The following is a 50355-nucleotide window of genomic DNA, read 5'->3' as shown; positions in this document are numbered from 1 at the left end:
CTACGTAGGCCTGTCCACCGGCACCACCTTCACCGCCGGCACCAAATGGCACGACTACTTCGGCCTACCCGGCGAAACCACCCTCTGACCCCTCAGCAGCGTCGCCCCGGCGGCGACGACCGAGGCTGCCCTGACCCCCCGCCCGCGACGACGTCGCACCAGGACAACCATCATCGCCAGGAGGAACCATGCACCAGGATCGGATCGTCTGCCGTCCGGTGAGCCGTCGCCGGCTCCTGACCGGCGCCGCGGGAGTCGCCGCGGCCGGGGCGTTCGCCGGCGCCCTCACCGCGCCGTCGGCGGCCAGCGCCGCCGGCGACGGGTACGGGCTGCGCATCGTGGACCGCAACGAAAACGGCGGGCGCCTGCAGTACTACCGCTTCGCCACCAACGCGATCGCCTGGAACCCGGGGGTCAACGTCCTGCTGCCCGACGGCTACCACACCAGCGGCAGGCGCTATCCGGTGCTGTACCTGCTGCACGGCGGCAACGCCGACTTCCGCACCTTCCACCTGCAGGACAACATCATCGACCTCACCGCCGGTCGGGAGATCATCGTGGTGATGCCGGACGCCGCCACCGGCTGGTACTGCAACCCGGTCAGCAGCAACACCGGCCCCCGCAACTGGGAGACCTTCCACATCGCGCAGCTGCTGCCCTGGATCGACGCCAACTTCCGCACCTTCGCCGAGTACGACGGCCGGGCCGTGGCCGGCTTCTCGATGGGCGGCTTCGGCGCCCTCAAGTACGCGGCGAAGTACTACGGCCACTTCTGCTCGGTGAGCTCCCACTCGGGGCCGGCCAGCCTGCGCCGCGACTTCGGCCTCGTGGTGCACTGGGCCAACGCCAGCTCGGCCGCGATGGATCTCGGCGGCGGCACGGTCTACGGCGCGCCGCTGTGGGACGAGGCGCGGGTGAGCGCCGACAACCCGGTGCAGCGCATCGGCAGCTACCGCAACAAGCGGATCTTCCTGGCCGCCGGCACCTCCCCCGATCCGGTCAACTGGTTCGACACCGTCAACGAGACGCAGGTCCTGGCCGGCCAGCGCGAATTCCGCGCGGCGCTCGCCCAGGCCGGCATCCCGCACGAGTGGCGAGAGGTTCCCGGCGGGCACTACTTCCGCCACGAACTGTTCGTCCAGGACCTCGGCGGCATGCTCGGCCGGCTGCGCCGGGCGGGTTGACCGCTGCGGGCCGGCCCACTCCGCGCGCGGGGAAGCGGGCCGGCTCGCTCCACCCGCTACGAGACGGGCCGGCCCGCTCCGCACGGTGCGGAGCGGGCCGGCTTTCGGTCAGGCGAAGCCGAACACGAGCGGGAAGACGAGCACGACCGCCCAGACCCAGGCGGCGTAGACCACCACGTACCGGGTCTGCCAGCGGTCCAGCGCGGCGAACGGTCGGCGGCCGCGCACGAAGCCGAGGAACAGCCACGCCGACCAGGCCAGGTTGGCGAGCAGGACGAGGTTCTCGCCCAGGGCCGCCGCCTTGTTGGGGGTCACGCCCCACTCGGTGATCCGGCCGGCGATCGCCACCAGCACCATGACGTCGATGATCAGGGCGCTGACCACGAGCGCGAGTTGCAGCCGGTCGAACAGGCCCGGCCGGGCGCCGGGCGTGCGGGCGGAGATGGCGTACAGCAGCAGGCCCAGCACGACGACGAGCAGCAGGTCGAAGAGGATCAGCACGTCGCGTTCGACGTCGATGCCGCTGGTGGTCCAGACGACCGCGACCAGGAAGGCCAGCAGGGCGGCCGTGAACAGCGGCGTGAAGACGCGGGTCAGCACCGGCGCCATGTTCTCGATGACGCTCTGCTTGGCCTCGACGAGCCACGCCGACACGACGACCGCGGCCACCGCGCCGCAGGGCAGCAGCCACGACTGGATGAAACCCTCGGCGTCCAGGCCGATGGCCTGGAAGGTGCCGGCCGTGAAGGCGGTGAGCACGCCGCCGCCCAGCCCGAGGAGGGCGAAGTAGATCAGCCACTCCCCGGTGAACCGGATGAAGTCCATCCGCCGCCGGTCGGAGCGCCAGTCACCGCCCGCGTACGCGACGCCGACCACCAGCCACAACGCCAGCGGGAGGTGGATGGCGGTGAGCACGACGCTCTGCGAGTCGTCGACCAGCGGGTACGCGTTGGCGGCGAGCGCGCCGAGGGCGAAGAGCGCGGCCAGCACCGCGATGACCCTCGGCCGGATCCGGCGTTGCCAGGCGAAGTACCCGGCCAGCGCCGGCAGCGCGAAGAGGCTCGCGTTGCGCGCGTAGAAGCCGGCGTCGTCGGTCAGGTCGAGCCCGAACACGGCCGGTGCCTTGACGGCGAGCGCCGCGACGGCCGCACAGAGCACCATGACGTACAGCTCGCGCCGGGACCGGGCGGCGGCCGGCGCGTCCGGCTCGCCGGGCAGCACGAGCTGCTTCCACAACCGTTCGGAGTGCTCGCGGGCGAATTCCCGCGACAGCTCGTCGAGGCTGCCCATCCGCTTGACCGCGATGAGGAACGCCTCGTCGTCGCGCAGGCCACCCTCGGTGAGCTCGCCGATCCGGCTGCGGAGGTGGTCCTCCAGCTCGTCGGCGTCGGTGTGGTGCAGTTCCCGGCGGCGGTGCACGTACGCCCGCCACTCGGCGATCTGGCCCTCCAGGTCGTACTCGCGGTCGACGGTCATCGCCCCGCCTCCCAGGCCGGCGCCGGGATCGGCCCGAGGGCCTGGGTCGTGCTCCAGATGCTGCGCAGGGCGTCGACGACGGTGGCCCACTGGCGGCGCTGCTCGGCGAGCTCGGCCCGGCCCTGCTCGGTGATCCGGTAGTACTTGCGGCGGCGCCCGCCGGGTGGTGCCTGCCACGCCGACTCGACGTGGCCGAGGCGTTCCAGCCGGTGCAGCAGCGGATAGAGCAGGCCGTCGGTCCACTCCAGCTGCCCGCCGGAGAGCTCGTTGACCTGCTTGAGGATCGCGTAGCCGTAGCTCTCGCCCTCGGCCAGGATGCCCAGCACGAGCGGCGTCGCCGAGGCGGCGACCAGGTCCTTGGTGATGTACATCCGCACCCCCACCCAACCCTAGAGCTGCAATGCATAGTAGCTCTAGGTATTGCGGTCGCGCTACCACTGCCGCGGACCGGCCACGAGGCACCACGGGACGGATCTCCCCGCCGCGGCGTCGAGCAGCCGGGCAGGAGGCGGTCGAGGAGGTACCCGGTCACGCCGCGCTGGCGGGCTCCGATCGGGGCGTACCGGCCGGGCCGGCTCCGGCGGCGAGGCGCTGCTCGTGCACGCGCAGCGCCACCGTCGTGGCGTCCAGCAGCGGCGTGGGCACGCCGAGCGCGCGGGCCCGCGCGGTGAGGTCGCCGAAGATCTGCTCGGCCTCGGTCGGCTGCCCGGCGGCCAGGTCCCGGTAGAGCGAGGCGGTGTCGGCCGAGCCGGGCCGGGTCACGAAGGCCCGGACCTGCCCGAGGACCGGCTCCGGCACCGGATGGCCGGCCGCCGCCGCGACGGCCGCGGCCTCGGCCGCGATCCGCGGGCCCAGGTCGTCGCCGCCGGGCACCGCCACGGCGTCGCCCACCGTGCCGCGCACCAGGGTGTTGAGCGCGCCGAGGGTGCTGATGAAGACCCACTTGTGCCACATGGCCCGCAGGATGTCCGGCGCGACGGCGAGGTCGAAGCCCGCTCCGGAGAGCGCCTCGGCGACCCGCTCGACCCGCGCCGACGCGCCGCCCCGCTGCTCGCCGATGACGATGTCGGCCAGGGCGCCCAGCCGGACGATGTCGCCCTCGGCGTTGAGCGTGGTGAGGACCCGGACCACGCCGCCGAGCACGGCGTCCGCGCCGAACCGCGCGTTCAGCGCGGCCAGGTGGGCCATGCCGTTCAGGAACGGCAGCACCGTGGTACCCGGCCCGACCGCGGCCGCGACGTCCTCGATCGCCGCCGGCAGCGTGGTGGCCTTCACCGAGACGAGGACGACGTCGTACGGCCCGTCGACCGTCGCGGCGGTGACCAGCCGGGGCGTGAGCACGGTGTCGTCGCCCAGCCCGGTGATCCGCAGCCCGCGCTCGCGCAGCACCTCGGCCCGCCCGGGCCGGACCAGGAAGGTGACGTCCCGGCCGGCCTGCTGGAGCCGGGCACCGAAGTAGCCTCCGGTCGCCCCCGCGCCGACGACAAGAATCCTCATGCGCCGCAACGTTACTAGCCGAGCCGGGGGCCGGACGGTGACCGGCGTGGTGGTGCCGGTCACCGCCGCGACCGGCCCGGCGCCTCGCCGACCGAACCGGATCCGGACGCCCCGGCCGCGATCGCGGGCGTCCTCAGTCGGCGGCGGGGATCACTGGTACATCAGGTGCAGCACCATCCCGGCCTCGGCGTGGGCGAGGTTGTGGCAGTGGTTGGCCCACATGCCGGGGTTGTCGGCCCGGAACGCCACCCGCCAGACCTCGCCGGGGCGTACGTCGAAGGAGTCCAGCCACAGCGGGCTGCCCGTGGCCGGCCGGCCGTCGCGGGACAGCACGAGGACGTGATGCCCGTGCAGGTGCCACGGGTGCACCACCAGCGACCGGTTCACGATGGTGAACGTGACGACATCGCCGGACCGGACGAGCTGCGGCGGGATGTCCGGATCGGCCGCGCCGTTGACGGTGTGCGCGTAGCGCGGCAGCAGCCCGTGCAGGTCCAGGCCACGGTCCAGGACGAGGGTGAACTTCCGGTCCACCCGCGACCACGGCGCCGGTGCGGCGGCGCCGTAGCGGAGCGGATCGAGCACCGGCCACCCGCCGGTCGCCACCGAGGTCGGCCCGGTCGCGTAGACCACCCGGCCGTCGACCTGGAGCGCCACCGGCGTGCCGGGCGCGGTGAACACCAGGTCGTAGCGGCCCCCGGCCGGGATCAGCACCGCCGTCTCCACCAGCGGGGTCGGGCCCCGCAGGTCGGTTCCGTCGATCGCGGCGACCTGGAACGCGGTCCCGGCCAGGGCGTACCGGTGCGTCGTGCTGTCCGTGTTGATCAGCCGCAGCCGCACGGGCGTCCCCGCCGCGACCGGCTCCGTCCGCGCCTCGGGCAGCGGCCGGCCGGCGAGCGTGTGCACCGGCACCGTGACGTCGACGCCGACCGCCGGCGCCGGACGCACCACCAGGACGCCGTAGAGGCCCATCCGTACGCCCACGTCGGACACCGAGTGCGTGTGGTACCAGTACGTCCCGGCCTGGTCGGCACGGAACCGGTAGACGAACTCCTGTCCCGGCAGCACCGCGGCCTGCGTCACGCCGGGCACCCCGTCCTGATCGTTCGGCACGTCGTACCCGTGCCAGTGCAGCGTGACGCCGCGCGCGATGTCCCGGTTGCGCAGCCGCACCTCCAGGACGTCGCCCACGGTGGCGCTCAACTCCGGCCCGGGCACCTGACCGTTGAACGCCCACGCCGCGACGTCCCGGCCAGCCGCGCGCACCGTCGCGGTCCCGGCCGTCAGGGTGACCCGCCTGGTCGGTTCGCCCACCGCCCGCCCATCCTGCGCGGCGAGCGCATGGGGTACGGCCGGCGCGCCGGCCGGGGTGGCCACCAGCCCGGCCCCGGTCACCAGCGCGGCGGCCGCCACCGCGACGGCGGTCCGGGACACCGTCGGGGACGGGCGCGCGTCCAGCAGCCGCCACGACACCGCGGTCGCCCCGACCACCGCGGCGACCGCGAGCAGCCCTGCGCCCGCCGACGCCGGGTAGCCGTGCAGGACCGTCACGAGCAGGGCGGCGCTCTCCGCGTACCCGGCGAACAGGAGCGGGACCGCGGCGGACCGGATGTCGCCGGGGCGCCGGACCAGCCGCGGCCCGGCGACCGCCACGGCCGCGAGCGACAGCGGACCGGCGACCAGCACCTTCTCCGCCGCGAACCACCAGCCCGCCCGGGCCAGCACGGTGACCGTGACCGCCCGGGCCAGCGTGCCGAGCAGCGCGCCGGCCGCCAGCCCGAGCGCGAGCCGGCGGCGCCGGGCGGCCGCCGCGGCCCCGCCGCCCAGCCACCCGGCGGCCGCGAGGACCGCGATCAGCAGGTCGGCGGCGATGAGCGAGGCGACACTCATGCCGGCTCCCCGGCCGGCACCGGCAATTCGGTGGCGTCGACCGGCGCGGGGCCGGCCAGCTTCCGCGCCGCCTGGAGCACGCGGACCACCACGTGCACCACGACGATGCCGTTGAGCGCGTGCAGCCCGGCGAAGGTCAGGCCGAGCGGGGTGCTGGCGCCCCCCGCGTCGGTGAACGCGTTCGCCAGCGCGGCGATGAGCCCCTGCAGGAGCACCAGGCCCAGCGGCAGGACGGCCAGACCGACCAGCCGGCCGGGCGCCTTCGCCAGCACCGCGAACAGGACGGTGAGCAGGGTGAGGGCGGGGATCACCGCCATCCCGGTGACGCTGTGCAGCGCGTACGCGCCGTCGCCCGCGGGTTTGGTGAACGCGCCCACGGCGGCGAAGACGAACTGCAGGACGAACACGACGAGCAGCACGCTGGTGACGATGACGAGAGCCTTGCGCATGACGACCTCCTAGTGACGGGCCGGGGACAGGGTCTGGGCGACGTGCTCGGTGGCCGTGATCGCCCCGAAGGCGACCAGCCGCACCAGATCGGCGTCGTCCGGATGGGACAGTCGCCACAGGGCGACGTCGCCCACCGTGACGGCGCTGGGGGCGAACGCCGCCAGCAGCGCGATCCGGGTCCCGACGCGGTCCGCGCCCGGCACGTCCCGGACCAGGTCGACGGCCCAGTCCGTGGGCCGGTCCGGGTGCCGGCCGTCCTCCCAGCGCACCGTCGCGGTGACGGTGCGCCGGGCCACGTCGCCCAGCAGGTCACCGCCGCGCAGGGCGGCGTCGCGCAACGCCGCGTACGCGACGCCGACCGGGCTCTGCCCGGCCCAGGCCGGTGGCGGCGGGGGGTCGGCGCCGAGCAGCGGGAGGCTGCCGCCGGGCGCCTTCGGCTCGCGGGCCGCCCGGGCGTAGAGCCGGCCCCCGAAGGAGCGCACCACCGGGGACCGTTGCAGGCCACCGGGGAGCAGATCCGGGTCGAGCAGCGCCGAGACGACCCGGTTGATGAAGTGGAAGGCGAGCACCGTGCCGGTGACCTCCGGGCCGTACGGGCTGGTCCACCCGGTGGCCCGCGGGGTGCGGCTGGCCTCGGCCCAGGTGACCAGCTCGGCGTGCTCCGGCTGGGGCGGGGTGCCGCCCCGGGCCATGACCTCGGCGAGCGCGTGCTCACCGAGGGCGTGCAGCAGCATCACGTGCGCGTCGACGCAGAACCGGCACCGGTTGGCCCGGGACACCGCCGAGGCGGTCAGTTCCCGGTCGACCCGGGGCGCGTCCCCGGCGAGCAGCGCCTCCCGCAGCAGCGACCAGGTCGCGGCCTGCACCTCGGGCACCGCCGAGAGGGCCTGGAAGGTGGGCACCGGCCCGAGGAACTCGTCGCGCAGCTGCCGGTAGACCGCCGCGGTGAGTCCACTCGCCGACCTGGCCGGCGCGGGGGTGAAGAAGCGGTATGTCATGGGCTCGATGCTTGTCTCGGCGGGCCGGGAAAACGTCGTGCCGCCGCAGGCACTTGCCCGGTTGCCGGTACCACGGTCGCGGTACGCCACAGCTACCGCGGGCGCGGGATGCCCGGACCGGACCGCCCGTTCTACAGTCCGGTCATGCGCCGCGACCTGCCGTACGCCCTCACCGGCCTCGCCCTCGGCGTCCTGCTGCTCGGCAACGCCGCGCTCAGCCCGGACGCCGCCACACCGGGGCCGGCCGACGTCGCCCTGGTCCTGCTCATGGTGGCGGGCCTGGCGGCGTGCCGCCGGTTCCCGGTGCTGGCGCTGGCCGTGGTGACCGCCACCATGCTGCTGGTCCACCTGCGGGTGCACGCCGGGGCGACCGCCGCGTTCCCGGTCCTCGGCGCGGTCTACCTCGCCGCCTGGCGGGGGCACCGGTGGGCCGCCGTGCTGGCCAGCGTCGGCTTCCTCGCCGGTTTCCTGGCCCGCGACGTGTCGGTCGCGCCGATCGGCCAGGCCGGCCAGCAGATGGCCGAGCGGACCGCCCTGCTGCTGGGCTGGTTCGTGGCCGCCAACGTCGCCGGCCTGGTCGCGGGGCAGCGCCGGGCGTACCTGGAGCAGGTCGAGCAGCGGGCGGTCGAGGCCGAACGCACCCGCGAGGAGATGGCGTTGCGCCGCGCCGGGGAGGAACGGCTGCGCATCGCGCGGGACCTGCACGACTCGCTGACCCACAGCATCTCGCTGATCAAGGTGCAGGCCGGGATCGCCGTGCACCTGGCCCGCAAGCACGGCGAGGAGCCGTCGGCCGCGCTGCTGGCGATCCAGGAGGCCAGCTCCGCGGCGATGCGGGAGCTGCGGGCCACCCTGGACGTGCTGCGCTCCCCCGCTGACGCCGACGGGGTGGGGCTGGACCGGGTGGCGGAACTCGCCGAGCGGACCCGGTCCGCCGGCGTACCGGTGCAGGTGACCGTGACCGGCCAGCCCCGCGGCCTGCCCAGCGCGGTCGACCAGGCCGGTTACCGGGTCGTCCAGGAGGCGCTGACCAACGTGGCCCGGCACGCCGGCGCCGCCACCGCGCAGATCCACCTCGCGTACGCCCCGGCGCAGCTGACCGTCTCGGTCACCGACGACGGCCAGGCCTCGCCGGTCCGGCCGGTGACCCCCGGCGTGGGCCTGAACGGCATGCGGGAACGGGTCACCGGAGCCGGCGGCACGTTGCACGCCGCCGCCCGCGACGACGGCGGCTTCGCGGTCCGGGCCACGTTCCCGCTGGACGGCCCGGCATGACCGACCGCGCGCCGGAGGCGCCCGCCGGGCGGCCGGTCCGGGTGCTGCTCGCCGACGACCAGGCGCTGATGCGGGCCGGCTTCCGGGCGCTGCTCGACGCCGAGGACGACCTGCTGGTGGTCGGCGAGGCCGCCGACGGCGCGTCGGCCGTCCAGCTGTCCCGGCGGCTCCGGCCGGACGTGGTGCTGATGGACGTGCAGATGCCGGGGCTCGACGGCATCGAGGCCACCCGGCGGATCGCCGCCGACCCCGACCTCGCCACGGTCCGCGTGCTCATCCTCACCAACTACGGGCTCGACTCCTACGTGTTCGCCGCGTTGCGGGCGGGCGCCAGCGGCTTCCTGCTCAAGGACGCCGACCCCGCCGACCTGTTGCAGGCGGTGGCCGTGGTGGCGCGCGGCGACGCGCTGCTCGCCCCGGCGGTCACCCGCACCCTGATCAGCGAGTTCGTCACCGGCCCGCCGCCGGGCGACCCGGCCGCCGGGCGCGAGGTGCTGACCGCCCGGGAACAGGAGATCGTCGAGCTGGTCGCCCGGGGGCTGACCAACGACGACATCGCCGAACGCATGGTGATCAGCCCGTTGACCGCCAAGACCCACGTGAACCGGGCCATGACGAAGCTGCACTGCCGCGACCGGGCCCAGCTGGTCGTCTGGGCGTACGAGTCGGGACTGATCACGCCCCGCCGGCGGTGACGGCGGGCCGGGGCCCGGTTGGCGGCGGCGCACCGGCGGTCGCGGTAGGTTCCCCAGTCATGGCCACCACCGCCGCCGACGTCCGGCGCGACCTCGCCGGCCTCGCCGACCCGGGGCGGGCGGCGGCGACCAGCCGGTTCCTCCAGATGACCCCCGGCGGGTACGGCGAGGGCGACCGGGCCATCGGCGTCACCGTGCCGGACCAGCGTCGGGTGGCCGCCCGGTACTGGCGGGACCTCACCCTGGCCGACACGACGGAACTGCTCACCAGCGACGTGCACGAGGAGCGGCTGACCTCGCTCCTCATCCTGGTACGGAAGTTCGCCAAGGGCGACGAGGCGGAACGGGGCCGGATCTTCCGGATCGTGCTGGCCAACACCGGGCACATCAACAACTGGGACCTGGTCGACTCGTCCGCCCCGTACCTCGTCGGGCCCTGGCTGCTCGACAAGGACCGCGGCGTGCTGGACCGGCTGGCCGGGTCGGACCTGGTGTGGGACCGGCGGATCGCCGTCATGGCGACGTTCGCCTTCATCCGGGCCGGCGACTTCGGGTGGACCTTCCGGCTCGCCGACCGGCTGCTGCGCGACCCGCACGACCTGGTGCACAAGGCGGTGGGCTGGATGCTGCGCGAGGTGGGCAACCGGGACCGGGCCGCGGCGGAGGAGTTCCTGGCCGGCCGCTACCGGGACATGCCGCGGGTGATGCTCCGGTACGCGATCGAGAAGTTCGAACCGGAACGACGCCGGGCGTACCTGTCCGGCGCGGTCCGGTCAACCGCGCGGCGCGGGCTGCCGGCGCGCGTTGCGGGCGAGGCGGCCGAGGCCGCGGACGCCGGCGTACAGCAACCAGCCCAGCCAGGCCGCCAGGCCCAGGCAGGTGACGAGGAACGCGGGCACGGCGACGACGTCCGGTAGCGGGCCGGACGGCAGGACCGCGCTCAGCGCGATGGCGGCCAGCTCCACCAGCGCGGCCAGGGTCAGCGGGACGAGCAGCAGCCCGAGCGCGGCGTTCTGCCGGCCGGGACGCCGGATGAGCCGACGCCGCGACCAGGCCCCGAAGCCGAGGAACCCGGCCAGCGCCACCGTGCCGACGGCCGCCCGGACCGGCCACGACGCCGGCGGATCGAGGCTCAGCACCAGCGGCAGCACCGTGAACACCGCCCCTGACCGGGCCAGCCGCATCGCCCACCGGCCCGCGTACGACGCCGCGCGCTGCTCGGCGAGCAGGTCGCTGGCCGGCGGCTGGGCGAACGCGGCGCCCGCCTTCGCGGCGGCCGGCGGGGAGCCGCCGGGGCCGGCGGCGGGATCGGGTGCGGGCGGCGGCGGGCCGGCGACCCGGCGGTCCACGATGAACGCCACGGCCCCGCCGACCAGCAGCGCCAGGAAGTGCGCCGCCATCATGACCAGCATGACGGCCGACGGCGGCCGGTCCGGATCCTGACCCAGCGCGGTGCCGAACAGCCCGGCCGCGGTGAGCGCGCACAGCGCGAGCCCGAACAGCCGGGCGCGGGCCCGGACGTCCGTGCGGAGCAGGTGCCCGGCGTAGACCCGCGCGCCCGGGGAGAGGGCCCGCCAGGTCCGGGCGGCCCACCCCGACCACAGCAGGGGCGGCAGCGCGGCCAGCGCCCACACCCACGGCAGCATGGCGAACATGCCGATGAAGCCGCCGACCCAGACCGACATCAGCGCCCAACCACCGAGACCGCCGATGACCAGCCGGTCCAGTTCGGCGCGGGCGGCCGGGTTGGTCGGCTCGGCGGCCAGCACCGCGCTGAGATGCCCGGCGGCGGACGCCAGCCGCCCCCGGGTCGCCGCGACCCGACCGAGCCCGGTGAGCGCCGCCGTGTGCGCCGGGTCGAGCGCCAGCGCCCGGCGGAACGACCGGTTGGCGGACCGGTGCCAGCCGATCGTCTGGAACATCAACCCCCGGATGTGGTGCGGGCCGGCCGAGTCCGGGGCCAGCGCCACCGCGTGCTTGATCAGCCGGAAGGCCTGGCGGGGCTGCCCGAGATTGAACGAGGCGAGCGCCAGCGCCGCGTACCCGCGCCAGTCGTCGGGGGCGAGGCGGACGGTCTCCGCCGCGCCGGCCCGGGCCGCCGTCGGGTCGTCCACACCGAGCTGGGCGAACGCGAGTAGCAGGTGACCCTCGGGATGTGCCGGGGCGACCGCCACGGCCCGCGCCGCCGCCTCCCGCATCGCGGCGAACTCGTCCTCCGCCTGGTACGCGCGGGCCAGCACGCACAGCGCCTCGACGTTGTCCGGATCGCCGGCCAGCACCGCCGTGATCTCCTGCCGGGCGGCCTCGATCCGGCCGACCTCCAGCAGGTTGCCGGCCCGGGCCACCCCGGCGTCGGACACCGTCTGCCTCGTCATCGGCTCACCCTACGGCCGCGAGGCGCCACGGGTACGCCCCGAGGCTGCCGCGTCGTTGGCGGACCTGCTCGACGCGGCGAGCCTCGGGCCATCGCGCAACAGAGATCGACAGCCTTCAACGGGTCGGGTACCGTTCGGCAGTAGACGGTGAGCGATGAGTCGATCGCCGGTCACACGGGGAAGCGGGGGAAATTTGTGATGCGAGCCAGGTTCCTCAAGCAACTCGCCGCGGTCGCCGCCCTGGTCGTGGCGAGCACGACCACCGCCTCCGCGGGGGCGGCACACGCGGACGGGGCGAGTCCGACCGGCAGCGCGTCGACGGCGACAAGCGTCTCGACGCTGGCCCCCGACCACTCGCGACGGCAGCCACCACCTGGCGCGGTGCCCGCCGACGGGGAGGTGAAGGTCGCCCCCGGCAGTGTCTACTCCGTTCAGGCCGCCTGGGATTGCGTCTCCGGTTATCCCTGCCTCTACGACGGTGACAACGGCACCGGCGAGTGGTATCCGCTGAGCTGCGGATTCCACGACCTGGGCAGGATGTATCGCTGGGACGGAAGCACCTACAACGACTGGGCCAATTCGGCCCGGACGTACGGCAACAGCATCACGGTGTACAACTGGGACGGCTGGAACGAGTGGAACAACTGGGGGACTGTGCCCGCGTGGAGTTACTGGAACTTCCAGTTGAAGAACCAGATCGACGGCGTCAACGTGAACTGCGCCTCGACCCCTCCCCCTTTCTAGCTCCGCCCGATGGCCTCGCCGCCGTGCCTTCCGGCCAGTGGTGGAAGTCGTCCTGGCCGGAAGGCACGGCGGCCCAGCCGTGGTGGGTGCGGGTCGGGCCCGGCGCTGCCCGGAGCGGCGTCGGTGATCAGGCGAGGTCGGGCGCCGGGATCTCCCGCAGGTGGCCGCCGTCGAGGCGCAGCCACCGCCGCACGCCGATCTCGATGAGGAACCGTTCGTCGTGGCTGACCACCACGAACGCGCCCCGGTACGCGGTGAGGGCGCTGGCCAGTTGGCCCACGCTGACCAGGTCGAGGTTGTTGGTGGGCTCGTCGAGCAGCAGCAGGTGCGGCGCCGGCTGGGCGTAGAGGACGCAGGCGAGGGTGGCGCGCAGCCGTTCGCCGCCGGAGAGCACCCCGGCCGGAAGCTGGGCCCGGGCGCCGCGGAACAGGAACCGGGCGAGCAGGTTCATCCGTTCGGCCTGCGGCCGGTCGGGGGCGTACGCGGCGAAGTTGTCCGCGACGCTGCGGTCGAGGTCCAGCAGGTCGAGGCGTTGCGACAGGTAGGCGACCCGGCCGTCGGCGCGGTGCACCCGCCCGGCGTCCGGCTCGAGTTCCCCCTGCAACAGGCGCAGCAGCGTGGACTTGCCGGCGCCGTTGGGGCCGGTCAGCGCGATCCGCTCGGGTCCCCGGATGCTCAGGTCGACGCCGTCGCCGGCGAAGACCTCCCGGTCACCGTGCCGCACCCGCAGGTGCTCGGCGGCGACCACGGTGCGGCCGGCGGGCACCGCCGTGTCCGGCAGGTCCAGGGTCAGGGTCTGGTCGTCGCGGAGCGTACGGCTGGCCTCGTCGAGCCGGGTCTGGGCCTCGCTGACCCGGTTGGCGTGCGCCTGCTGCGCCCGGCCGGCCGACTCCTGGGCGCTGCGCTTGAGCCCACCGGCGACGATGCGGGCCAGGCCGGCGTTGCCGAGGTTGCGGGCGGCGTTGCCGGCGCGGCGCTCGGCCCGCTCCCGGGCCTGCTGCATCTCCCGCTTCTCCCGCTTCACCTCCTGCTCGGCGCTGCGCACGCCACGCTCCGCCGCCTCGCGCGCCACCCGCGCCGCCTCCTCGTAGGCGGTGAAGTTCCCGCCGAACAGGCGCAGCTCACCGCGGGAGAGTTCGGCGATGCGGTCCATCCGGTCCAGCAGGACCCGGTCGTGGCTGACCACCAGCAGGCAGCCCGACCAGTTCTCCAGCACCTCGTACAGCCGGTGCCGCGCGTCGAGGTCGAGGTTGTTGGTCGGCTCGTCGAGCAGCAGCACGTCCGGGCGGCGGAGCAGTTGCACCGCCAGGCCGAGGGAGACCACCTGCCCGCCGCTGAGCGTGTGCAGGCGCCGCTCCAACGCCACGTCACCGAGGCCGAGCCGGTCAAGCTCGGCGCGGCTGCGTTCCTCCACGTCCCAGTCGTCCCCGACGGCGGTGAAGTGTTCCTCCGCCGCGTCGCCCGCCTCGATGGCGCGCAGCGCCGCGAGGGCCGCATCGATCCCGAGCACCTGCGCGACGGTCAGCTCACCGGCGAGGGGCAGGTTCTGCGGCAGGTAGCCGAGGACGCCCTCGACGGTCACGCCACCCCCGGTGGGGGCGAGTTCGCCCGCGATCAGCCGGAGCAGGGTCGTCTTGCCCGCGCCGTTGGGCGCGACGAGTCCGGTGCGGCCGGGCGGCACCGTGAAGGACAGCTCCTGGAAGACCGGCGTGTCGTCCGGCCAGGAAAAGGACAGGTTCGTACAGACGATGCAGACATCAGACATCGGGAGACACCCTCGACAGGAGAACCGGGGTACGCGGAAGACGCCCCGGTGAGGCAGACAGGTCCAGAACCGGACGGGCCGCCGTCGGCGCAGGCCGGCGTGCGGCCGGGGCCGCTCACCCCGAGATGTCGTCGTCCCCCGTCACCATGATCCGCTCCCTCGTCAGGCTCAGCGCGATCTCCGGTGCCAGCCTAACAACTTCCCGGCGGCGGCGGCCCGCACGGCTGACGGTCGCCGCCCGGCCGGCTGTTTCCGCTGGCGACGGCGGCTCGACGGCGGGGCGGCCGCGGGGTCGTGCGGCGGTGCCGGGAGCGCGTACCCTCGCCGCGTGATCGGCACGAGGGTGCGCAAGGCGCTGGCGGCGCTGACGGCGGTGGTGGCCGGCGTCGGGCTGACCGGGTGTGGCACCGATGCGGCCGACCCGGGGCCGGTCTGGCACGGGGGCACGCCAGCGCCCGCCGGCACCGTGACGGCGACGCCGGGCGCGGCGGCCGAGGTACGGCTGACCTTCGCGGGCGACGTCCACTTCACCGGCCGTACCCGGCGCCTGCTCGACGATCCGGAGACGGCGTTCGGGTCGATCGCCTCGGCGCTGCGGGACGCCGACCTCACGCTGGTCAACCTGGAGACGGCGGTGACCGACCGGGGCACCCCCGAGCCGAAGACATACCACTTCCGGGCGCCGAAGACCGCCTTCGCGGCGCTGCGCGCGGCCGGGGTCGACGCGGTGTCGATCGCCAACAACCACATCCTCGACTACGGCCGGCAGGGACTCTCGGACACCCTGGACGCCGCCGCGGAAGCCGACTACCCGGTGTTCGGCGCGGGCCGCGACGCCGACGCGGCGTACGCGCCCTGGCTGACCACCGTGCGCGGGCTGCGGATCGCGGTGCTCGGCATGTCGCAGGTGCACGACCTGGCCGGGTCGTGGCGGGCGACGGACACCCGGTCGGGGGTGGCCATGGCGTTCGATCCGGCCCGGGCCACCGCCGCGGTGCGCGCGGCCCGGAAGCAGGCCGACCTGGTCATCGTCTTCATGCACTGGGGCATCGAGGGCAACTCGTGCCCGAGCGCGGAGATGAAGACGTTCGCCGGGACACTGTCCGGGTCCGGTGCCGACATCGTGGTCGGCACGCACGCGCACACGCTGCTCGCCGACGGCTGGCTGGGCCCCACCTACGTGCACTACGGGCTGGGCAACTTCCTCTGGTACGGCACCTCGCACAGCACCGACTCCGGGGTGTTGAACCTGGTGGTCCGCGGCCGGACCGTCGTGCACAGTCAGTTCGTCCCGGCGACGGTCTCCGGCACTGGCCAGCCGGTGCCGGCCACCGGGGCCGGCCGGCAGCGCATCCTCGACAAGCTCGCCACCGCGCAGCGCTGCACCGGCCTGGCGGCGCGGCGCGCCGGCTGAGGCGCGCCCGTCAGACGAGCCGCCGGATGCGGACCTTGGGGCACTCGTTGCGCAGGTGGCCCTGCTTGTGCTGGCGGACCTGCTCGTCCCAGACCTCCTGGTCGTAGTCCGGGTCGGGTGGGATCCACCGGTGGGAGCCATCGCTGTAATGGAACTTCTCGTCGCCGGAGCGCAGCATGCTCATCGCAGCCAGCCGAGGAAGCGTCGGTGCAGCGCCCCCGCCGGTAGCCAGGTCAGGTCTTCGGCGGCGCGCACCAGTTGGGCGCCCAGGTAGAGCGCCAGGGACAGCGGAGCGCCGTCGAACTCCGCGCGCAGCTCGCGCCGCCGGGTGCGGCAGGGCCACGGCGCGCCGCAGCCGCCGCAGCTCCAGATCGGCAGCACCGGGTCGTGCGTGCTCACGCGCGCTCCCCGCGCAGCGCCGCCGGCCGCGACCGCGCCTGCCGGCCGGTCGCCCGTGCCGCCCGCCCGCAGGGGTACGGCGTCAACCGCGCAAGGGCCGTCGCCGCTGTGCCCAGGTATTCGGGGTAGGAGATCCGACCCGTGGCGGGCGGCGTCGGCTTCATCCGGTCGGCCCGTTCAGCTCGCTCCGACCCCCGCCGAGAGCTTCGAACTCCGCAGTTGACTGCCATGCCAGCACCGTGCCGCTGAACCCGGTTCGGCAGCCATGTCGGCACGTCATGTCACGGTGACATGGCCCTCCTCGACCCGTTCCTGATCACGTCCTAGGCTCCCGACAGACACCTTCCGTAGTCATGCGGCGACGCCGGGGAGCTGGACGTGCTAGTTGACCCGCTTCGAATTCCTGTCGATGCCTGGTCCGACCGCGTCGTCTGCGAGGCGCTGCGCAGCCGGGACATCGGGGCGTTGTTCCGCAGGATCGGCCGGCTGACCGGCGCGAGCCAGACCCGGATCGGCGCTGCCGTCGGCCTGGAGCAGGGCTACGTCAGTCGCGTCGTGGCCGGCCGGAAGATCAGCTCGATCGAGGTGCTGGAGCGGGTGGCGACCGGGCTCGGCATGCCCGACGAGTCCCGAATGGCGCTGGGCCTCGCTCCCCTGCGAAGGCCGTGTCGGCACGACATGGCCGGCACCGCGGAGCAGCGGCAGGGTGACCCGGCGGCCGACCGATGCTGGCGCGACGACCTGCGCGCCGCCGTACGGCTCTGGGAAGGCGACGTGAACCGCAGAGACCTGATCCGCCAGACCGCATTCGCCTCGGCGAGTTACACCCTTCCGGCGCTGCGCTGGTTCACCGCACCCTCCGGGCCGCCGCTGAACGCGTCCGGCCGTCGCAGCGTCGGTCAGCCCGACATCGCGACCGTCCGGGAGATGTCCAAGACCTTCCGCCAACTCGACAACCAGTACGGCGGGGGGCATGCCCGTGATGCGGTGGCCCGCTATCTCCACGAGGAGGTCACCCCGCTGTTGACCGACGGCCGGTATGACACGGCGACGGGCCGCAGCCTGCTCAGCGCAACCGCCGAGCTGACCCAGCTCGCCGGATGGCAGGCGTACGACGTTGCGCAGCACGGCGTCGCTCAGCGTTACCTGACCCTGGCCCTGGACCTCGCCCGCGCCGCTGACGATGCCGGTCTGGGCGCGGAGATCCTGGCCGCGATGAGCCACCAGGCCACCTACCTCGGTCAAGCCGCGACCGGAATCGACCTCGCCCGGGCTGCCGGGCAGACCGCCAGACGCGCCGGGCTGGCCGTCCTGCTCGCCGAAGCGCACGTGATGGAAGCCCATGCGCACGCGACAGCCCGGGACGAGAAAGCCTGTGCCGCCGCCCTGCACCAGGCCGAACAAACCCTCGACAAGGCCGATCGCAGCGGCAACCCGCAATGGCTTGGCTACTTCGACGAGGCTTACCTGTCCGCGAAGTTCGCGCACTGCTTCCTGGCCCTCGGGAGGGCGTTGCCCGCTGAGCGCTTCGCCAGCCGGTCACTCAAGATGGACGAGCGTTACGTCCGCGGGAAGGCGTTCAACCTGGCACTGCTCGCTTCCGTGCAGGTCAGACGAGGGGAGCCGGAACGCGCCTGCGTCATCGGCACGGAAGCACTGACGCTCACCGCGCACCTTCGCTCGGCGCGAGCCGTCCGCTACGTACGCGACCTGCAGTCCCAGCTCGCGCCACACCGAACCCGGGCCGCCGTACGACAGTTCAGCACGCGAGTGAACGCCGTCCTGGGCAGCCGCCGATGACCGCTACAACTCGCCGCGTGCTTCCCGGGCCACCAACTCCAGCACCGCCATCACGGTGCCCGCGCCGACGATCTCACCGCCGCTCACCAGCGCACGCGCCTCGCCGAGCGGGATCCAGGCAACCTGCTCCGCCTCGTTGATGTCTGTGGGCGGCCCGATGTGCTCCGCGCTGCGGGAGAGGAACAGCAGGTTCTCCGCGTCGGCCGTGCCGACCCACGGCTGGAATGTCAGCAACGGTTCGAGGTCGCCCGGGCGCCAGCCGGTCTCCTCTTCGACTTCCCTGGCCGCGCACGCAACCGGTTCTTCCTGGTCGTCGACGTAGCCACCGGGTAGCTCCCAGACCCAGCGGTCGATCACGAAGCGGTGTCGTCGCATCAGCAGCAAGCGCCGCTGGTCGTCGAGCACGGCGACCATGGCCGAACGGGGGGCGCGGATCACGTACTGCTCGAACCGGACTCCGTCGGGCAGCTCCACCGAGGCGATGCTCAACCTGGCCCGCCGCGTGTCGTCCACCACCCGCTCGCGGTGGATCGTCCACCGGGTCAACTCCGCCATCGGGCCAGTATCGAGGTCGCCCGCTTGCGCACCAACCTCCCGGACCGTGCAGGGGTAGCCGGCCAGGGGCGACGCGGCGGCCGGGCGGCAGAGGTTCCGGGAAAAGTTCTTCTGGCATAGCGTCGGATCCGGCGCGTGTGGTTCGTAGCACGGGTGAGCGACGGCCGGAGCAGGCCGCCGGGACAAGGGAGTCATGGCATGACGCGGTACTTGATCTCGTTCAATGACGGCGCGATGGACCACATCCCCGCCGAGGAGATGCCCGACGTGGGCAAGGCCTCGCACGCGGTGGTCCAGGAGGCCGTGAACGCCGGCGTGTGGGTGTTCGGCGGCGGGCTGGAGCGGCAGCAGGCGAGCGTCGTGGCCACGGACGGCACGGTCACCGACGGCCCCTACCCGGAGACCAAGGAGGTCGTCGGCGGGTTCGTGGTCGTCGACGTGGCCACCCGCGAGGAGGCGCTGGTCTGGGCGGCCAAGATCGCCGCTGGTTGCCGCTGCGCGCAGGAGGTCCGCGAGCTGATGGACGACCCCGAGACGGACGCGATGCTGCGCGAGGCCGCCGGGCGGTGACCGCCCGGCCGCGGCCGGCAGGCGCGGAGCCGCACCCCGACCGCGGTACGCCGATGATCGGCGCCGTCGCGGTCGGGGTGGCCCGCTCCTACCCTGTGCTGCCGCCCGGCCTCACCTGAGGTGCCGGGCGAAGAACCGGTTCCCGGCGTCCCCCTCGAACTCGGGGACGCCGGTGTGCCCGCCCATGTTGGCGTGCAGCGTCTTCTCCCTGGAGCCGAAGGCGTCGAACAGGTCCAACGCCAGCTGCCGGTCGTTTCCCTCGTCGTCCCACTGCAACAGCACCTGCAACGGGATGGTGACCTGCCGGGCCTCCTCGAACATGGCGCGGGGCACATAGCTCCCGGCGAACAGCAGGGCGGCCGCGATGCGCGGCTCGACCACCGCGAGCCGCACCCCGATGGCGATCACCCCGCCCGAGTACCCGATCGGGCCGCGGATCTCGGGCAGTGCGAGCAGGGCGTCCAGGGCGGCCCGCCATTCCGGGACCGCCTGGTCGACCAGCGGGAGGACGAGCCGGTTGACGATCTCGTCGTCGACCGGCTGGCCGGCGGCCAGCGCCCGGCGCAGGTCGGCGCGGGCCTCCTCGGCGGCGGCGGAGCGCGGCCGGTCGCCGCTTCCGGGGAGTTCGATGGTGGCCGCGGCGAAGCCTGCCGCCACGCCGTGCCGGGCCCGGGCCACCAGCCGGGGATACATCCGGCGCAGTCCCCCGGGGTGGCCGAGCAGGATCAGCGGTGCCGGTGCGGATCCGGACGTCCACAGGATGCCGGGGATCTCGCCGAGCGTGAATTCGCGTTCGAGCACGCCGTCGTCGAGGCGCTGTTCAGCGGTGAAGTGCATGGTCGTACCTTTCGGGAGGGCTCGTGAACGGCGCTCCCGGACGACCTATCGCCCGACCGTGACCCCCGAGGGGAGCACCCACGTCGAAACGTCCACGGGTACCACCTCCTCGGTCTCTCGCACGGCCTGCGCGGACGTTAGCAGCGGCCCCGGCGCTCCGCCAACCGGGTTTCCGGGGCCCGGACCGGCGGGGACGGAGACCTGACGGTACGGCTGGCATGATGGCGGCCATGTCGGTGGAGACGCGGTGACCGCTACGTCAGCTTCCGCGGCGGTGCCCGGGCCCGGTTCGTTGGCGGTCTACCCCGGCACGTTCGATCCGTTCACCCCCGGGCACCGGGACCTGGTGGCCCGCGCCCGGGTGATGTTCGACCGGGTCGTCGTGCTGCTGGCGGTGAACGCCGACAAGCGGCCGACCGCCGAGGCCACGGCCCGGGCCGCCCGGGTACGCGCCGAACTGCCGGCAGCCTGGGGCAATGTCGAGGTCGACACCTGGGCCGGCCTGACCGCCGCCTACTGCGTGCAGCGGGGTGCCACGGTCATCGTCCGCGGCTTGCGCAGCGCCGCGGACCTTCGGCAGGAGCATCAGCTCGCGGGGATGAACGCGCACCTCGGGGTCCAGACCGTCTGGCTGCCGGCCCGTCCGCAGTTGGCCGCCACGTCGTCCACGGTCGCCCGCGCGTACCGCTCGGCGCAGGTGGGCGCCGCCCGTCCCTGACGCGGGGTCGCTCGACCGCCGCTCTGCCCGCAGCCCGGGTCAGGACGTCCGCACCATCGTTGCGGCGCGCTCGCGCGGCACGCTGGGCCCGCGGAGGACGAAGGCTGCGGCAGCGAGGCAGACCCCGGCCGCCGCGACGAGCGGCGTACGGCTGCCGAGGTGGACCGCCCCGGCGCCGAGCGGGATGGCGAGCGCGATGGGCCCGAACATCGCCGTGTTGGCCGTCCCGGAGACCCGCCCGAGCAGCTCCGCCGGGGTGTGTGTCTGCATCGCGGTGACCGCTGCGACCAGGGTCCAGGGCAGGCCGACGCCCGCCACCACCGAGGCGGCGAGGACGGCCGGCCACCACGGCAGGCACCGACCGAGGCAGCCGACGGCGAACAGGACCGTGCCGGCCATGCCGACCGCGGCCGCGCCCCACCGGCTGACGAATCGGCCGACCACCAGCCCGCCGGCGATGGAACCGGCGCCCTGCCCGCTGACCAGCACCCCGAGGAACGTTGCCGGCAGGTTCAGCTCGGACGTGACCATCGCGTAGAAGCCCGCGGTCGTGAAGCCGGACATCGCGATCGAGACGGCCGCGAGGATGACCGGGACCCGAATCGCCGGTTGCCCGAACAGGACGGCGAGCCCGGCGGGCAGGCCACGCTGCCGCCGCGTCGGCGGTTCCGGCGGGATGCGGGTCAGCCGCAGCGCCGCGTACAGGACGGCGACCAGCACCGGCATGACCGCGCTGAGCACCGCCACCGCATGCCCACCCTGCCAGGCGTAGAGGCCCGCGCCGGCCAGCGGCGCCACCAGTTTCATGCCCTCCTGGGCGCTGGACCGCCAGCCGTTGACGGCGCCGAGTTCCGCGGGGGAGAACGCGGACGGCAGCAGCGCGGTCTCACCGGCGTCGATCAACACGTAGCTGACGCCGTACGCGAACGAGACCGCGAAGATCAACCAAGCCTGACCGGGTCCCCGGACCGCGAACAGGGACAGCAGGGCGGCGGCCAGCGCGAGGTTCACGGCGATGATCACCGGTCGCCTCGGCGCCCGGTCGAGCACGCCGCCCAGCCACGGCCCGGCGAGGACCGGGGCGTACACGCAGAGCTGCGCGAGCGCGGCGAGGCTGCTGGAGTCGGTGAGGTCGAGGATCCAGATTCCGGATGCCAGCGACATGGCGCTGCTGCCGAGGCCGGACAGCAGCGAGATCGCCACGAACAGGCCGGCGTTGCGGCGCATGCGCCCTCCACGGTTGAGCCGATACGACTCACATCCTGGATTCTTGAGCCCTACGGGAGCAAGGTCGGCGCTGGACGTCAATCTGGTGTTGACATCGCGGCTTCCATCGCCCTGACGGCCGCCCGGACCGGCGCGGGCAACCGCGCGTCCGCCGCGCCGGTCAGGTCGTCGACGAGATGCCGCGCCAGCGCATACAGCGAGCCCGGCGCGGCATCGCCAGCGTGTTCGGCCGTCCTGCGCACCAGCGCCGCTCGCGGGAACCGGGTGTCCCACGCCCGGTCCGCGTCGATCCAGCGCCGCAGATCGGATACGGCCGCCCGCAACGCCGCGATGCGCGAGGAGAAGCGGAGATCAAGCTCCTGTCGGCGGGCCCGCTGGGCGGCGGCCAGCCGTTGCCGGCGTTGCTCGGCGGCCTGCCGGCTGCCCAGGCCCAGCACGGCCGCTATCTCCGCCCAGGTGGCACCGGCGTAGCGGGCGCGCTCGATGAGCTCCAGTTCCTGCTCGTCAAGGCGGATGCGGGCGTCGCCGAGCTCGGCCAGCCGAGCCAACTCCGGGATCATCTGTCAACGCTACGTTGACACACTCGCGAAGCGCTACCGGGCGGACACGGTGGTCGCCGGCGTGCTCAGGTCCGGACGTCGGCGGGGCTGCTCAGCTCGGCCAGCAGGGCGTCCACCGCGGGCCGTTGCGGCCTGCCGCCGAGGGCCCGGGTGACCGCGAAGATGCGTCGCTCGGTGACCGGCTCGACCAGCGGCGCCACGTGCACCCCGGGCGGCACGTGGCGCAGCGCCAGCGCCGGCACCAGCGCGGCGCCCAGCCCGGCCGCGACCAGGTCCAGCGTGAGCGCGAAGTCGACGGAACGGTGCCGGATGTCCGGCTCGAAGCCGGCGAGCCGGCAGGCGTGCAGAGTGGACCGCAGGCAGGGCGTCTGCTCGGCGCTGGCGATCCAGGGCACGTCACGCAGCTCGCTCAGCCGGCCGGTGCGCCGGCACCAGCCGACCGGGGTGATCAGGTGCATCGGGTCAGCGGTGATCGGGTGCCGGTCCAGGTCGTCGACCAGCGGCGCGGGCACGTGGTCGTACTCCTGGAGCACCACCACGTCGAGGGTGCCGGAGCGCAGGTCGAGGCGGCTCTGCTGATCTTCGGCCTCGATCACCCGCACGTCCAGCTCCGGGTGCTTCGCCCGCGCGCGGGCGGCGGCGGGGGCCACCAGTGCCCCGGCCGCGGACGCGAACGCGCCGATCCGCACCGTGCCGCTGACCCCGTGGCGGATGGCCGCGAGCCCGGCCACCGCCTGCTCCACCGCGCCCAGCACGGTCTTCGCGTGGCTGGCCAGCACCTCGCCGGCCGGGGTGAGCACGATGCCCCGCCCGGCCCGCTCGACCAGCTCGTGCCCGGCCTCCCGGGACAGCTGGACGAGCTGCTGGGAGACCGCCGACGGGGTCACGTGCAGCGCCGCGGCGGCGGCGGTGACGCTGCCGCGCAGCGCGACCTCGTGCAGCACCCGCAGCCGGCGAACGTCAAGATCCATGTAGCCATGCTACATCGACAATGAAGAACATTGAACTGGTCCTTAAGCGTACGGTCCGGCACCGTAACCGGTATGAAGGCATCACACCGGCTGCTCGCCGTGCTCGTCGCCGCCATCTGGGGCGTCAACTTCGTCGTCATCGAGGTGGGGCTGCGCGACCTGCCGCCGCTCGTGCTGACCGCGCTGCGCTTCGTCGCGGCGGCGGTGCCGCTGGTCTTCCTGGTGCCGCGCCCCAGCGCCCGGCTGCGCTACGTGCTCGGCTACGGGCTGGTGCTCGGCGTGCTGAAGTTCGGCGCGCTGTTCACCGCGCTCGCCGCCGGCATGTCCGCCGGCCTGGCCTCGCTGGTGCTACAGGCGCAGGCGCTGATGTCGGTGCTGCTGGCGGCGGCGGTGCTGGGCGAGCGGCCGGCGCGGGCGCAGCTGGTCGGCGTACTGGTCGGATCGGTCGGGATCGGCGTGCTGGCGGTGGACAGCGGCGGCCACGCCACGGTGATCGGGTTCGTGCTGACCCTCTTCGCGGCGGCCAGTTGGGCCGTGGCCAACCTGATCATGCGCGCCAGCGGCGAGACCCGACCGCTCTCGCTGCTGGTCTGGTCCAGCCTGGTACCGCCGCTGCCGCTGCTCGGCCTGGCCGGCGTGATCGACGGCCCGCAGTCGGTGCTGGCGGCGATCACCGGCCTGTCCTGGCGGGCGCTGCTCGCCGTGGCCTACGTCGCGTACGTGTCGACCCTCGTCGGCTTCGGGATCTGGAACCGGCTGATCGCCCGGTACTCGGTCACCCGGGTGGCGCCGTTCAGCCTGCTGGTGCCGGTCTTCGGGATCAGCGCGGCGTGGCTGCTGCTCGACGAGCGGGTCGGCCCGACGGAACTGGCCGCGGCCGCCATCGTCCTCGCCGGGCTGACGCTGGTGGTCCGGCGGTCCACCGCGGACCGCGACACCGTCACCGCGGCGAGCGAGAGCCGCGGACCCGGGTACGCCCCGGCCCCGACCGCCTGACCAGGCGCGGTCGAGCGACCGGCGCGGCGGTTACCGGTCCTTCGAGGGGCGCGGCGCCGGGAACCGTCACTCGTACCCCATGGCCGGGATGATCTCGCCGAGCGCCGCCTCGACGGACCTGCGGGTGTCGTCGTCGAACTGGTTGTCGCGGTTGCTCAGCCTGTGCGCCTGGAACGTGCCGACGGTGGCGAAGTCCTCGACGCCGAGCCGTTCGAACAGGGCGCGGCGCTGCGCGGGCCAGTCGGCGGCCAGGTCTTCCGCCTTCACCTCGACGTACCGCCGGCCGGTCAGGTCGGCCGTGCCCTTCCAGGTGAGCCACCGGTGGTAGATCGGGGTGAGGTAGGCGAGCGCACCGTCGACGGTGGGCGGCGCCCAGGGCTGGGCCAGGTGGGAGGCGAGCACCGCGACCGGGTGACGCGTGATGTGCACGATGGTCGCCTCCGGGACCAGCTCCCAGAGGAACTCCATGCACAGCAGGTTGAACGGGGTCTTCTCGCACCAGGTCGGCTTGCCCGCGTCGGCCGCCGCGCCGCCGAACAGGGTGTCGACCAGGCCCCGCAGGACGGCGAGCAGGTCGCCCCGGTCGCTGAAGTACCTGGGCACCACCCGCCGGCGGCTCGGCGGGGCGAACGGACCGGCCGGCCGGTCCGCGTTCCCGAAGCCCTCCGCCGGCGCGGGCTCGTCGAAGGTGTACGCGATCAACCGGGGCCAGAGCTGCTGCACCGCGTCCCGGTAGCGCCGCTCGCCGACCAGCTCGGGGACGGTCTTGCCGCGATCGTCGCGCCGGCCGGGCACCCGTACGGTGAGGAAGTCGCTGAGCCGGTGCAGGGCGTCCTCACCGACGGTGGGGTCGTACCGATGCGTGAGCGCGTCGGCCAGATCCCGCAGGCCACCCGGGTCGACGAGGAACCTGGTCTCCATGGGGATCCGGTGGATCAGCGGATGCTCGCCGATGATGTCGGCGATCCGTGACGTCCCGGACCGACCCGTACCCGCGACGAAAACCGGTGAGGGGAACGGCATGGCGAGCAGTCAACGTTCGATCCGACGCTGAGGCAAGCCAGTTATCCCCGGCACCCGCTGCTGCGGGCGGACGACCGCCCCCCGCGCCGGGTGCGGGCCGCGCCCGGCGACGGTGAACGCCGGCGGGCTGTCGCCCGGCGACGGCACCAGGGCCGGCACCGTCCGGCCCGTCGCCCTGCCCGGGTGGCCAGCACCACCCGGGCGGGACGGAAGGTCCCGACGAGCCCGGTCAGTCGGCGGCCAGGAACTCGACCTCGGACTGCTCCGGGGCCCGCTGCCAGGCCCAGACCTCGTCGATGTCACCCACGAACGGCGCGGCGGTGAGCGCCCGGCCGATCGTGAACGTGCCGGTGGCGTCCCACGTGCTGGTGTACGGCAACGTCACCACCTCGGTCCGGGCCGGATCGATGAAGCCCTCCGCGTCCTTGTAGTGCACGTAGAGCGTCATCGTTGCGGCCAGGCCGTCGTAGACCCCGGCCAGGTGCGCCCACTCGCCGACGGTGACCGGAGCGGTCGCGCAGGCCTTGGTGGCGGCCGAACCGGCGACGTCGGCGAGGAAGATGCTGAAGCAGTACCGGTTGACGGTGCCGGCCTGGTAGCCGAGTTCGAACATGCTCCGGTTGGCGCCGTGCTGGGCCACGGCCGTGCGGTGGCTGCTGACGTCGGTCACCCGCACCCAGGCCGCGACGGCGAAGCTGCGGCGCAGCGACGTCTCCGAGTTGACCCCGGTGGCCAGCACCGGACCCACCGTGCTGAGTCCGTTGCCGCCGGTGAACCGGGCCTCGGCGTAGCCCTCGGGGTAGGCGGGCGGCAGGTATCCGGTCGGCGTGAAGGACACCCCGTTGCCGGAGGAGAGCACCTGTTGCCCGGACGAGTGCTGGACTCCCCGCAGGCCGACGCGGTTCTGGACGCCGACCGTGGCGCTGCCACCGGTCTCCACCGCGTCACCGGCCGCGATGCCGGCGTAGGCGAAGACGATGGTGCCGTTCTCGCCGAGCTGCGCCTCGAAGCTGACCCGCTTGGTGCTGTCGCTGGCGAACCCCGCGTTGCGCCACTCCAGCACGAAGCTGCGGTTGGGGGCCGTGCCGGTCACCGCCGTACGGACGCTGGACTGGCTGTCCAGCACCAGGTTGTCCCAGAACGGGTAGAGCGCCGGGCCGCCGGCCGCGATGTTCGGCACCGCCGTGTTGGCCCCGGAGGACGCGAGCTCGGCGAACGAGGCCCGCCCGTTCGTGTCCACCCAGAGCTGCTGGTACGAGTCGCCGTAGTACCGCACCGGGAACGGCAGATCCACCTGCTGCACCGCGTCGTCACCGGTCAGGGCGAGGACTGTCGTGTCGGCCGGGACGAAGGTGCGGGCGCCGGCGCTCCTGGTGTACTCGGACTGGGTCGGTTCGGGCGCGTACCGGGTCTGGACCCAGCTGGCGGCGCTCGCGTCCAGGTGGTGCGGCTGGGTGATCAGGTCGGTGTCGTCGGTGCCGCTGCCGTCCAGCTTCCAGTGCCCGGCCTCCGGCTCGGGCGACGCGACCCGGAACTGCCAGGTCGAGGAGCTGGACATCCCGTTGGGCTTGACCGACTTGACGGTCAAGGTCCGCAGCAGGTCCTTCTTCGGCACGAACGTGAAGGTCAGGCCGCCGGTGTAGACCTCCTCCGGGATGCACGGCAGCCGGCAGGTCGGCGGGTCCGTGCTGGCGATGTTCACCGTCGTGTAGGGGCTGCCGTCCAGGGACCACATGAAGTACGACGTGTCGGAGGAGACCCGGACCTGTGCCCGGCCCGGAATGCCGATCCCTCCGTACGAGACCCCCGAGCCGTCGTCCTCCTGGTACACGCCGTTGGTGGTGGACTCGATCACCGGCGCGAGTGGCGCCGTCGTGTCGGTGAGGAAGTTCCGCCACCCCGTCCACGTCGAGTACGCGCCCTGCTCGTCCTTCGACCGGGCTCGCCACTTGTAGTAGCCGTTGCCCAACAGCGGCGTGACCCGCCACTTCGCGGGTTGCGACGGCTTGCTCGGCCCGGACGCGTAACCGGTCTTGACACCGGAGGCGACCAGCCCGCCGGTGGAGGTCTGCACCTCGAAGTAGACCGTCAGGACCGTCCCCGAGTCCGGGTCGGTGGCGAAGACGGACAGCTCCGGGTCCTTGCGGCCGACCACCGGGGTGGTGGTGCACCGGCTGGCGCAGTCGCTGATGGCCATGTCGGTGGGTGTGTTCGGGGTCCGGTTGTAGGTGGCCTGGAAGCTCACCGAGGAGGAGTGGAAGCGGGTCCACTCGTAGTGGTTCGACTCGCTGGTGGCACGCAGGCCGAAGGTGATGGTCGCCGCCTTCGCGGTGGCCTGCGTCTGCAGCTTGGTCTTGAGCGAGCCGGTGAACTCCCCCGGGTCGTCGGCCTTCGGGCAACTGTCCTCGTTGGCGGAGAAGGTCTCCGTGTCGACCCGCGACATCCAGTCACCGTCGGAGTCGTTGTACCAGGTGTACTTCGACGGCCAGTCCATCCGGGCGGTCTGCCACAGCTCGATGCTGGTGCCGGCGCAGTCCGCCGTGTGGTCCGCGGTGATGTGCATCGACGCCGAGAGGATCTGCGACGACGCCATCTCCGAGATGGTGAACTGCATGTGCGAGCGCCACACGTCCGAGGTCTGCCACTGCCGCCCGACCCGCATGTCGGAGTACTCGCCGTAGTAGGCGTGGTTCGGGTTGCTCTTCATGACGTTCGTCCAGTGCGTCGGGGACGGCTTGCTGAACGGCGGGTCGATGAAGACCGGATACACGGTGTCCGCCGCGGTCAGCATCGCCCGGTCCGGCGTGACGGTCAGACTGCCCGCCGCCACCGTCACCGGCATCTCCACCAGCCGGTGCGGCGTCGCCTCACCACCGTCGGAGGCGGCCCGCGCCTCGGCCCGGCGGGCGGCGTCGGCACCCGCCGGCCCGGCGATCGGCGCCGGCGAGTCCCACATGCTCGCCCCCGACGAGGCGAAGACCAGCCGTCCCTTGTCGTCGACCGCGTCGAGCCCGGCCCTGGTCCCCTGGCGCAGCCGCACGTCGCCGGAAACCCCGAACCGGACCGCCCGCAGCGCCGGGTTCTGCGCCGCCGCCCGCGACTTCACCACCAGCACCTGCCGGTAACCGGTGACCCCGGCCACCACCTGAAGGTCCACGCCGGGCAGCACCTCGGCGTACGTGGCCGTGTCCCCGGCCAGGCTCGGCGCGGGCAGCCGCCCCGGCCACGACAGCGACATCCGGGCGCCCGCCCGGCCGAAGGTCAGCAGCGGCCCGTCACCGCCGCCGGACAACCGCAGCGGTTCCACCACGACCGCCGGCGCCACCGCGCCGTCCGCGGTCCGCCGCAGGGTGGTGTCCACCGGCTTCCAGCCGGAGCCCGTACGGGCCCGCACCGCAGCCGGCGAGGCGACCGTCGTGAACGATCCGTCCGCGTTCGCGAACGTCTGGTTCGTCTCCGACCGCTCCGCGGCCACCTCCACCCGGCCGCCGCACGAGCGCGCCAGGCTCGCCGCCGCGGACGCTCCGGACGCCTCCGCGGCGCAGTCGACCCGGGCCGGCGCGGCAGCCGCCGGCTGGCCCGGCGCCAGCACCGAACCGAGTACGGAAAACGCGGTCGCCAGCGCGACCCGGCGTCTTGTCCGCCCTGTCCCGCTACCGGGAGAGGGCAGCTTGAACCAACCGCCTGTCATCACAACCCCTGTCATGAAGGTGAACGAATCGGTGAAGCGAAAAATCGATCAACAGCTGGGCAGGGCCGGCACACCGGGGGCACGCGGCTGCGCGCCCCCGACCTGCGGCCCGGCGCCGGTGGCCGGGCGGGAGAGCCTCCCCCACCCGGCCACCGGCGGTTACGCCGAGGGCCGCGGACCGGGCCGCAGCGCGTCCGCGTACCGGACCGCGACCACAGCGACCAGGAGCTGCCCGAGGAACTCGATCGCCAGATAGCCGATCCAGCCCACGAACAGGTACGGCAGCACCGCGACCGCGGTGATCAGCAGCAGGGTCAGCACCGTGAAAGCCAGCCCGGTTCCGGCGGCCCGGCCCACCCCTGCCAGCACGGCCAGCAGCAGCGCGGTGGGCACCAGGGCGAGGAAGACCTCCAGGCCGAGGGCGAGGAGGGTCCCTCCCGGTTGGCTGGAGCTGAGGTACGCCTCCGGTCCCACGATGCTCAGCAGCAGCACGAACTTGACCGGTACGACCAGGGCCGCCACCAGGCAGGTGCGGCCCCACCACCAGGCCGCGCCGCGATGCTGACCCTCGGTCACTTCAGCACTCCGGCTCCGGGCAGGCTGGTGTTCCAGGTCATGTTCCGATCCGAGGCCATCGGGTGCGACCGCAGACCGTACAGACCGCCCGTCGGCGTCCTGTCCTGGGCCAGGTACCGCTGGTTGCCGTTGTTCTCGTACTGCACCACCTGGAACGACGGGTAGTTGTCGCCCTGGAGGCTGACCTTGACCCCGCGGTACGTCCCCGGGTTCCACTCGGGCACCTTGGGCGGGCTGGCCGCCGGCAGCTTCAGCAGCGGATTCGAGTGGAACACGGGCACCGTCCAGCTCTCCCGGTAGAAGTTGATGGAGAGCTTTCCGTTGACCGCGCAGCACGGCATCTTGCTGTTCAGCCCCGAGTACTCGGCCTGCAGGAAGCCGTCGGTGGTGCCGTCCTTCTGGCCGGTGATGGTGAGCGCGTTCGCGCCCCCGTCGACGATCTTGTCCTGCCCGGAGCAGTCTCCGGAGATGCCGCTGCAACTGGCCGACACCGTGTAGCTGACCTCGCCGGTGTCGGTGTCCCAGGCCACCGCGATCCGGTAGGGCGCGTTGACGTCGGTGCTGAAGCCCCGGTCGTCACCGGTCAGCCAGACCGCGGCCGTCTTGTCCTGGATGAAGAAGGTCGCGACGATCAGCCCGTTGCCCGGCGCCTTCGGGCCGGCGAAGATGGCCCGCACGTCACCGGCGCGTGCCGGACCGAAGAACGCGGCCCGGGCCGGGTTGCGCCCGCCACCACCGCCGCCGCCACCGCCGCCACCGCCGCCACCGCCGCGGCTACCGCCGCCGATCTTGCCCTGCTTGGCGAGGTGCTTGATGATCCGGGTGTTGTACTCCCCCCAGCTCTCCTCCTCGAACTTCAGGCCGGTCGGGTCGCTGTAGGTGCCCGGGTTGTTGTTGCTGTAGCCATAGGCGTTCCACTGCTGCGGATCGCTGGCGTCCATCACCGCGTCGACGGAGATGAACCGGCCGGTGGCCGGCTCGTACTCCCGCGCCCCCAGGTGGGTGAGGCCGGTGGAGTCCCGGGTGCCGCCGAGGAACCCCTTGTCCCCCGCCCAGGTCGCCGCGGTGGTGCGCTCGGCGCCGAAGGGCAGCGTGCGGCGGCGCTGCACGGCCAGCGTCCCGCTGTCGATGTTCAGCTCACCGGTGTTGTGGTGATCCGGGATGACCCAGGTCATCTTCGCCTTGGTCCGTACCCCGATCGACTGGTCCAGGTGGCTGTAGTAGCGGGTACCGGTCGCCGTGGCGGCTCCCGGCGCCACCGTCACCTCCATCCCGCTGGGCAGGTAGAGGGTGGTGCCGCTGCCCTGCGGGTCACGCCGGATCAGCCGGTTGCCGTCGGCGTCGTAGAGGTAGCTGACCGTCCGGCCGCTCTCCACCACGGAGGCCAGCCGGCCCTCGTTGTTCCAGGTGAGGGTCTGCGACCGCCCGTCCACCGTACGGCTGATGGTGTTGCCGGCCTCGTCGTAGCCGTAGCTGTCGGTGGTGTCCGTGCCGGCCGGCCGGTCGGTGAGCACGCTGGACAGGCCGTGCGGCTTGGAGCCGACGGCGCCGCCCTGAGCCGGGTAGCGGTAGGTGCGGCTGGTTTCCCCCGCCGCGGTGTGGGCGACCTCGCCCGTCCGGTTGCCGCTCAGCCCCTCGGTGCCGGCGTACTGGTAGCTGTGCCAGTAGGGCGCCGGCCCGCCGAGCCCGGACACCGCCGGGTTCGGGCCGCAGTCGCCGTTGCCCGGCGTCCACGCCTCGGTGAGCCGCCGCATCTGGTCGTAGCGGTAGCACTGGGTGTCCGCCGGCTGCCCGTACGGGGCGTCGTTGATCCGCAGCAGGTTGCCGGCCTTGTCGTACTCGTAGCTGAAGTCCGCCGGGACCGGCCCGTTCTCCGGTGACACCTTCGTGCGCATCAGCCGGCCGGTGACGTTGTCGATGGTGTAGTTGGTCTGCACCCGCTTGCCGAACTCACCGAGGGTGCGCTCGACCAGCTTGCCGGTCTTGTCGTAGACCACCGAGTACACGTAGATGCCCAGGCCCGAGGTCATCGTGGTCGGGGCGCCGACGTCGTTGTAGCCGAAGAGCAGTTGCTCGGCGGCGAGGTCGCCGGAGACGGCGGGCAGGGTGCTGGCGGCGGGCTGGCCGTCGGCCTTGTACTTCGAGCCGAACGTGTAGGAACAGGTGTCCTCGGCCGTCGAGGCGCAGAGCGCCCCCTCCGCCGAGGGCAGGGTGACCGTCGTGCCGGTGCTCCGGCCGGCGGTGTCGTAGCCGGTGATCGCGTTCACGTACGCGCGCCCCTGGTCGTAGCGGGTCGAACTGCTCACCCGCCCGACGCCGTTGGCCAGCGTGTCGTAGGTCCACGCGGCGAGGATCGGGCCGGTGACGGAGCCGTCCCGCAGCGTGGTCTTCCGACCGAGTTCGTCGTACGTGCTGGCGGTGGTCCGGCCCCGGGCGTCCTTGACCGTCAGGACCTGCCCGGCGAGGTCGTAGGTGGTGGTCGTGGCCCCCTTGTCGGGGTCCTCGTCGCGGATCTTGCGGCCGTGCTGGTCGTAGAAGGACTTCCAGACGTTGCCGGCCGGGTCGGTCGCGGTGGCGAGCAACCCGCTGTCGGTGTAGGTGTAGCGGCTGACGTCGTAGGTCGCGGCGTCCTTGTACTGGCGACGCTCGACCAGCCGGCCCAGGCCGTCGTTCAGGTTGGCGATCCGGGTGCCGCCCTGCGGCGGGGTGACCGTGGTCAGGTCCCCGTTGTAGGTCGTCGTGGTCCGCCACTTCTCCTGGCCGCCGATCCCCTGGGTGCGCAGGATCTCCGCGGTCACCCGGCCGACGCCGTCGTAGGCGTATTCCAGGACCGACGGTGCCGCCGCCTGGCCGGCCGGACCGACCAGTTCGGTGCTCACCGCCCCGCCGGTGAGGTCCTCGAACGGGTTGGTCTTGTACCAGGTCAGACCGCGGGAGTCGTAGAAGGTGTCGGAGAGGACCCGGCCCCCGCCGGGTGCCTGCGACTGCACCTGCCGTTCCCGCAGCCAGCCGTCGTACAGGGTCACGGTGGTCTTGTAGCCCGTGCCGGTGGGCAGCAGGCTACGCGTGGTCACCGCGCTCGGCTTGGTGTTGCGGACCAGGTAGGCGAATTCCATGTTGGCGGAGTCGGTGCCCTTCGTCCGCCCGGGCAGCCAGACCTGCCGGAGCCGACCAAGACCGTCGTAGGTCATGTCGGTCCGCGCCTGGTTGGCGTCGACGGTGGCCACGGGCAGGCCCCACGCCGGCGCGAGCGTCGTGGTGGTGGCGTGCCCCTTGGGGTTGACCTCCCGGGTGCTGGTGACCGGGCCGGCCGACGCCGGGGTGTACGCGGTCGTGCTGGTGTGCCCGAGCGCGTTGGTGGTCGAGGTGACCCGGCCGTTGGCGTCGTACCCGGCCTTCGAGATGGTCTCCCAGATCGGCGTGCTCCCGCTCCACCGGTCGACATCCTCGGTCTTGACCGGCAGCCCGCGGGTGGGCAGATCGGTGTTCCAGTCGTTGTCGAGGCGGTCGTAGGTGATCCGGGACTCGGAGATCAGGTCGCCCGGGAAGGTGATGGTGCCGGTGCAGGCCACCCCGACGGTCTGGGTGCGCTTGACCTTGCCGAGCATCCAGTTGCCGTCGTTGCGGGCGTACCAGGTGCGCTCGCAGGTGTCGTCCGCGGCCGTCGTGACGTCGCCGAGGTCGTTCACCTCGTACGGCAGGTTGTCCGCGTTGTACTTGGTCTGGACCTCGGTCCAGCGCACGCCGTCGGCCTCGACGGTGGTCCGGCTGTACGACCGCACCTTGGCGGTGTTGGTCATCCACGCCTTGAGCGAGTTCGCGGCGGCCGTCTGCACGGGGGTGCTCGGCGTGTTGATCGTGCCGCTCACCCAGTTGCCGTTCGCGCCGTCGAGCGTGGTCTGCTCCAGCACCAGGCCGGCGTAGGCGTCGTGGTCGGTGACGGTGCCCTGGAAGGAGTCCGACACCGAGACGCTGCGGGTGCCGGAGGGCTGCTTGTCACCGTCCATGCCGCGCAGGTAGCGGTAGTCGGTGGTCATCTGCACGCCGGTGTCGAAACCGGTGCGGACCTTCACCCGGCCGTAGCCGCGGAACTGGCTCCAGGTGCGCTTCTTCTCCTTGATCAGCTCACTGTCGTCGTAGTGCCAGGCGGGTTTGTCCAGATAGTCGTAGTAGATCTTCTGCTGGGTGGAGGCGCCCGTGTTGTCGTTGGTGTCGACGTAATCGACGACGTACTTGTGGAACCAGTCCAGCGTCGGGACCGCGCCCTCGGGGGCGTAGTACTGCGGGAAGCAGCGCTGGGTGTTGGTGTGCGGCGTCGGCAGCGCCGATCGCCGGCACTCGGTCGGCTTGAAGGTCACCACGATCTGCTGACCGGTCTCGGTGGTGATGGTGCGGACCCGCCACCGCTTGAGCGCGGTGCGGTCGTCGTCCGGGCCGTCCACCCGGTTGGCGAACGGGTCGGCGCCGGGGTCGAAGACCACCTCGGGATCGGCGACCGCCGCGCCACCGGCGCTGGTCACGTGGCCGGTACGGGTGATGCCCCGCAGGTAGAGCGGGATGCCCTCACCGATGGTCGAGCCGGCGTTGAGGAACTCCTGCCGCAGGGACCACGATTCCACCTCGCTGTAGGAGCCGCTGCCGGCGTGCACCTGCATGCGGATCTTCGCCAGCCGCTTCTGGGTCCAGAAGGTGGGCGTGTACTTGTCGGTGCACGGGGTGGCGTGGCAGTACTGGTCCCACGGGGTGTCCGGCCAGGACGCCTGCACCGCCTTGCCGCCGCTGTCGAAACAGGTGGCGCCGGTGGTGCAGCGGTCGGCCACGTCGAAGAGCACCCGGGCCGCCGCGTACGTGGTGGCCGGGGCATCGTTGCGGTTGCCGTACTCGATCTTCTCGAGCCAGCCGCCCCGGTCGTAGGTGGTGCGCTTCGCCGAGTCGTTCTCCCGGCCGTACGCCCCCGCCTCCTTGCGGTAGAAGAAGGTCATCGTGTTGCCGTGCGGATCCACCACGTAGTCGAGGTTCCACCGCCACGCCTGGGTGCGGCGCGAGGCGGCGAAGTCGCCCTCTGTGTAGCCGGGCTCGTTGGGGTGGTTGCCGTAGACCTGGGTGGTCCAGGTGGAGTTGGTCACGGTGCTGCCGGAGGCGCCGCCCGGGCCGCTGTTGCGTCCAAAGTAGTACTGCGTCCCGTCGGTGCTGGTCACCCGCCAGTACTCGCCGTCGTTGTCGCCGTTGCCGAAGCTGGTGTTCTTCAGCAGCTCGATCTTGGAGCCGTCGTCCTTGACCCCCTTCCACCGGCCGCCGCCCGCGTCGACCAGCTCACCGGAGGTGACGTTCGACGAGATGGTGGCGTTGTCGCGCCACCAGCACTGGTCCCCGGTCTTCTTCGACTTGTTGTTGGGGTCCTTGCCGCCGACCGCGTCGGTGTCCTCACCGCACTGCCGGTAGCTGCGCTCGATGTAGCCGGGCCACAGGTCCCAGCCGTCGCCGATCCAGGAGCCCTGGGTGTTGGTGCCACCGGTGCGGCCGTCGATCGCCTGCGACGAGTAGGACAGGGCCAGCGACGGCGTGGGGCCGCCGGTTCCGGGCACCGTCCGCAGCGGATAGGACCAGCTGAACCCACCGGTCTGCGGGGAAACCTCCCAGGTGGAGGCGGGCGACAGGCTGGTGGCGCCGTAGTCGCCGTTGTCGCCGGACTCGCCGGCGGTGAGCGCCAGGACCGTGGCGCCGGTGGCCGCGAGCGGGGCCACCGCGGTGACGCTGCGCGCCTGCGGGTCGTTGCGGGACGCCAACGGCGTCGAGGTGGTACAGCCCGCCGCCGTCGGCGTGGTCAGCGCGCAGGCGGGCAGGGTCACCAGGCGCAGCCGGGTCGCCCAGTCACCGCCGTACGCCGCCGCGAACTGCCCGTAGTCCACCGTGACGGCGGCCTTCGCCCCCGCCCTGACCCCGTCGGCCCGCCCGACCTGCACCATGAGGCCGGCCACGCCGGCGCGGCGGGTGGTGGCCTGGTCGTGGAGCCGGACGTCGACGGCGCCCACGGCGCCGGCGGCACCCAGCCGGCGGGCGTCGGTGTCGTCGGCGACCACGGCGGCGACCGAGACGGGCAGGCCGGTGGCCCGGGCGCGGGCCGGCGCGGCCTTCGGCGAGGTCGCCGCCCGGGCGGTGACCGCATGGGCGCCGCCGGCCAGGTCCACCCGGGCCGAACCCGCCGCCGGCCAGGTCACGGAGAGCGGCCCGCGAACCTCCCGACCGCCGGCCGTCCAGGTCGGCTTGGGCTTGGACTTCAGCGGCTGGACCCGGATGCCGGCCGCTTTGTCCGGCGCGGGCGGATCCCAGCTCGGCGCGGCGGCCGCCGGATCACCGATCATCAGCGGCACGGACAGCACCGCCGCCACGGCTCCGGCGATCCGGCGGCGGGTTGGTCCGGCTGTTCGGGTGGGCGAGCCGCTGTCCCTCGCCAACCGGAATCGGGCAGGTTGCATGAGCCACTCACCTTCAGGGGGTCACGCACGGCCGGCGGGACGTGCGTCTGGAGGACCGGCGTGACGTGCTCGTCAGCCGGGTGATCCGCACGAGGTCGCCGCGGCACCAGGCTGCTGGTGGCCGCGGCGGCGTCCTCGGCGCATTGGGGTGTGCACGGCGGGACGGCTCGCCGCCGTCCGGGCGAGCCGGTTGACGGCGACGAGGCTCCGCCGTGGTGGGAACGTGGTGCCGACGGTCAGCTCAGCCGGTCACCGCGAGCGTGCGCCCGCGGCGGGAGCGTCGGTCGGCTGCCAACCAGGTCGGGACAGGCGTGCTCGGTCTTCACGGTTCGCGACGGCTCGTCGAGCCCATCACGAACAATCCGCACCCGCCTCGCGGGATCGGTCCCGGAATTCCGTTTCGAACTTCTTTATCACCGACATGCCGGCCCCCGTTCTCATGTGCACGGAGGCTATCGAACATCATGAAGGTGGTAAAGGCCGGAAGCCCACCGGACGGACCCCCGGACCATCGAATTTTTCTAATTGACCCGTAGCGGACACTCCCCTTGCCGGCCGGTCCGCCGGACGAGCGGAGCGCGGGACTCTGGCCCGGCTCGACAGCGCCGGCTCGGTCAATTCGAGACGGGCGACCCACAGGCGGCGTCGACGTCATCGGAATGCTGTTGTACCGCCTGCCGCATGTTGTCCATGAGACCCAGGATCGCTCGCACGGACGGCAGGATCATTTCCCCCTGCCGGGTCAGCCGGCTCCCGGTGGAGTCGCGGATGAACAGTTTGGCGCCGATGCTCTGTTCCAGTCGCTGAATTTGATAGCTGAGCGCCGGCTGCGAGTAGTTGAGCACCTTCGCGGCCTGGTCCATACGGCGGGTGTCGGCGATCGCGACGAAAGCCCGCAGTTCCTTTTCCTTCACGGTCAAATCCTCCGAGAAAATCGTTTCGGATGTCGATTCCTCGCGATACCGGATCACCCCACGCGCAGGCGCGGCCCCACCGGGCAGCGGGTGCGGAGGGCGCCACCGGGAACCAGCACGCGGACCGCGGCTGGCGTACGTCCCGGTCACCGGCATGCGGGCACTCCGGGGCGTCGACCAGGCAAAATCGATCGCCGGGTCGGTGCCACCGGGTCAGTCGGCGGCCAGCGGCGCTATTCCGGGGAACCCCCCGGCGCGCCGCCCGGCCCGGACCTGATCGTGAAGGGCCTCGGCTGCCCGTCAGCGGCATCCGCGGCTGAAAAGGGCAGTCTCCATCGGCTGACAGTCACTGATACCCCCGTTGATCAGACTGACTGAACAAGTTGTCGAACTGTAGGACCAGCAAGGCTCGGCGTAAAGGCCGATCACAATTTGCCACCATAAATCGGATGGAGGCCCCCGAACGGGACTGACCAGATGACCGTCCGTAATCACGGCGCGGACCGGCCCGGGCCGGCGCGACGCATGCCGATTGACGGGCGAACGGCCCGACAAGGATTTGCCCTGTTGCCGAACTCGGAATGTCGACCAACTCCCGCGTCCCTCTCGACCAGGTCCGCCAACTCCACCCGGTCGGGCCACCGGACCGCCCCCGAACCGAACGCCCGCGACGACCCGCCCAGAATCGGATAGCGGCGTGCCGCCGGTCGAATCGACCCGGGCCGCCAACCGACGGAATGCCGCCAGGGCGCCACCATTCGACGGCAACCGCGACCGTGCCGCGGCGCACGCGTGGCGGGCGGAAACCCGAGCGACCGGAAAAGGAATCAAATTCGACCTCGGTGAATAGCTTCAGCAGCACACGAGACCCGGCCGGGACGCCGGGCCCGACCATCGGATCGGCGCCCCGGCTACGCCAGCAGTTCTCGGCTTCGCGCCGTCAGTTCTTCGATACGTCCCCGGACCCACTCCTGCCGCGTCGGGTCGGGGGCGTAGGAGAAGAAGATGACGCCGAGCATGAGTACGGTGTCCAGCCGGACCAGGGCGTCCAGCGCCGGCTCCAGCACGGGCAGCGGAGCCCGGTCCCGGTAGCCCGCGAGGACGTCGCGCTCCCGCAGGCCGTTCTCCGGAAGCTGGGCGTACTCCGACAGCCGGGCCAACTCCATCCCGGGGTGGCCCACCATGGCGCAGGTCCAGTCCACCCATCCGGTGATCCGGGCGTGCTCCGTCAGCAGGTTGCACGCCCGCATGTCCAGATGCAGCAGGACCGCCGCCCGTCCGACGGGGGCCAGCGCGGCGGTGGCCCGCTCGACCGAGGGCGCCTCCGGCAGGTCGGGCAGGTACTCCCGCAGTTGCCCCCAGCGGCGACTCAACCGTCGCCCGGTCGCCTCGGCCACGGGGTAGCCGTCGTGGTCGAGTGGCGGCAACCCCGGCGGCACCGGCGTGCCGTGCAGGCGCGCGAGCAGCTCACCGACCTGGCCGCTGTCCACCCCCTCCGGCTCACCGGGCAGGAAGCGGGACACCAGGACCGGGCCCGCCGCGGTCTCCACCATCTCCAGCGGCTCCGCCACCGGGAAGCGGCGCGGGTGCAGGTACGCGCAGATGCGCCACTCCTGCCGCAGCGAGCGGGTCGCGCTGAAGGGCTTGCGGCCGGGGAACCGGTAGACGTGGTAGCGCGGCACCCGGACGGCCACCGGTCCGTAGGTCGGGCTGTGCGCCCGATGGACGACGAACTCCAGACCGAGACCGGCGGGCGCCGGGTCCACCAGCCCGAGGCGCTCCACGGTCTCCGCGACGGCGTCCTCGACCGCGACGACATCCGTGCTGTCGTAGCTTCGGTTCGCGTTCGTCCCGGGTGTCGGGCTGTCGAGGTCGGTCATACCTTCTCCTGCGCGGTCGAACGGCTCCGGACGGCCACCGGGCCGTCCGACAGGTGAATCATCAGCCGTGCCTGGTCGGCCAGGTCAGGGCGGTCGGTGACCACCACGACGGTCCGCTCCCGGGCCACGGCCAGCAGCTCCGCGGTCAACTGTCGAGCCGTCACCGGATCGAGAGCGCTGAACGGGTCGTCGAGCACCAGCACCGGGGCGGGCGACAACAGCGCCCTGGCCAGCGCGACGCGGTCGCGCTGGCCGCCGGAGAGCCGCCCGCCACCCTCGCCGAGGGGGGTGTCGTACCGCAGGGGCAGCCGGTCGATGACGTCGTCCACGCGGGCCCGCCGGGCCGCGGCCACCATCTCGTCCCGCGTGGCGTCGGGACGGACCAGGCGCAGGTTCTCGGCCACGCTGAGGGAGAACAGGAACTCGTCCTCGCCGACCAGCGCCACCACCCGGGCCAGGGCGACCGCGTCCCAGTCGCCGGTGGCGGTGCCGTCCACCAGGACCCGGCCGGCGCGCGGCGGGCGCAGCCCGGCGATGGTACGCGCCAGGACGGTCTTGCCGACGCCGGAGGCTCCGGACACCACGACCAGCGAGCGGGGTTCCAGGACCAGGTCGATCGCCTCGCCCGGCGCGCCGCCGGGGACGTCGAGCACGATCCGCTCGAGGGCGATCGCGGGCACTCCGGCGGGCGGCTGGCGGCGTCCGGCGGGCGCCGGCGGTTCGTCGGGGAACGCGTCCGCGAGGCGACCCGTCGCGGTCACCGCACCGGCCAGCATGGTGAAGGCGAAGCCCGCACTGAACGCCGGCGCCCCCAACAGCATCAGCGCGCCCGTGTAGCCGACCAGATCCCCGGGACTGAGCGTGCCGAGGTGGGCCAGCACCAGCGCGTGTCCGAAGCCGACGCCCTGCACCACCCCGAGCAGCAGGAACATCGGGTTGCGCCGCTCGGTTCGGCCCTGCCGCACGGACGCGTCGTGCTGCGCCCGCGCGGCAGCTCGCAACCGGCGCCAGAGCTGCTCCGGCAGGGCCGCGTCCCGCACCGCCTCGATGTTGTCCAGCGCCTCGGCGAGCAGCTGACCGAGGGAGTCGCCACCCTCGCGCATGGCCGACGTGGTCCGGGTCAGCGACCGCAGGTGCGCCGCGCCGACCCAGAGATAGCCGGCGGCGAACACCGCGGGGGCGACCACCAGCGCGGGATGATAGAAGGGCGCCACCGCGATCGCCAGCGCCACGAACGCCAGCGACGACACCGCGGTGTCCAGGCCCGGGAAGATCCCGGCCCGGAGCGCGCGCAGGTCGCCGACCATCCCCGCCGCCAACGAACCGGACCGGGCCGGGTCACCGTGCCGCAGCGTGTCGGACAGGAGGGCGGAGCGCAGCTCCCGCTCGACCCGGGCGGCGAAGGCGATCGCGGCGCGCTGCCGCAGATACATCACCCCGGCCCGGAGCAGCTGGCTGACGAGCAGCACGGCCGCGCCGACCGCCAGCACCCGACCCTGCCGGGCGTCGTCCAGCACCGCGTCGAAGGCGAAGCCGCTGACCACCGGCGCCAGCACCGCGAATCCGGCCGTGGCGAGGCTGCCCAGCACCGACCCGGCCAGCGCCGACCGGCGGCCACCAACCCGACGGGCCAGCCACCGCCACGCCCGGGGACCGTCAGGAGACATGTGCGGGTCCCTCCACGTGGTCGGCGTGCATCGCGGCGTACCAGCCCTGCCGGTCCAGCAGCTCAGCGGGCGTCCCGGTCTCGACGACGCGTCCCTGGTCGAGGACGACCAGCTGATCGAGGTCGCGGACCGTGTCGAGGCGGTGGGCGATCATGACGACGGTCGCGCCGCGCAGCAGGGACCACATCGCGGTGCGCAGGTGCGCGTCGGCGACGGCGTCCAGATGCGCGGTCGGCTCGTCGAGCAGCACCAGCCCGGGTTGCTTGACCAGTGCCCGCAGGATCGTGACGACCTGCCGCTGGCCCGCGGACAGGCCGCTCCCGCCGTGGCCCAGCACGGTTTCCAGGCCCCGCGGCAGGCCGGCCAGCCAGCCGTCGAGCTGGCAGCGCACGATCAGCCGCGTCAGGTCCCGGTCGGTGACGTCCGGGCGGCTCAGGCGCAGGTTGTCGGCCACGGTGCCGGCGAACAGCTGGGGCCGCTGCGGCACGTAGCCCACGGTGCGCCGCAGGCTCGCCTCCGGCCAGCGGTCGAGCGGGAGTCCGCCCACCGTCACCTCGCCGCCGTCGAGCCGGTGCAGGCCGGCGATGGCCTTGAGCAGGCTCGACTTGCCGGCCCCGGAGCGGCCCACGAGCCCGACCCGGGCCCCGGCCGGCAGCTGCAACGAGACGTTGCGCAGCGCCTCGGTCCCGTTGTGGTAGCGCAGGCTCACCGCGCGCAGGCACAGCTCGACCGGCTGCCCACCGCCCGCGGGGTGCGCCCCCGGCGGGTGCGCGGGCCGCTCCGCCCAGCGCGGTACCGGCACCGGCGCGGACGCCGGCGCGTCGAGCGGGTCGGGGTCCGGTGGCGGGACGGCGTCGAGGATCGCGAAGATCCGCGTCGCGGCGGCGGCGGCCTGCCGGAGCTGCGTCTCGACCGCACCGGCCGAGGCGAGGGTCCAGGAGATCCGGTCCGCCGCCAGCACGAAGAGATACCAGGCGGAGACGCCGAGCAGGCCGGCGCCGATGAGCAGTCCGCCGCCCCACACCGCCCCGGCGAGCGCCAGCCCGACCAGCGCCGACACCGCCGGCATCAGCAGGGCGGCCCGGCCGGCCGAGGCCACCCAGGAGCGTGCCGCGGCCCGGCTGGTCCGGTCCGCCCAGCCGGAGAGCAGATCCTGACCCCCGTATGCGCGGACCACCCGCAGGCCGGCGGTCACCTCGTGCACGACCGAGGCGAGCGTCCCCGCGTCGGCGGCCGCGCGACCCGCCGCCGGGGAGGTGATCCGCCGGAACGCTCGGGTCAGCACCATGATGAGCCCGCCGCAGACCGCGGTGAGCAGCGTCAGCCGCCAGTCCAGGACCAGCATCAGCGGCAGCAGCAGCACGATGACGAGGAGCTGCTGCGCCAGCTCGAGCAGGCCGAACACCGCCTCCCCGAACTCGTCCAGGTCGTCCGTCGCGCGGGACAGCACGGTCGAGCGCGGATAGCGGTCGTAGAAGTCGAGCCGGCCGCGCAGCGCCGCCCGGATCAGCTCCAGCCGAAGGTCGAGCACGGTTCGGGCGACCAGCCGGCGGGCCAGGTAGGCGCGTACCCGGTTGATCACCCAGACCACGATGCCGATGGCCAGCACCGACGCCGCGAGGAGATAGACGGTCCGGCGGTCCGCGCGGGCGTCCGCCGCGACGGCGCGGGAGACGGCCACCGGAAAGGCCGCGGAGATGACCACCATGCCGAGCGAGGCGAGCACGACGCCGGCGACGAGCGGCCGGTGCCGGCAGATCCGGGCCGCCGCCCGGAGTCCGCCGCTCCGCTCCCGGGGACGGCGGCGGGCAGCGCTGGGCGAGGTCAATCGGACACCTCGGCGGTCAGGCGGTTCTCGACGTAGTTGGGCAGCAGGAGGATCTCCTGGTGCACGGCGCCGACCTCCGCCCGGCCGGTGATCTCCCGTTGCAGCTGCGCGGCGACCCGCTCGTACTCCGCCCAGCTGGTCGGCCGGTCCATGCCCTGGGTGTGCCGGTTCCACAGCGTGGTGAACGGCCGGGGCAGCAGGACGCTGGGGTGGAAGGTGGCGGGCAGGTCGCGGAGGAAGTCGTGCAGCTCGCGGGCCTTCCCGGGGTCACCGTTCTCGGTGCCGAACAGGATGAAGATGAGCGGCTCGATGCCCGCCTCGTTGGTCTGCCGCACCGCGGTCTCGATCGCCTCCCGGGACGTCGGCTTGTCCATGTCCAGCTCGCTGATCCAGGGGGACTCGACCCCGTAGAAGATGCCTCGGCACCCCGCCGACCGCATGCTGCGCAGCAGCGGCTCGTTGACCCGCTCGACCCGGGTCTGGCAGATCCAGGAGGCCTCCCACGGCTCCGCCCGCAGCAGCGAACACAGCTCCTCGACCCAGGTCGGCACGATGGTGAAGGTGTAGTCGAGGAAGAAGAAGTTCCGGACCCCCCGCTCGTACTGCGCGCGCATCTCGGCCACCACCTGCTGCGGGTCGCGCCTGCGGATCTTCGCGCCGAACCAGACCATGCAGTAGCTGCAGGTGTACGGGCAGCCCCGGTTGGCGAAGATCAGACCGGTCGTCCCGTTGCGCAGCGACCCGTCCTCACCGACGGTCTCGCCCCAGTAGCGGGTCACGTCCACCAGGTCGTAGTCGGGCACCGGCAGGGTGCTCGGGTCCACCTGTTGGGGCGCGCCGGCGAGGGAACCGTCGAGCACGGTGTGGTCCTCGGCCATCCGGTCGACCAGCCAGGGCACCGCCGACTCCAGCTCACCGGGCAGGGCGGCGTCCACCGCGAGATCCCGGCGGGTCATCTCCGGCTCCACGCTGGCGTGGAAGCCGGCGGCCACCACCGGCACTCCGGGATGGTGCCGGCGCACGGACGCCACGAGCTCGCGCGGCCGCTCCAGCGAGATCGAATTGCACTGCGTCAGGTCGTAGGTCTGGGTGATGAGAACGACCAGATCCGGCCGCTCCGCCAGGCTCCGGTCCACCTCGCCCAGCCGGGCGTCCACGATCCACGCGTCGTGGCCCCGTTGCCGTAGCAGCGTCGCGGTGTAGAGGGCCTCCACCGGCTGCTGCACGAACAGCAGCGGTCGGTCCGGCACCGCAACCAGCAAGCAGATACGCATAGCACTTCCCCGTCGTCAGGCGAGCCGCGCTGGGCCGGAGAACACGGCGCAGCGCAGCTCGGTGGTGTATCGCCGGCCCTCGACCCGCAGCCACAGCTGCTCGGGGTCCGGCAGCATCTCGCTGAACTCCGCCGGCTCGGTGGCCTGCCGGGCCGACCGGCAGAGCTGGCGGACCAGAAGCGCCGAATCGAGATCGACGTACATCGGCTTCGGCTCGTCGGGCAGCTTGACGAACACGTGGCGGGGCAGCCGCAGCCGCTCCCGCAGTTCCTGCACGACCCGGAACTGGGCCGCGTCCCCGGTACCGCCAGCTCCGCCTGCCGGCCGCCAGATCCGCTCCGCGGGCACCCGCCAGGTCTGCCGCCGCAGCACCAGCCGCCCGGTCCGGATCCGCGGCACATGCGGCAGGGAGCTGGGGATGCTGATCCCGCCGAAGTGCCGGGGGAAGGCGAACGGCGCCAACGGATCCTGCCGGATGCTGCGCCCGCCGGCCGGCGAGGTCAACAGCCGGAGCCGCTGCGGCACACCGTGCGCGTACAGGCCGAGCCGCCCGTCCCGGACCCGCAGGTAGAGCCGGTCGGGCTGGATGACCGCCGCGCGCGGCTTCCCCGACCGTCCGGTGACCTCCAGGTCCGGGCACGGGAAGCGCAGCTGCGCCGCCGTCTTGTTGGGATGCGAACGCGCCAGGTCGCAGAGGATCTCGTCGGGCTCCAGCAGCCCCTGGTACGCCTCGTACGCCAACTCGGCCAGCTCGGGCACCCGGTCGGCGAGCAGAGGGCTGAGGCTGCTGTGGCAGAGCAGCTCGCGCAGGGCGTGACACTCCCCCACCACCACCCGGTAGTCCCCGGCCCGGATGGCGTCGGCGGAGGTGGCCGCCAGCATGATGTCCGGGTTGCACACGGCGGCCGGCCGGTCCGGCAGCCCGGCGACGAGCCGGTCCAGCCGGTCGGGCGTCACCTCGACCTCCGGCTGACCGAGATCGGCGCCGGCGAGGAGGCTGTCGGCGATGTGCCGCTCCACCGCGTCGACCTCGTCGTCGACGGCCCGGCACCGCTCGTCGAGCCGGGACCGGTCCAGCACGTACCCGGCGTAGAAGTCGGCCAGCGGGACGTCCCGGTGCGTACCGAACCGGTCCGTCACCCACTCCGTCAGCACCGTCCCCTCGGCCGCCATCCGCAGCCGGGCGCCCGCCAGCGCGATCCGGTAGCCCGGAGCGAGGTCGTCGGTGATCAGCCGGGCCAGGTCGGGACCGAGCGTGAAGTCCCCCGCCCGGCTGTGACACTCCTCGAAGACGATCGACCGGTCGGCGTAGATCCGACCGTCTCCCCGGTTGGCCGAGCGGCCGGTGACCTCGGTGAAGGCCGCCTTCATGGCCTCCAGCGACGCGGCCCGGTCGGGGTGCTCGGCGGCCACGAAGTCGGCCAGCCGCTTCTCGAAGTCGGTGATCACCTGGTGCGCCCGGGCCGCCGCCGGTGACCCGCCGGGCGGGGGCAGCGCCGCGCGCAGCGCGGCCAACGGGTCCGGCTCCCCGACCGGGATCTCGAAGTCGACCAGCAGCCACCCCCGGTCGACCAGGCCGGCGAGGAGCGCGTCCAACCGGCTGTCCGGGCCCGGCCACTGCCCGCGCAGCTCGGCCAGGGTCCGCTCGCCGTCACAGCGGCCCAGCAGCCAGGCCTGCTCGGGCTCGAGCGTCTCGTCGTCGACCTGGTCGAAGCGCCAGTCGGCGAGCAGTCCGGTGCGGGTCAGCGGGGCGTACCGCCGCAGCCGCCGGCCGTCCACGAAGGCCAGGGGAAAGCGGCGCGGTCGCAGGTGCTCGCGCAGGTCCGGCTCGGCCGCGAAGGTCGAACCGAGGGCCTGCGCCGCCCAGTGGGTGAAGAAGCCCACCCGCCGGCCGAAGCCGAGGTCGGACCAGTGCGGCCCGTCGCCCGGCCCGGCCAGCACGGCGGCGGAGATCGGTCCGAAGTGGGCCGTCGTCTCGTTCTTGGCGGTGACCCGCTGGAGGTAGCGGCAGAGCAGGTCGGCCATCCGCCGGTCGGTCCGGGAGGACAGCTCCCGGTCCGCGCCGGCCAGCCACTCCGCGAAGCGCGGATAGTGGGCGTCGTTGGACAACAACAGCACCTCGCGCAGCGCGGGATCGCCGCGGAACGCGTCGACCACGGCCCGCCGCCCCCGGTCGAGCGCGGCCCGGTGCGCCGTCTCGAAACGGTGCCACTCGTCGCCCAGCCCGGCGAGCGCCGCCCGGTACGCCCCGGCGCCGGGCACGCCGGCCGGGACCGCGGCCAGCATGCCGGTACGCGCGGCCACGGTCGCCGACTCAGCCTGCCCGCGCAGCGCTTCCCGCAGGTCCTCGCCGGCGCTGCGGGCGGTCGCCTCGGCGTCGCGCAGCCGCGCCGTCCCGGCCCCCAGGTCGGGGTCGGCCAGCGGCTCGAGCAGGACGAGCGGGAAGCCCGCCTGCCGGACCATGACGACCGGCAGGGCCACCCAGCCGGCTCCGCCGCTGATGAGGGTCGTCATGGTCAGTACCGGTAACTGTCGGACTTGAACGGGCCCTCGACCGGAACGTTCAGGTACTCCGCCTGCGCCGCGGTGAGCGAGGCCAGTTTCACGCCGAGCGAGTCCAGGTGCAGGCGGGCGACCTCCTCGTCCATCCGCCGGGAGAGCAGGTAGACGCCGGGCGCCAGGCCCGGGGTCCGCGCGTACAGCTCCAGCTGGCCCATCACCTGGTTGGTGAACGACGCCGACATGACGTACGACGGGTGCCCGGTGGCGTTGGCGAAGTTGACCACGCGGCCGTCGCCGAGCACGAGGACCGAGTGTCCGTCGGGGAAGACCCACTCGTCGACCTGCGGCTTGATCGGCACCCGCCGGACACCCGGATGGGCCGCCAGGCCGACCATGTCGATCTCGACATCGAAATGCCCGATGTTGGCGCAGACCGCCAGGTGCTTCATCCGGGCCAGGTGCTCGGGCCGGATCACCTGGCAGGCGCCGGTCGCGGTGACGAAGATGTCCCCGGCCGGCAGGATCTCCTCGAGCGTGGTGACCTGGTAGCCGTCCATCGCGGCCTGCAGGGCGCAGATCGGGTCGACCTCGACCACCACGACCCGGGCGCCCTGCCCGCGCAGCGCCTGGGCGCTCCCCTTGCCGACGTTGCCGTAGCCGATGACGACGGCGACCTTGCCGCCGATCAGGATGTCGGTGGCCCGGTTGAGCCCGTCGATCAGCGAGTGGCGGCACCCGAAGTGGTTGTCGTACTTGGACTTGGTGACCGCGTCGTTGATGTTGAAGACCGGGAAGAGCAGTTCGTCGCGCTCGCGCATCCGGTTCAGCCGGACCGCGCCGCAGGTGGTCTGCTCGGTGGCGCCGGTGAGGCCGCCGATCAGCTTGGTCCACTGCTGCGGCCGGTCGACCAGGGTGCTGGCGATCATCCGCAACATCGCGGCCTCGTCCGCGCTGCGCGCGGTGCCAGGATCCGGGGCGACCCCCTCGGCTTCGGCGGCGAGACCGACATGGGCGGCGACGGTGAAGTCGGCGCCGTCGTCGATGACCGAGTCCGGACCGGTGCTGTCCGGCCACACCAGCGACCGCTCGATGCACCACCAGTACTCGTCGACGGTCTGGCCCCGCCACGCGTACACCGCCGGGCCGCGCGGCCGGTCCGGTGTGCCGCCCCGGCCGACCACCACGGCGGCGGCAGCGCTGTCCTGGGTGCCGAGCACGTTGCAGCCGGACCAGCGCACCTCCGCGCCGAGGTCGATCAGCGTCTCGATGAGCACCGCGGTCTGGACCGTGAGCGCCAGCAGGCCGGTGATGCGCCGGCCGGCGAAGGGCTTGCTGGCCGCGTACTTGCGTCGCATGGCCATCAGGCCCGGCATCTCGTGCTCGGCGAGCCGGATCTCCGTGCGGCCGGCGGCCGCCAGGGCAAGGTCCGCCACCTTGAAGTCGGGTTCGTCGTCACGCGTCATGAACAGTTCCGTTCCTTCCTGCGCCGCGGCGGTCGGCGGCCGGCGCGGAGAAGACCGCGCACCTGATCTCGGTCGTGAACCGCCCGCCCTCCCGCTGGAACCACAGCTGGTCGGGGCGCGGCAGCATCTCGCTCAGCTCCACCGGTGCGGTGGCGCCCCGGGCGAGCCGGAACAGTTGCCGGACGAACAACGGCGAATCAAAGTCGACGAAGATGGGCTTCGGTTCGCCGGCCACCTTCGCGAAGACGTACCGGGGCAGGCGGTGCCGGTCCCGCAGCCGGCACGCCGCGTAGAACTCGGCGGCGTCGCCGCGCCGGTGCACGCCGGCCGGGCCGACACCGGCGAACTCGCCGGGCGCCAGCCGCCACAGCTCCCGCTGGAGCACCACCCGGCCCGCCCGGATGCGGGGGACGTGGGCGAGCGTCTCCGCGCGCAGCCCGAGGCCGCCCAGCCGCCGGGGGAACGCGAAGGGCGCGAGCGGGTCCCGCCGGATCGACGGGGCGCCGCTGGGCGGGGCCAGCAGGCGCAGCCGCCCGTCGACGCCCTCGGCCCGGAGCTCGGCCCGCTCGCCCAGGGTCACGTACATCCGCCGCGGCTGGATCACCTCGCGGCGGGGTCGCGGCGACCGGCCGAAGATCTCCACGTCGGGCACCGGCAGCGCCAGTTGCGTCGCGGTCTTGTCCGGGTGGCTGCGGGCCAGGTCGCACAGCACCTCGTCCGGCTCCAGCAGCCGGTGGTAGGCGGCCGCCACCTGGTCGGCCACGTCCGGCTCGCGCTCCCGCACCAGCGGCGCGAGGCTGGAGTGGGTGAGCAGCTCGCGGGTGGCGTGGCAGTCACCGACCACCGCCAGGAAGTCGCCCCGGTCCAGCGCGTCGACGTCCTCGGCGGCGAGCATGATGTCCGGGTTGCAGAGCGCGGCCGGCCCGTCCGGGCAGCGGGCGAGCATCTCACGCAGCCGTTCCTCGGCCACCACGACCTCGGCAGGGTCGCCGTCGGCGTCGCCGAGCAGCGCCATGGTCAACTCCTGGTCCAACCGGTCCAGCTCCGCGTCGACGCCGTCGCAGCGTCGCGACAGCGCCGGCTGGTCCTCGAAGTAGGCCCGGTAGAGGTCGGCCAGGTCGATCCGGGCGCCCGGCCCGAACCGGTCGGTCAGCCACTCGGTCAGGACCACCCGCTCGCGGACGATCCGCAGCCGCGGCGCCGCCAGGACCATGTCGTAGATGGGCGTCAGCTCGCCCTCGACGAACTCGGTCACCGAGCGGCCGAGGGTGAACCCCTCGACCGGGGCGTGGCACTCCTCGTAGAGCACGCTGCGGTCGGCGTAGTGCCGCCCGCTCCCCCGGTTCGGCGACTCCCCCGTCGCCGCCTCGAACAGCTCCTTGACCCTGGCCAGCGCGGCCGGCCGCTCGACGAGCCCGACCGTACCCACCGCCCGCGTCCCGTCCTGCAACGCGCCGACCAGCGCGCTGGCCGCCGGGTCGCCGGACACCCGCTCGCGCAGGCCGGCGAGCGGATCGGGCAGGCCGACCGGAACCTCGATCCGGCGGACGACGAAGCCCTCGTCGGCCAGGGCCGCCAACGCCTCGTCGAAGCCCTCGACCCCCCGCCGGGTGAACTCCGCGCGGAGCTGGGCGACGCTCGTCTCGGCGTCGCACAGCTCGAACAGCAGCCGCTCGGCGTCCGTGACCGGCCGCACCGTGACCGGCCGGAACCGCCAGTCCGCGGCGAGCCCCCGCTCGGTGGTGAAGGCGTAGAGGTGGATCCGGCCGTCGACCAGGAACGCCCAGGGGCGCCGGCGCACCGGCACCCGGTCGAGCTGGTCCGGTCGAGCCGAGAGGGCCTCCGCCACGCGTTCGGCCGCCCAGTGCGAGAAGAACGTGCGCCGTTTCAGCGGGCCGGGCCGCCAGCCGGCCCGGGCGGCGTCGGCCGAGGCCCGGCCGACGGCGATCGGGCCGAAGTGCGAGTGCGTCTCGTTCTTGGCGCAGAACCGTTGCAGGTAGCGGGCCAGCAGGTCGGTCAGCTTGCGGCCGCGCCCGCTGCCCGGGTCACCCGGATCGACCAGCCAGGAGGCGATGAGGGCGAACTGCGCGTCGTTGGACATCAACAGGGCGTCCCGCAGCCGGTCGTCGCCGTCGAAGTGGCCCACCAGCCGGATGGCGGCGTCCGCGAGGCGCTCCCGGTGCCGGATCTCCCACTGGTCCCAGTGCTCGCCGAGCCGCACCGCCCGGTCCTGGTAGGCGAACAGGCCGCGGGCCGCGTCCGCGGGCAGCCGGGCGGCCAGGTCGGTGAGCGCGTCCTCGCCGAACGGTCGCAGGTGCCCCAGCCAGGAGGCGACGACCGCCCGGTCCGGCAGGCCCACCGCGCGGAACCACTGTTTGAGGTCCGCGGCCCGGTCGCGAGCGTCCGCCTCCAGTTCGGTAATCTCGGCCGCGTCCCACCCGGCCTTCGGGTCGGCATAGGCCGCGAGCAGGTCGAACGGGAAGCCCGCCTGGCGGAGTACGACGACCGGCAGCAGGTGCCAGCCCGCCATCAGGGTCGGTTGCCGGCGACGGCGGGTCGGGCGGCCTCGAGCCGGGCCACCATCTCCATCGGGTCCGCCGCCCGGGCCGGCACCAGCCCCGGGGACGGCGCCCACGGCTTGAGCCGGACGCCGTGGTAGTCCGAC

General features: G+C 73.2%; 37 protein-coding genes and 1 pseudogene (1 of these 38 cut by a window edge). 10 read left to right on the top strand and 28 right to left on the bottom strand.

Features of this window, described 5'->3' with window-relative positions; genetic code table 11:
* The first annotated feature begins 188 nt into the window (after positions 1–188).
* Positions 189–1184: an alpha/beta hydrolase gene (locus tag ACIBPB_RS28145; RefSeq protein WP_396842466.1), complete on the top strand. Its 996-nt coding sequence runs from the start codon at positions 189–191 to the stop codon at positions 1182–1184.
* 108 nt (positions 1185–1292) lie between these two features.
* Here the strand turns inward: ACIBPB_RS28145 and ACIBPB_RS28140 are convergent, their stop codons facing one another.
* From ACIBPB_RS28140 to ACIBPB_RS28115, 6 genes are all read right to left on the bottom strand, one after another.
* Positions 1293–2660, bottom strand: a complete 1368-nt coding sequence (locus tag ACIBPB_RS28140; protein WP_396842465.1) for a permease prefix domain 1-containing protein — start codon at positions 2658–2660, stop codon at positions 1293–1295.
* Positions 2657–3031 carry a PadR family transcriptional regulator gene (locus ACIBPB_RS28135; protein ID WP_396842468.1) on the bottom strand — a complete coding sequence of 125 codons (375 nt, stop codon included), beginning with the start codon at positions 3029–3031 and terminating at the stop codon, positions 2657–2659. The genes ACIBPB_RS28140 and ACIBPB_RS28135 overlap by 4 nt, the downstream gene beginning before the upstream one ends.
* Before the next feature lie 157 nt (positions 3032–3188).
* On the bottom strand, positions 3189–4157 hold the full coding sequence (locus tag ACIBPB_RS28130) for a ketopantoate reductase family protein (RefSeq protein ID WP_396842464.1): 969 nt from the start codon (positions 4155–4157) through the stop codon (positions 3189–3191).
* A gap of 150 nt (positions 4158–4307) precedes the next feature.
* Positions 4308–6047, bottom strand: coding sequence for a multicopper oxidase family protein (locus ACIBPB_RS28125; protein WP_396842463.1), 1740 nt, complete (start codon positions 6045–6047; stop codon positions 4308–4310).
* Positions 6044–6496, bottom strand: coding sequence for a DUF6220 domain-containing protein (locus ACIBPB_RS28120; RefSeq protein WP_396842461.1), 453 nt, complete (start codon positions 6494–6496; stop codon positions 6044–6046). Before ACIBPB_RS28120 ends, ACIBPB_RS28125 begins: the two co-directional genes overlap by 4 nt.
* A 9-nt stretch (positions 6497–6505) precedes the next feature.
* Positions 6506–7495 (bottom strand): carboxymuconolactone decarboxylase family protein, encoded by a 990-nt coding sequence (locus ACIBPB_RS28115; RefSeq protein WP_396842460.1) that lies wholly within the window; start codon positions 7493–7495, stop codon positions 6506–6508.
* A gap of 144 nt (positions 7496–7639) precedes the next feature.
* Here ACIBPB_RS28115 and ACIBPB_RS28110 point away from each other — a divergent pair, with 144 nt between their 5' ends.
* The 3 genes and pseudogenes from ACIBPB_RS28110 to ACIBPB_RS28100 form a co-directional block, all read left to right on the top strand.
* A complete protein-coding gene (locus ACIBPB_RS28110) occupies positions 7640–8770 on the top strand; it encodes a sensor histidine kinase (protein ID WP_396842458.1) in 1131 nt (376 codons plus the stop codon).
* On the top strand, positions 8767–9465 hold the full coding sequence (locus tag ACIBPB_RS28105; protein WP_396842456.1) for a response regulator: 699 nt from the start codon (positions 8767–8769) through the stop codon (positions 9463–9465). The genes ACIBPB_RS28110 and ACIBPB_RS28105 overlap by 4 nt, the downstream gene beginning before the upstream one ends.
* A 59-nt stretch (positions 9466–9524) precedes the next feature.
* Positions 9525–10184, top strand: a pseudogene (locus ACIBPB_RS28100) (DNA alkylation repair protein); the annotation flags it as partial.
* Between the two features lie 54 nt (positions 10185–10238).
* On the opposite strand, the gene ACIBPB_RS28095 reads toward ACIBPB_RS28100, so the two are convergent.
* Positions 10239–11840, bottom strand: coding sequence for a tetratricopeptide repeat protein (locus ACIBPB_RS28095; protein WP_396842455.1), 1602 nt, complete (start codon positions 11838–11840; stop codon positions 10239–10241).
* A 198-nt stretch (positions 11841–12038) separates the two neighbouring features.
* Between ACIBPB_RS28095 and ACIBPB_RS28090 the strand changes: the two genes are divergently transcribed.
* Positions 12039–12584 carry a hypothetical protein gene (locus tag ACIBPB_RS28090; protein ID WP_396842454.1) on the top strand — a complete coding sequence of 182 codons (546 nt, stop codon included), beginning with the start codon at positions 12039–12041 and terminating at the stop codon, positions 12582–12584.
* 127 nt (positions 12585–12711) lie between these two features.
* On the opposite strand, the gene abc-f is transcribed toward ACIBPB_RS28090, so the two are convergent.
* Entirely contained in the window at positions 12712–14349 is a 1638-nt protein-coding gene (gene abc-f / locus ACIBPB_RS28085) for a ribosomal protection-like ABC-F family protein (protein WP_396842453.1), read from the bottom strand.
* Between the two features lie 328 nt (positions 14350–14677).
* On the opposite strand from abc-f, the gene ACIBPB_RS28080 reads away from it, so the two are divergent.
* Complete coding sequence (locus ACIBPB_RS28080) at positions 14678–15763, top strand: CapA family protein (RefSeq protein ID WP_396842452.1); 1086 nt, start codon at positions 14678–14680, stop codon at positions 15761–15763.
* Positions 15764–15773: 10 nt separating this feature from the next.
* On the opposite strand, the gene ACIBPB_RS28075 is transcribed toward ACIBPB_RS28080, so the two are convergent.
* Positions 15774–15947, bottom strand: coding sequence for a hypothetical protein (locus tag ACIBPB_RS28075; RefSeq protein ID WP_357326128.1), 174 nt, complete (start codon positions 15945–15947; stop codon positions 15774–15776).
* Positions 15944–16162: a hypothetical protein gene (locus ACIBPB_RS28070; RefSeq protein ID WP_396842451.1), complete on the bottom strand. Its 219-nt coding sequence runs from the start codon at positions 16160–16162 to the stop codon at positions 15944–15946. The genes ACIBPB_RS28075 and ACIBPB_RS28070 overlap by 4 nt, the downstream gene beginning before the upstream one ends.
* Positions 16163–16540: 378 nt before the next feature.
* Here ACIBPB_RS28070 and ACIBPB_RS28065 point away from each other — a divergent pair, with 378 nt between their 5' ends.
* Positions 16541–17962, top strand: coding sequence for a helix-turn-helix domain-containing protein (locus ACIBPB_RS28065; protein WP_396842450.1), 1422 nt, complete (start codon positions 16541–16543; stop codon positions 17960–17962).
* A gap of 3 nt (positions 17963–17965) precedes the next feature.
* On the opposite strand, the gene ACIBPB_RS28060 is transcribed toward ACIBPB_RS28065, so the two are convergent.
* The gene (locus ACIBPB_RS28060) at positions 17966–18517 is read right to left on the bottom strand and encodes an NUDIX hydrolase (RefSeq protein ID WP_396842449.1); all 552 of its coding nucleotides are present in this window, start codon (positions 18515–18517) and stop codon (positions 17966–17968) included.
* 198 nt (positions 18518–18715) lie between these two features.
* Here ACIBPB_RS28060 and ACIBPB_RS28055 point away from each other — a divergent pair, with 198 nt between their 5' ends.
* Positions 18716–19087, top strand: coding sequence for a YciI family protein (locus tag ACIBPB_RS28055; RefSeq protein WP_396842448.1), 372 nt, complete (start codon positions 18716–18718; stop codon positions 19085–19087).
* A 111-nt stretch (positions 19088–19198) separates the two neighbouring features.
* Here ACIBPB_RS28055 and ACIBPB_RS28050 read toward each other — a convergent pair whose 3' ends face one another.
* Positions 19199–19924, bottom strand: coding sequence for an alpha/beta hydrolase (locus tag ACIBPB_RS28050; RefSeq protein ID WP_396842447.1), 726 nt, complete (start codon positions 19922–19924; stop codon positions 19199–19201).
* Between the two features lie 247 nt (positions 19925–20171).
* Between ACIBPB_RS28050 and coaD the strand changes: the two genes are divergently transcribed.
* Positions 20172–20642 carry a pantetheine-phosphate adenylyltransferase gene (gene coaD, locus ACIBPB_RS28045; protein WP_396842446.1) on the top strand — a complete coding sequence of 157 codons (471 nt, stop codon included), beginning with the start codon at positions 20172–20174 and terminating at the stop codon, positions 20640–20642.
* Between the two features lie 39 nt (positions 20643–20681).
* Here the strand turns inward: coaD and ACIBPB_RS28040 are convergent, their stop codons facing one another.
* From ACIBPB_RS28040 to ACIBPB_RS28030, 3 genes are all read right to left on the bottom strand, one after another.
* Positions 20682–21869: an MFS transporter gene (locus tag ACIBPB_RS28040; RefSeq protein ID WP_396842445.1), complete on the bottom strand. Its 1188-nt coding sequence runs from the start codon at positions 21867–21869 to the stop codon at positions 20682–20684.
* Between the two features lie 77 nt (positions 21870–21946).
* On the bottom strand, positions 21947–22429 hold the full coding sequence (locus tag ACIBPB_RS28035) for a hypothetical protein (RefSeq protein ID WP_396842444.1): 483 nt from the start codon (positions 22427–22429) through the stop codon (positions 21947–21949).
* 65 nt (positions 22430–22494) lie between these two features.
* The gene (locus ACIBPB_RS28030) at positions 22495–23400 is read right to left on the bottom strand and encodes a LysR family transcriptional regulator (RefSeq protein ID WP_396842443.1); all 906 of its coding nucleotides are present in this window, start codon (positions 23398–23400) and stop codon (positions 22495–22497) included.
* A gap of 72 nt (positions 23401–23472) precedes the next feature.
* On the opposite strand from ACIBPB_RS28030, the gene ACIBPB_RS28025 reads away from it, so the two are divergent.
* Entirely contained in the window at positions 23473–24396 is a 924-nt protein-coding gene (locus ACIBPB_RS28025; RefSeq protein WP_396842442.1) for an EamA family transporter, read from the top strand.
* A 66-nt stretch (positions 24397–24462) separates the two neighbouring features.
* Here the strand turns inward: ACIBPB_RS28025 and ACIBPB_RS28020 are convergent, their stop codons facing one another.
* The 13 genes from ACIBPB_RS28020 to ACIBPB_RS27960 all read right to left on the bottom strand — a co-directional run.
* On the bottom strand, positions 24463–25317 hold the full coding sequence (locus ACIBPB_RS28020) for a sulfotransferase family protein (protein WP_396842441.1): 855 nt from the start codon (positions 25315–25317) through the stop codon (positions 24463–24465).
* A 331-nt stretch (positions 25318–25648) separates the two neighbouring features.
* A complete protein-coding gene (locus tag ACIBPB_RS28015) occupies positions 25649–29011 on the bottom strand; it encodes a LamG domain-containing protein (RefSeq protein WP_396842440.1) in 3363 nt (1120 codons plus the stop codon).
* Between the two features lie 258 nt (positions 29012–29269).
* Positions 29270–29686, bottom strand: coding sequence for a hypothetical protein (locus tag ACIBPB_RS28010; RefSeq protein WP_396842439.1), 417 nt, complete (start codon positions 29684–29686; stop codon positions 29270–29272).
* On the bottom strand, positions 29683–36162 hold the full coding sequence (locus tag ACIBPB_RS28005) for an RHS repeat-associated core domain-containing protein (RefSeq protein WP_396842438.1): 6480 nt from the start codon (positions 36160–36162) through the stop codon (positions 29683–29685). The genes ACIBPB_RS28010 and ACIBPB_RS28005 overlap by 4 nt, the downstream gene beginning before the upstream one ends.
* A 614-nt stretch (positions 36163–36776) precedes the next feature.
* Positions 36777–37076, bottom strand: a complete 300-nt coding sequence (locus ACIBPB_RS28000; protein ID WP_396842436.1) for a LysR family transcriptional regulator — start codon at positions 37074–37076, stop codon at positions 36777–36779.
* Between the two features lie 911 nt (positions 37077–37987).
* Positions 37988–38956 (bottom strand): phosphotransferase family protein, encoded by a 969-nt coding sequence (locus ACIBPB_RS27995; protein ID WP_396842434.1) that lies wholly within the window; start codon positions 38954–38956, stop codon positions 37988–37990.
* Positions 38953–40623, bottom strand: coding sequence for an ATP-binding cassette domain-containing protein (locus ACIBPB_RS27990; protein WP_396842433.1), 1671 nt, complete (start codon positions 40621–40623; stop codon positions 38953–38955). Before ACIBPB_RS27990 ends, ACIBPB_RS27995 begins: the two co-directional genes overlap by 4 nt.
* Positions 40613–42451: an ABC transporter ATP-binding protein gene (locus ACIBPB_RS27985; protein WP_396842432.1), complete on the bottom strand. Its 1839-nt coding sequence runs from the start codon at positions 42449–42451 to the stop codon at positions 40613–40615. Before ACIBPB_RS27985 ends, ACIBPB_RS27990 begins: the two co-directional genes overlap by 11 nt.
* Positions 42448–43725 carry a B12-binding domain-containing radical SAM protein gene (locus ACIBPB_RS27980; RefSeq protein WP_396842431.1) on the bottom strand — a complete coding sequence of 426 codons (1278 nt, stop codon included), beginning with the start codon at positions 43723–43725 and terminating at the stop codon, positions 42448–42450. The genes ACIBPB_RS27985 and ACIBPB_RS27980 overlap by 4 nt, the downstream gene beginning before the upstream one ends.
* 15 nt (positions 43726–43740) lie before the next feature.
* Complete coding sequence (locus ACIBPB_RS27975; protein WP_396842430.1) at positions 43741–46239, bottom strand: lantibiotic dehydratase; 2499 nt, start codon at positions 46237–46239, stop codon at positions 43741–43743.
* Between the two features lie 2 nt (positions 46240–46241).
* Positions 46242–47690, bottom strand: a complete 1449-nt coding sequence (gene ahcY, locus ACIBPB_RS27970) for an adenosylhomocysteinase (RefSeq protein ID WP_396842429.1) — start codon at positions 47688–47690, stop codon at positions 46242–46244.
* Positions 47680–50220 carry a lantibiotic dehydratase gene (locus ACIBPB_RS27965; RefSeq protein ID WP_396842428.1) on the bottom strand — a complete coding sequence of 847 codons (2541 nt, stop codon included), beginning with the start codon at positions 50218–50220 and terminating at the stop codon, positions 47680–47682. The genes ahcY and ACIBPB_RS27965 overlap by 11 nt, the downstream gene beginning before the upstream one ends.
* A protein-coding gene (locus tag ACIBPB_RS27960) for a PHP domain-containing protein (protein ID WP_396842427.1) crosses the window boundary here: on the bottom strand, positions 50220–50355 show its 3' portion. It continues 797 nt past the right edge of the window; 136 of the gene's 933 nt are visible here — the last part of the coding sequence; the start codon falls outside the window, past its right edge — the gene reads right to left on this strand; the stop codon is at positions 50220–50222. The genes ACIBPB_RS27965 and ACIBPB_RS27960 overlap by 1 nt, the downstream gene beginning before the upstream one ends.

The sequence above is a fragment of the Micromonospora sp. NPDC049836 genome, assembly GCF_044465125.1.
In the GTDB taxonomy this organism is placed as follows: domain Bacteria; phylum Actinomycetota; class Actinomycetes; order Mycobacteriales; family Micromonosporaceae; genus Micromonospora.
The sequence above is the reverse complement of the archived record's forward strand: the minus strand, read 5'-3'. Positions and strand labels throughout refer to the sequence as shown.

Coding starts and splice junctions, on each gene's coding strand:
- ACIBPB_RS28145 (WP_396842466.1), top strand. CDS start 189: ATGCACCAGGATCGGATCGTCTGCCGTCCGGTGAGCCGTCGCCGGCTC.
- ACIBPB_RS28140 (WP_396842465.1), bottom strand. CDS start 2,660: ATGACCGTCGACCGCGAGTACGACCTGGAGGGCCAGATCGCCGAGTGG.
- ACIBPB_RS28135 (WP_396842468.1), bottom strand. CDS start 3,031: ATGTACATCACCAAGGACCTGGTCGCCGCCTCGGCGACGCCGCTCGTG.
- ACIBPB_RS28130 (WP_396842464.1), bottom strand. CDS start 4,157: ATGAGGATTCTTGTCGTCGGCGCGGGGGCGACCGGAGGCTACTTCGGT.
- ACIBPB_RS28125 (WP_396842463.1), bottom strand. CDS start 6,047: ATGAGTGTCGCCTCGCTCATCGCCGCCGACCTGCTGATCGCGGTCCTC.
- ACIBPB_RS28120 (WP_396842461.1), bottom strand. CDS start 6,496: ATGCGCAAGGCTCTCGTCATCGTCACCAGCGTGCTGCTCGTCGTGTTC.
- ACIBPB_RS28115 (WP_396842460.1), bottom strand. CDS start 7,495: ATGACATACCGCTTCTTCACCCCCGCGCCGGCCAGGTCGGCGAGTGGA.
- ACIBPB_RS28110 (WP_396842458.1), top strand. CDS start 7,640: ATGCGCCGCGACCTGCCGTACGCCCTCACCGGCCTCGCCCTCGGCGTC.
- ACIBPB_RS28105 (WP_396842456.1), top strand. CDS start 8,767: ATGACCGACCGCGCGCCGGAGGCGCCCGCCGGGCGGCCGGTCCGGGTG.
- ACIBPB_RS28095 (WP_396842455.1), bottom strand. CDS start 11,840: ATGACGAGGCAGACGGTGTCCGACGCCGGGGTGGCCCGGGCCGGCAAC.
- ACIBPB_RS28090 (WP_396842454.1), top strand. CDS start 12,039: ATGCGAGCCAGGTTCCTCAAGCAACTCGCCGCGGTCGCCGCCCTGGTC.
- abc-f (WP_396842453.1), bottom strand. CDS start 14,349: ATGTCTGATGTCTGCATCGTCTGTACGAACCTGTCCTTTTCCTGGCCG.
- ACIBPB_RS28075 (WP_357326128.1), bottom strand. CDS start 15,947: ATGAGCATGCTGCGCTCCGGCGACGAGAAGTTCCATTACAGCGATGGC.
- ACIBPB_RS28060 (WP_396842449.1), bottom strand. CDS start 18,517: ATGGCGGAGTTGACCCGGTGGACGATCCACCGCGAGCGGGTGGTGGAC.
- ACIBPB_RS28055 (WP_396842448.1), top strand. CDS start 18,716: ATGACGCGGTACTTGATCTCGTTCAATGACGGCGCGATGGACCACATC.
- ACIBPB_RS28050 (WP_396842447.1), bottom strand. CDS start 19,924: ATGCACTTCACCGCTGAACAGCGCCTCGACGACGGCGTGCTCGAACGC.
- ACIBPB_RS28040 (WP_396842445.1), bottom strand. CDS start 21,869: ATGCGCCGCAACGCCGGCCTGTTCGTGGCGATCTCGCTGCTGTCCGGC.
- ACIBPB_RS28035 (WP_396842444.1), bottom strand. CDS start 22,429: ATGATCCCGGAGTTGGCTCGGCTGGCCGAGCTCGGCGACGCCCGCATC.
- ACIBPB_RS28030 (WP_396842443.1), bottom strand. CDS start 23,400: ATGGATCTTGACGTTCGCCGGCTGCGGGTGCTGCACGAGGTCGCGCTG.
- ACIBPB_RS28025 (WP_396842442.1), top strand. CDS start 23,473: ATGAAGGCATCACACCGGCTGCTCGCCGTGCTCGTCGCCGCCATCTGG.
- ACIBPB_RS28020 (WP_396842441.1), bottom strand. CDS start 25,317: ATGGAGACCAGGTTCCTCGTCGACCCGGGTGGCCTGCGGGATCTGGCC.
- ACIBPB_RS28005 (WP_396842438.1), bottom strand. CDS start 36,162: ATGCAACCTGCCCGATTCCGGTTGGCGAGGGACAGCGGCTCGCCCACC.
- ACIBPB_RS27995 (WP_396842434.1), bottom strand. CDS start 38,956: ATGACCGACCTCGACAGCCCGACACCCGGGACGAACGCGAACCGAAGC.
- ACIBPB_RS27990 (WP_396842433.1), bottom strand. CDS start 40,623: ATGTCTCCTGACGGTCCCCGGGCGTGGCGGTGGCTGGCCCGTCGGGTT.
- ACIBPB_RS27980 (WP_396842431.1), bottom strand. CDS start 43,725: ATGCGTATCTGCTTGCTGGTTGCGGTGCCGGACCGACCGCTGCTGTTC.
- ACIBPB_RS27975 (WP_396842430.1), bottom strand. CDS start 46,239: ATGACGACCCTCATCAGCGGCGGAGCCGGCTGGGTGGCCCTGCCGGTC.
- ahcY (WP_396842429.1), bottom strand. CDS start 47,690: ATGACGCGTGACGACGAACCCGACTTCAAGGTGGCGGACCTTGCCCTG.
- ACIBPB_RS27965 (WP_396842428.1), bottom strand. CDS start 50,220: ATGGCGGGCTGGCACCTGCTGCCGGTCGTCGTACTCCGCCAGGCGGGC.